51 protein-coding genes, 1 pseudogene and 1 riboswitch (2 of these 53 only partly in view) are annotated in these 55,198 nt (G+C 68.8%); of the genes and pseudogenes, 16 read left to right on the top strand and 36 right to left on the bottom strand.

Translation table 11 applies throughout. The annotated features are described in order from the left end of the window. The 6 genes in view from BLW27_RS09140 to BLW27_RS09115 are tightly spaced (at most 47 nt apart) and all read right to left on the bottom strand, a layout consistent with a single transcriptional unit that may run on beyond the window. Positions 1-690, bottom strand: partial view of a precorrin-2 C(20)-methyltransferase gene (locus tag BLW27_RS09140; RefSeq protein ID WP_089882399.1) — the 5' portion only. Its footprint begins 42 nt before the window's first position; 690 of the gene's 732 nt are visible here — the first part of the coding sequence; its start codon is at positions 688-690; its stop codon lies beyond the left edge, outside the window. Beyond that, positions 687-1,316, bottom strand: coding sequence for a precorrin-8X methylmutase (locus BLW27_RS09135; RefSeq protein WP_089882397.1), 630 nt, complete (start codon positions 1,314-1,316; stop codon positions 687-689). The genes BLW27_RS09140 and BLW27_RS09135 overlap by 4 nt, the downstream gene beginning before the upstream one ends. Then, complete coding sequence (locus BLW27_RS09130) at positions 1,316-2,458, bottom strand: cobalamin biosynthesis protein CobG (RefSeq protein ID WP_089882395.1); 1,143 nt, start codon at positions 2,456-2,458, stop codon at positions 1,316-1,318. Before BLW27_RS09130 ends, BLW27_RS09135 begins: the two co-directional genes overlap by 1 nt. After that, complete coding sequence (gene cobN, locus BLW27_RS09125) at positions 2,455-5,745, bottom strand: cobaltochelatase subunit CobN (protein WP_089882393.1); 3,291 nt, start codon at positions 5,743-5,745, stop codon at positions 2,455-2,457. Before cobN ends, BLW27_RS09130 begins: the two co-directional genes overlap by 4 nt. A gap of 47 nt (positions 5,746-5,792) precedes the next feature. Continuing rightward, the gene (cobW, locus tag BLW27_RS09120; protein ID WP_089882391.1) at positions 5,793-6,845 is read right to left on the bottom strand and encodes a cobalamin biosynthesis protein CobW; all 1,053 of its coding nucleotides are present in this window, start codon (positions 6,843-6,845) and stop codon (positions 5,793-5,795) included. A gap of 3 nt (positions 6,846-6,848) precedes the next feature. Continuing rightward, the gene (locus tag BLW27_RS09115) at positions 6,849-7,265 is read right to left on the bottom strand and encodes a DUF1636 family protein (protein ID WP_089882389.1); all 417 of its coding nucleotides are present in this window, start codon (positions 7,263-7,265) and stop codon (positions 6,849-6,851) included. Positions 7,266-7,343: 78 nt separating this feature from the next. Then, positions 7,344-7,551, bottom strand: a riboswitch (cobalamin riboswitch). Positions 7,552-7,608: 57 nt separating this feature from the next. On the opposite strand from BLW27_RS09115, the gene cobO reads away from it, so the two are divergent. Then, on the top strand, positions 7,609-8,220 hold the full coding sequence (cobO, locus tag BLW27_RS09110; RefSeq protein WP_089882388.1) for a cob(I)yrinic acid a,c-diamide adenosyltransferase: 612 nt from the start codon (positions 7,609-7,611) through the stop codon (positions 8,218-8,220). A gap of 2 nt (positions 8,221-8,222) precedes the next feature. Continuing rightward, positions 8,223-9,668 carry a cobyric acid synthase gene (locus BLW27_RS09105; RefSeq protein ID WP_089882386.1) on the top strand — a complete coding sequence of 482 codons (1,446 nt, stop codon included), beginning with the start codon at positions 8,223-8,225 and terminating at the stop codon, positions 9,666-9,668. On the opposite strand, the gene cobD is transcribed toward BLW27_RS09105, so the two are convergent. Genes cobD through BLW27_RS09090 form a run of 3 tightly spaced genes read right to left on the bottom strand, consistent with a single transcriptional unit; the run spans position 9,665 to position 12,428 of the window. Continuing rightward, entirely contained in the window at positions 9,665-10,645 is a 981-nt protein-coding gene (gene cobD, locus BLW27_RS09100; protein WP_089882384.1) for a threonine-phosphate decarboxylase CobD, read from the bottom strand. The two genes, BLW27_RS09105 and cobD, sit on opposite strands and share 4 nt — an antisense overlap. Before the next feature lie 8 nt (positions 10,646-10,653). After that, positions 10,654-11,595, bottom strand: a complete 942-nt coding sequence (cbiB, locus tag BLW27_RS09095) for an adenosylcobinamide-phosphate synthase CbiB (protein WP_089882382.1) — start codon at positions 11,593-11,595, stop codon at positions 10,654-10,656. Further along, a complete protein-coding gene (locus BLW27_RS09090; protein WP_245710823.1) occupies positions 11,592-12,428 on the bottom strand; it encodes a hypothetical protein in 837 nt (278 codons plus the stop codon). The genes cbiB and BLW27_RS09090 overlap by 4 nt, the downstream gene beginning before the upstream one ends. A gap of 58 nt (positions 12,429-12,486) precedes the next feature. On the opposite strand from BLW27_RS09090, the gene cobU reads away from it, so the two are divergent. The 4 genes from cobU to BLW27_RS09070 all read left to right on the top strand — a co-directional run bounded on the left by cobU (position 12,487) and on the right by BLW27_RS09070 (position 15,940). Beyond that, entirely contained in the window at positions 12,487-13,026 is a 540-nt protein-coding gene (gene cobU / locus BLW27_RS09085) for a bifunctional adenosylcobinamide kinase/adenosylcobinamide-phosphate guanylyltransferase (protein ID WP_089882518.1), read from the top strand. Beyond that, positions 13,010-14,026 (top strand): nicotinate-nucleotide--dimethylbenzimidazole phosphoribosyltransferase, encoded by a 1,017-nt coding sequence (gene cobT, locus BLW27_RS09080; RefSeq protein WP_089882379.1) that lies wholly within the window; start codon positions 13,010-13,012, stop codon positions 14,024-14,026. Before cobU ends, cobT begins: the two co-directional genes overlap by 17 nt. A gap of 31 nt (positions 14,027-14,057) precedes the next feature. Further along, positions 14,058-15,077, top strand: coding sequence for a histone deacetylase family protein (locus BLW27_RS09075; protein WP_089882377.1), 1,020 nt, complete (start codon positions 14,058-14,060; stop codon positions 15,075-15,077). A 116-nt stretch (positions 15,078-15,193) separates the two neighbouring features. Further along, the gene (locus tag BLW27_RS09070; RefSeq protein ID WP_089882375.1) at positions 15,194-15,940 is read left to right on the top strand and encodes a M48 family metallopeptidase; all 747 of its coding nucleotides are present in this window, start codon (positions 15,194-15,196) and stop codon (positions 15,938-15,940) included. A gap of 1 nt (position 15,941) precedes the next feature. On the opposite strand, the gene BLW27_RS09065 is transcribed toward BLW27_RS09070, so the two are convergent. Continuing rightward, complete coding sequence (locus BLW27_RS09065) at positions 15,942-17,135, bottom strand: alpha-D-ribose 1-methylphosphonate 5-triphosphate diphosphatase (RefSeq protein ID WP_425429285.1); 1,194 nt, start codon at positions 17,133-17,135, stop codon at positions 15,942-15,944. Here BLW27_RS09065 and BLW27_RS09060 point away from each other — a divergent pair. Beyond that, positions 17,134-17,808 carry a DUF1045 domain-containing protein gene (locus BLW27_RS09060; RefSeq protein WP_089882373.1) on the top strand — a complete coding sequence of 225 codons (675 nt, stop codon included), beginning with the start codon at positions 17,134-17,136 and terminating at the stop codon, positions 17,806-17,808. The genes BLW27_RS09065 and BLW27_RS09060 overlap by 2 nt on opposite strands. Here BLW27_RS09060 and phnN read toward each other — a convergent pair. From phnN to phnG, 8 genes are read right to left on the bottom strand one after another with little or no spacing between them, the layout of a single operon-like run. After that, the gene (phnN, locus tag BLW27_RS09055; protein WP_089882371.1) at positions 17,790-18,341 is read right to left on the bottom strand and encodes a phosphonate metabolism protein/1,5-bisphosphokinase (PRPP-forming) PhnN; all 552 of its coding nucleotides are present in this window, start codon (positions 18,339-18,341) and stop codon (positions 17,790-17,792) included. The genes BLW27_RS09060 and phnN overlap by 19 nt on opposite strands. Next, positions 18,338-19,039: a phosphonate C-P lyase system protein PhnL gene (gene phnL / locus BLW27_RS09050; protein WP_089882370.1), complete on the bottom strand. Its 702-nt coding sequence runs from the start codon at positions 19,037-19,039 to the stop codon at positions 18,338-18,340. The genes phnN and phnL overlap by 4 nt, the downstream gene beginning before the upstream one ends. After that, entirely contained in the window at positions 19,030-19,983 is a 954-nt protein-coding gene (locus tag BLW27_RS09045; RefSeq protein ID WP_089882368.1) for a magnesium transporter CorA family protein, read from the bottom strand. The genes phnL and BLW27_RS09045 overlap by 10 nt, the downstream gene beginning before the upstream one ends. Before the next feature lie 55 nt (positions 19,984-20,038). Then, a complete protein-coding gene (phnK, locus tag BLW27_RS09040; RefSeq protein ID WP_089882366.1) occupies positions 20,039-20,839 on the bottom strand; it encodes a phosphonate C-P lyase system protein PhnK in 801 nt (266 codons plus the stop codon). After that, positions 20,839-21,696, bottom strand: a complete 858-nt coding sequence (locus BLW27_RS09035) for an alpha-D-ribose 1-methylphosphonate 5-phosphate C-P-lyase PhnJ (protein WP_089882365.1) — start codon at positions 21,694-21,696, stop codon at positions 20,839-20,841. The genes phnK and BLW27_RS09035 overlap by 1 nt, the downstream gene beginning before the upstream one ends. Continuing rightward, positions 21,693-22,781, bottom strand: coding sequence for a carbon-phosphorus lyase complex subunit (locus BLW27_RS09030; RefSeq protein WP_089882363.1), 1,089 nt, complete (start codon positions 22,779-22,781; stop codon positions 21,693-21,695). The genes BLW27_RS09035 and BLW27_RS09030 overlap by 4 nt, the downstream gene beginning before the upstream one ends. Further along, entirely contained in the window at positions 22,781-23,359 is a 579-nt protein-coding gene (gene phnH / locus BLW27_RS09025) for a phosphonate C-P lyase system protein PhnH (protein WP_089882361.1), read from the bottom strand. The genes BLW27_RS09030 and phnH overlap by 1 nt, the downstream gene beginning before the upstream one ends. After that, a complete protein-coding gene (gene phnG, locus BLW27_RS09020) occupies positions 23,359-23,814 on the bottom strand; it encodes a phosphonate C-P lyase system protein PhnG (protein WP_089882359.1) in 456 nt (151 codons plus the stop codon). The genes phnH and phnG overlap by 1 nt, the downstream gene beginning before the upstream one ends. A gap of 117 nt (positions 23,815-23,931) precedes the next feature. On the opposite strand from phnG, the gene phnF reads away from it, so the two are divergent. Further along, complete coding sequence (gene phnF, locus BLW27_RS09015; RefSeq protein WP_089882357.1) at positions 23,932-24,681, top strand: phosphonate metabolism transcriptional regulator PhnF; 750 nt, start codon at positions 23,932-23,934, stop codon at positions 24,679-24,681. Here the strand turns inward: phnF and phnE (BLW27_RS09010) are convergent. From phnE (BLW27_RS09010) to phnC, 4 genes and pseudogenes are all read right to left on the bottom strand, one after another. After that, positions 24,678-25,691, bottom strand: a pseudogene (gene phnE / locus BLW27_RS09010) (phosphonate ABC transporter, permease protein PhnE); the annotation flags it as partial. The gene phnF and the pseudogene phnE (BLW27_RS09010) sit on opposite strands and share 4 nt — an antisense overlap. Positions 25,692-25,701: 10 nt before the next feature. Then, positions 25,702-26,577: a phosphonate ABC transporter, permease protein PhnE gene (gene phnE / locus BLW27_RS09005; RefSeq protein ID WP_089882353.1), complete on the bottom strand. Its 876-nt coding sequence runs from the start codon at positions 26,575-26,577 to the stop codon at positions 25,702-25,704. Positions 26,578-26,649: 72 nt separating this feature from the next. Beyond that, the gene (gene phnD / locus BLW27_RS09000) at positions 26,650-27,549 is read right to left on the bottom strand and encodes a phosphonate ABC transporter substrate-binding protein (RefSeq protein WP_089882351.1); all 900 of its coding nucleotides are present in this window, start codon (positions 27,547-27,549) and stop codon (positions 26,650-26,652) included. Positions 27,550-27,623: 74 nt separating this feature from the next. Continuing rightward, complete coding sequence (gene phnC / locus BLW27_RS08995) at positions 27,624-28,445, bottom strand: phosphonate ABC transporter ATP-binding protein (RefSeq protein WP_089882350.1); 822 nt, start codon at positions 28,443-28,445, stop codon at positions 27,624-27,626. Between the two features lie 261 nt (positions 28,446-28,706). Between phnC and BLW27_RS08990 the strand changes: the two genes are divergently transcribed. The 6 genes from BLW27_RS08990 to BLW27_RS08965 all read left to right on the top strand — a co-directional run bounded on the left by BLW27_RS08990 (position 28,707) and on the right by BLW27_RS08965 (position 36,760). Continuing rightward, positions 28,707-29,852, top strand: coding sequence for an ABC transporter substrate-binding protein (locus BLW27_RS08990; protein WP_089882347.1), 1,146 nt, complete (start codon positions 28,707-28,709; stop codon positions 29,850-29,852). 69 nt (positions 29,853-29,921) lie between these two features. Further along, the gene (locus BLW27_RS08985; RefSeq protein WP_089882346.1) at positions 29,922-32,588 is read left to right on the top strand and encodes a methyl-accepting chemotaxis protein; all 2,667 of its coding nucleotides are present in this window, start codon (positions 29,922-29,924) and stop codon (positions 32,586-32,588) included. An 870-nt stretch (positions 32,589-33,458) separates the two neighbouring features. After that, a complete protein-coding gene (locus BLW27_RS08980; RefSeq protein WP_089882345.1) occupies positions 33,459-34,157 on the top strand; it encodes an ABC transporter permease in 699 nt (232 codons plus the stop codon). 49 nt (positions 34,158-34,206) lie between these two features. After that, positions 34,207-34,905: an ATP-binding cassette domain-containing protein gene (locus BLW27_RS08975; RefSeq protein WP_245710821.1), complete on the top strand. Its 699-nt coding sequence runs from the start codon at positions 34,207-34,209 to the stop codon at positions 34,903-34,905. Positions 34,906-34,929: 24 nt separating this feature from the next. Next, on the top strand, positions 34,930-35,748 hold the full coding sequence (locus tag BLW27_RS08970) for an ABC transporter substrate-binding protein (RefSeq protein WP_089882341.1): 819 nt from the start codon (positions 34,930-34,932) through the stop codon (positions 35,746-35,748). A gap of 112 nt (positions 35,749-35,860) precedes the next feature. Beyond that, positions 35,861-36,760, top strand: a complete 900-nt coding sequence (locus BLW27_RS08965; RefSeq protein WP_089882339.1) for a helix-turn-helix transcriptional regulator — start codon at positions 35,861-35,863, stop codon at positions 36,758-36,760. Between the two features lie 437 nt (positions 36,761-37,197). Here the strand turns inward: BLW27_RS08965 and BLW27_RS08960 are convergent, their stop codons facing one another. From BLW27_RS08960 to chvE, 14 genes are all read right to left on the bottom strand, one after another. Next, complete coding sequence (locus tag BLW27_RS08960; RefSeq protein WP_089882337.1) at positions 37,198-37,812, bottom strand: 2-dehydro-3-deoxy-6-phosphogalactonate aldolase; 615 nt, start codon at positions 37,810-37,812, stop codon at positions 37,198-37,200. After that, positions 37,809-38,750: a 2-dehydro-3-deoxygalactonokinase gene (locus BLW27_RS08955; RefSeq protein ID WP_089882336.1), complete on the bottom strand. Its 942-nt coding sequence runs from the start codon at positions 38,748-38,750 to the stop codon at positions 37,809-37,811. Before BLW27_RS08955 ends, BLW27_RS08960 begins: the two co-directional genes overlap by 4 nt. Further along, positions 38,743-39,615: an SMP-30/gluconolactonase/LRE family protein gene (locus BLW27_RS08950; RefSeq protein WP_089882334.1), complete on the bottom strand. Its 873-nt coding sequence runs from the start codon at positions 39,613-39,615 to the stop codon at positions 38,743-38,745. The genes BLW27_RS08955 and BLW27_RS08950 overlap by 8 nt, the downstream gene beginning before the upstream one ends. Continuing rightward, a complete protein-coding gene (locus tag BLW27_RS08945) occupies positions 39,612-41,129 on the bottom strand; it encodes an aldehyde dehydrogenase (NADP(+)) (RefSeq protein WP_089882332.1) in 1,518 nt (505 codons plus the stop codon). The genes BLW27_RS08950 and BLW27_RS08945 overlap by 4 nt, the downstream gene beginning before the upstream one ends. Before the next feature lie 16 nt (positions 41,130-41,145). Beyond that, a complete protein-coding gene (locus tag BLW27_RS08940) occupies positions 41,146-42,090 on the bottom strand; it encodes a Gfo/Idh/MocA family protein (protein ID WP_089882330.1) in 945 nt (314 codons plus the stop codon). Positions 42,091-42,128: 38 nt separating this feature from the next. Continuing rightward, the gene (gene yjfF, locus BLW27_RS08935; RefSeq protein ID WP_089882328.1) at positions 42,129-43,094 is read right to left on the bottom strand and encodes a galactofuranose ABC transporter, permease protein YjfF; all 966 of its coding nucleotides are present in this window, start codon (positions 43,092-43,094) and stop codon (positions 42,129-42,131) included. Next, entirely contained in the window at positions 43,091-44,116 is a 1,026-nt protein-coding gene (locus BLW27_RS08930) for an ABC transporter permease (RefSeq protein ID WP_089882326.1), read from the bottom strand. Before BLW27_RS08930 ends, yjfF begins: the two co-directional genes overlap by 4 nt. Next, positions 44,116-45,642: a sugar ABC transporter ATP-binding protein gene (locus BLW27_RS08925; protein WP_089882324.1), complete on the bottom strand. Its 1,527-nt coding sequence runs from the start codon at positions 45,640-45,642 to the stop codon at positions 44,116-44,118. Before BLW27_RS08925 ends, BLW27_RS08930 begins: the two co-directional genes overlap by 1 nt. Positions 45,643-45,703: 61 nt before the next feature. Beyond that, complete coding sequence (ytfQ, locus tag BLW27_RS08920; RefSeq protein ID WP_089882322.1) at positions 45,704-46,648, bottom strand: galactofuranose ABC transporter, galactofuranose-binding protein YtfQ; 945 nt, start codon at positions 46,646-46,648, stop codon at positions 45,704-45,706. Positions 46,649-46,757: 109 nt separating this feature from the next. After that, complete coding sequence (gene araD / locus BLW27_RS08915) at positions 46,758-48,500, bottom strand: L-arabinonate dehydratase (protein WP_089882320.1); 1,743 nt, start codon at positions 48,498-48,500, stop codon at positions 46,758-46,760. Next, entirely contained in the window at positions 48,500-49,492 is a 993-nt protein-coding gene (araD1, locus tag BLW27_RS08910) for an AraD1 family protein (RefSeq protein ID WP_089882318.1), read from the bottom strand. Before araD1 ends, araD begins: the two co-directional genes overlap by 1 nt. A gap of 5 nt (positions 49,493-49,497) precedes the next feature. Then, positions 49,498-50,706 carry a multiple monosaccharide ABC transporter permease gene (mmsB, locus tag BLW27_RS08905; RefSeq protein ID WP_089882316.1) on the bottom strand — a complete coding sequence of 403 codons (1,209 nt, stop codon included), beginning with the start codon at positions 50,704-50,706 and terminating at the stop codon, positions 49,498-49,500. Beyond that, the gene (mmsA, locus tag BLW27_RS08900) at positions 50,703-52,238 is read right to left on the bottom strand and encodes a multiple monosaccharide ABC transporter ATP-binding protein (RefSeq protein ID WP_089882314.1); all 1,536 of its coding nucleotides are present in this window, start codon (positions 52,236-52,238) and stop codon (positions 50,703-50,705) included. The genes mmsB and mmsA overlap by 4 nt, the downstream gene beginning before the upstream one ends. 90 nt (positions 52,239-52,328) lie before the next feature. Continuing rightward, the gene (chvE, locus tag BLW27_RS08895) at positions 52,329-53,393 is read right to left on the bottom strand and encodes a multiple monosaccharide ABC transporter substrate-binding protein (RefSeq protein ID WP_089882514.1); all 1,065 of its coding nucleotides are present in this window, start codon (positions 53,391-53,393) and stop codon (positions 52,329-52,331) included. Between the two features lie 136 nt (positions 53,394-53,529). On the opposite strand from chvE, the gene BLW27_RS08890 reads away from it, so the two are divergent. Together BLW27_RS08890 and BLW27_RS21155 are read left to right on the top strand one after the other, a co-directional pair. Beyond that, positions 53,530-54,522, top strand: a complete 993-nt coding sequence (locus BLW27_RS08890) for a LysR family transcriptional regulator (protein ID WP_089882312.1) — start codon at positions 53,530-53,532, stop codon at positions 54,520-54,522. 171 nt (positions 54,523-54,693) lie between these two features. Further along, on the top strand, positions 54,694-55,198 hold the 5' portion of the coding sequence (locus BLW27_RS21155; protein WP_177177855.1) for a recombinase zinc ribbon domain-containing protein. The gene runs 698 nt beyond the window's last position; the window shows 505 of its 1,203 coding nt (coding positions 1-505); it begins with the start codon at positions 54,694-54,696; its stop codon lies beyond the right edge, outside the window.

Genomic DNA, 55,198 nt, shown 5'->3' with positions numbered 1-55,198 from the left:
GTAGGGCGTGACGCGGCCTTCGGCGTCGGCGAGGCGAGACACGGTCTGGCCCTCCATGCTGGCGTATTCCACCAGCCAGGCGTCGTCGTAGCGGCCAGCTTTGCGCAGGGCGCCGCGGATCTTGTCCATGTTGCGGCCGATCTTCATCACCACCAGCGCGTCGGCGCGGGCCATGTGGTCGGCTAGGTCGTCCTCGGGCAGGGTGCCCATCAGCACCGACAGCACGTCGCAGCCCCAGGTGACCGGCATTCCTGTCGCGGTCCAGGCCGCCGACATGCCGGTGATGGCCGGGACCACCTGCACCGGCACGTGGTCCTTCAGGCGCGTGTAGAGATGCATAAACGAGCCGTAGAAGAACGGATCGCCTTCGCACAGCACGACCACGTCCTCGCCGCCCTCGGCCAGCGCGCGCAGGTGCGTGGTGCAATCGGCGTAAAAGTCCGACAGCACCGCGTTGTAGCGCGGATCGCTGAAGTGGATCTCGGTCGTCACCGGGTATTCCATAGGGAACTCGACCGTCGATTCGGGCAGGATCCCGTCGACAATGCGTCGCGCCTGGCCAGGCTTGCCCGCCTTGCGGAAATAGGCCACGTGGCGGGCATTCCGCAGCAACCGGTCGGCGCGCACGCTCATCAGGTCCGGGTCGCCAGGGCCGAGCCCCAGCCCGTGGATCGTGCCGGCCGTGGTCATTCCGCGCGGCTCGCGATGGCGTTGATCGCGGCGACGGTGATCGCGCTGCCGCCGAGCCGGCCCTCGACGATGCAGCAGGGCACCGGCTGCGCTGCCCACAGCGCGTCCTTCGATTCCATCGCGCCAACGAAGCCCACCGGGCAACCGATGATCGCGGCCGGGCGCGGGCAGTCGGGGTCTTCCAGCATGTTGAGCAGGTGGAACAGCGCGGTGGGCGCGTTGCCGATCGCCACGAGCGCGCCCGACAGGTGTGGGCGCCACAGCTCCAGCGCGGCGGCGCTGCGCGTGTTGGCCATCTCCTGCGCCATGTCGCGCACGCCGTCCTCGTGCAGCGTGCAGATAACCGCGTTGTCGGACGGCAGCCGCGGCCGCGTGACGCCCTCGGACACCATGCGCGCGTCGCACAGGATCGGACGGCCTGCCTCCAGCGCGGCGCGCGCGGCGGCGACGAAGCCGGGCGAAAAACGGATGTGACGCTCCAGCCCGACCATGCCGGCGGCGTGGATCATGCGCACGGCGACCTGTTCCTCGTCCGGCGTAAAGCGGCCCAGATCGGCCTCGGCCCGGATCGTGGCGAAGGATTGCCGGTAGATCGCGGCGCCGTCGGTTTCGTAGCTGTAGGGCATCAGAGGTCTTCCAGATCGGTGATGGTGCGGGGATCGAGGCCCGCAGCGTGCGGGGCGTCCCACGGCGCGCCGTCCTTCACAAGGTCGAAACGTCCGTCCCGGCCCACGAGCGTGATCGCGGCGGCGCGCGGATGGGCGCAGCCCTTGGCGCAGCCCGAGACGTGCAGCGGGACGGTGTGGTCTGTGCGGGCGGTCGCGGCGAGGCGCATCGCCAGCGGCCGCGTCTCGATGCTGGCCTGCGGGCAGTAGGGCGCGCCGGGGCAGGCATGGGCGCGCATGGCGGGGTCGCCCGGGCCTGTGACGAAGCCCTCCGCCTCGGTCACGCGCGCGCCGCGCAGCAGGAAAAGGCGGTCGGTCATCAGCCGCAGGTGGGTCGCGCCGCTGTCGCGGATCAGTTTGCTCAGCGCGGCCGCGTCGAGCGCGCCGAAGGGCGCACCGAGGATCGTGCCGATTGACGCCGGACCCGGCTCGACGGGGGCGGAGGCGGGGCGGGGCGGGGCGACCTGCCAGTCGGCGGGCAGTGCGGAGCCGGTTTGGAGATGGCGCGCCATGCGGCCGGCGCGTAGCCCGCCGGTGTCGACGAACCAGGCGGCCATCTCGACCAGCGCCGCCATCGCGGTCGCCTCGGTCACCGGGCGGCCCCCCTCGGCACCGTCGGCGCGCAGGATCAGGCCGGTCGTCCCGATCTCGAACCGGAAATCGGCCGAGGCCGCCTGCAGCCACGCCTCCGTCCCGATATCCAGCGCGAAGCCCATCTTGCCCGGCAGGTCGGGCAGGCGCGGCAGCGTCGTCAGCAACGCGTCGTGCAGCCGGTGGGTCAGGTCGCCCTTTGCCCAATCCGGCGCCATCAGGATGTTGCGATGCGCCTCGACGGCCGGGTCGGCGTCGATCAGGCCCAGCGCGTCGAGCGCGGCCAGCAGTGCCGGGTGATCCTCGGCGTCGACGCCGCGGATCTGCAGGTTCGCGCGCGAGGTCAGGTCGAGCGCGCCGCTGCCGAAGCGCCGCGCCAGGTCGCACAGCGCCAGCGCCTGTTCGGCCGTCAGCTCGGCGCGGAAGGGACGGACGCGCACCACCAGCCCGTCGCCCGACAGCATCGGGCGGTGCGCGCCGGGGCACCAGCCCTTGACGATGGGCGCGCTCATTCCCCGGCCTCCAGCCCGGCCAGAACCGAGTTGCGCCGCGTGCGCCACAGCCCCGCTGCCAGCAGGTCGGCAAACCGCGCCTTCATCGCCGCGTGTGCGCCGGGATTGGCGTCGCGTAGGAAGGCGTCGGTCTCGGCATGGCCCAGCGTGGCGTCGTGGTAAGCGTCGAACAGGTGCGGCGACACCGCCCCCGCCAGGTGCGCGAAGGCGGCCATGTGGTCCAGCGTGGCGGCGATCTGCGCCGCGCCTTGGAAGCCATGCCGCCGCATCCCCGCGACCCAGTCGGGATTGGCCGCGCGGGCCATGACGACGCGGGCAATCTCTTCGGGCAGGGCGCGGGCGCGGGGCTTCGCAGGGTCGATCGAGTCGAGGTGGTAGAGCGTCGCGTGCCCGCCGGTGATCGCCTGCGCGGCGGCGAAGCCGGCCTCGTGCGCGGCATAATCCGACGCCAGCAGCAGGTCGGTCTCGGGCAGGTCCTGCAGGTGCACGAAGGCCTCGGCACCGGCCACGGCGTCCCGGATGCCGTCCGGGTCGCGCACCGCGCGCTCGCCGTCCTGCGCCCAGGAGGACGCCGCCAACCACGCCTCGCCCGCTGCCTGCCGCGCGGCCGGGGTGAAGTGCTCCAGCGCGTCGCCCATGCCCAGGCCGAACTGGCCGGGTGCGGGGCCGAAGACGCGCGGGGGGGCTTCCCGGCCCGCGAAGGGGTTCCAGTCCGGCGCCTCGTCACGGGCGGCCAGCGCGCGCACCGCCTGCGCGTGCAGCGCCGTCAGCGTCGGGAACACGTCGCGGAACAGGCCCGAGACGCGCAGCGTCACGTCGGCGCGCGGGCGGTCGAGCTCGGCGATCGGCAGCACCTCGATGCCCGAGACGCGTTCGGAGCCCGCGTCCCAGACGGGGCGGACGCCCATCAGGTGCAGCGCCATGGCGAATTCCTCGCCCGCCGTGCGCATGGTGGCCGAGCCCCACAGGTCGACCACGAGGCTACGCGGCCAGTCGCCCTCGTCCTGCAGGTGGCGGCGGACCAGTTCCTCGGCCAGGCGCACGCCCTGCGCATGGGCCGCCCGGCTGGGCACCGATCGCGGATCGGTGGTGAACAGGTTGCGCCCGGTGGGCAGCACGTCCGTCCGGCCGCGATAGGGCGAACCCGACGGCCCCGGCGCGATCCGCCGACCGTCCAGCGCGTCGAGCAGCGCCTGCCGTTCCGCGTCAGCCGAGGCCGTGGTGTCGAAGCCAGCGCCGCTCTCGGGCCGGCCCCAGACGTGCAGCCCGTCGCCGAACTGGCTTTCCTTCACGTCGCAGACGAAGCGGTCGATCCGGGTGATCGCCTCGGCCGGGCAGGACGCGCGGTCGAGGCCGAGATCGTCCTCGACGCCCAGAGATTGAGCCTCGGTGCGGATGTCGGATTGCAGCCGGTCGCGGCGGGCGGGGTCCAGCCCGTCGGCGTTCGAGAACTCGTCCAGCAGCGCCTCCAGCCGCGCCAGCCGGTCGGGGGTGCGGCTGTCGCGCATCGGCGGCGGGACGTGGCCGATGGTCAACGCGCCGATGCGACGCTTGGCCTGCGCGGCCTCGCCGGGGTCATTGACGATGAACGGGTAGATCACCGGCAGCGGCCCCGTCAGCGCCTCGGGCCAGCATTCGGCCGAAAGCGCCACGGACTTGCCCGGCAGCCATTCCAGCGTGCCGTGCGCGCCGATATGCACCAGCGCGTCGGCGTTGCGCTGCAGCCAGAGGTAGAAGGCGACGTAGGCGTGGCGCGGCGTGCGTGACAGGTCGTGGTACTCGTCGCCGCGATTGTCGGGCGTTCCGCGTTCGGGTTGCAGCGCCAGCCAGCTTTGTCCCAGCGGCAGGGCGGCGAAGCGGAAGGCGTCGCCGTCGACATCCGGGTCAGCTTCGGGGGCGCCCCAGGCGGCGTGCAGGTCGTCGCGCAGGGCCTGCGGCAGACTCGCCAGCGCGGTGCGGTACGCGGCGACGGGCCAGTGCAGCGGCCTGTCGGCAAGGGGTGCCTCGAAACGGTGCGGCAGGTCGGCGACGCCGTAGCCGACGGCGCGCAGGTCGTCCACGATGGCGCGCGCGGATGCCGGCGCGTCCAGCCCCACCGCGTGGCCCATGTTCCAGTCCTTGCCGGGGTAGGTCGACAGGACCAGCGCGACGCGCCGGTCTGCGGCGGGGCGCCGCGCCAAGCGCAGCCAGCCATCGACGCGGTCGGCAATCGCATCGACCCGATCAGGAGCCGCCACGTGGGCGAAGCGCGCGAATTGCAGGTCGGGATCGCGGGCCTGCGGTTGCTTGAACGACGCGACGCCGCCCAGGATGCGGCCGTCTACCTCGGGCAGGACCACGTGCATGGCGAGGTCGGCGGGCGACAACCCGCGCTCGGCCTCGGCCCAGGCCTTGCGGGTCGAGGTGGCCAGCGCGACCTGGAAGACCGGCACGCCGCCCGCGTCCAGAGGCGAGGCGCCGTCCGCGCCCTTGCCCGAAAAGGCGGTGGCGTTGACCACGGCGTCGGGCGCGAAATGGCGCACCTGCCGCGCGAGCCAGCCCGCCGCATCGGGCGCCTTGAGCGACGGCGCAAAGAGCGCACGCACGGCGTAGCCCTTGGCCTCGAACGCGGCGTAGAGCGCCTGGATCGGCGCGAGGTCGGCGGCCAGCAGGTAGGAGCGGTAGAAGACGACCATCACCTTCGGCCGGTCGTCCGGGACCAGGTTGGCCACCGGGCAGGCGACGCCGCCCTCGGGCGTCCAGCCGCCGACAACGGGCAGCACCTTGGACCCGCGCACGGGGCCCGCGTAAAGCCCCGCCGCCATGGCCATCTGCGCCAGCGCCGCCTGCGCGGCCACGGCGCCGCCGGTGTCGCAGAGTTCGGTCAGCCGGTGGAGCGTCGAGCGCGGCAGCGTCGAATGCGCATCAAGCCGCTCGTCGGGGCGGCCGTCGGCGGGCAGCACGGCCAGCGCGATGCCCTTGCTCTGTGCAAGCTCACGCACCTGTTGCAGCCCGTATGCCCAGTAAGGCACGCCACCGATCAGCCGGATCAGGATTCCCTTGGCGCCCGACAGCGTGTTGTCGACGTAGGTGTCGACCGACAGCGGGTGCTTCAGCGCGGCGAGGTTGGCCAGCCGCAGCGCGGGCAGGCGGCCGTCGCGTCCGCCTCCGCGATGCCAGCCTTCGGCGAAGGCGCCCAGGTCGCTGTCCGAGAAGGACAGCACGACCAAGTCCGCCGGGTCCTGGCCCAGGTCGGTCGGCGTCTCGGTTTCCTCGAGACCGTGGCTTTCGCGGAAGACGACGTGCATCGGGGTCTCCGGGACCGGCTGGCGGGCAGGATTGCCCGCCCCGCCACCTATTGCGCGGGCTGAAGCGCGCCCAAGGCGGCGCGGATCGCCTCGGGTTGGATGTCGTCGTGCTCGGCGATCACCACCAGCCGGCCGGCGCGGCCCTCGTCGGCCCTCCACGGGCGGTCGAACTGGTGACGCACGCGCGCACCCACGGCCTGCACCAGCAGGCGCATCGGCTTGCCCGCCACGGCGGCGTAGCCCTTCACCCGCAAGATATTGTGCTCGTTCGCCAGCCGCTCGATCGCCACGACCAGGTCGCGCGGGTCAGACAGTTCGGGGATGTCGACGACAATCGATTCGAAGTCGTCGTGGTCGTGATCGTCGGCACCGTCGTGGTGGCTGGGGCGCGCGTCGATGTCGTCCTCGGCCGCCGCTTCGAGCCCCAGGATCACGCGCGGATCGACCACGCCCTCGGCCACTTCGATCACCGGCAGGGGGCGCGGCGCCTCGGCCGCGATGACGGCCTTGGCCTTTGCCACGCCGTCGGGACCGGCGAGGTCGGGTTTCGTCAGCAGCACGATGTCGGCGCAGCTGATCTGGTCCTCGAACACCTCGGATAGCGGCGTCTCGTGGTCGATGCTCTCGTCCGCCTCGCGCTGGGCCTGAACGCGCGCGGTGTCGGGGGCGAAGCGGCCCGCGGCCACGGCCTCGGCATCGGCCAGCGCGATCACGCCGTCAACGGTGATCTTCGAGCGGATGTCCGGCCAGTCGAACGCCTTCAGCAGCGGCTTGGGCAGCGCGAGGCCCGACGTCTCGATCAGGATGTGGTCGGGGCGCGGGTCCAGCGCCATCAGCGCCTGGATCGTCGGGATGAAATCGTCGGCCACGGTGCAGCAGATGCAGCCGTTGGCCAGTTCGACGATGTTCTCGGCCGGGCAGTCGGGGATGGCGCAGGATTTCAGGATCTCGCCGTCCACGCCCACGTCGCCGAACTCGTTGACCACCACGGCCAGCCGGCGGCCGCCGGGGTTCTGCATCAGGTGGCGGATCAGCGTGGTCTTGCCGGACCCCAGGAAGCCCGTGATCACCGTCACCGGCAGTTTGGAAAGATCGGTCATGGCTCAGGTCTCCAGGAGGTTCGGTATGGGGGTCGTGTCCGGGTCGATCGGGTCGGCGAAATTGGCGGGCGGTACGCGTGCCACGCAGTTGCGTTTGAGGTGCTCGGGCCGCGTGCGCCACGGGATGAGCCCGTCCTCGGTCGCGTGATAGAGTGCGGCGGCCTCGGCCAGCATGTCCAGATGCGACGCTTCGTCCACGTTTCCGTAGATGTAGGTCCAGCGGTCCGGCCCGCGCAGCGCGACGGTGCAACCGTGATCGCAGTTCTGCAGGCATTCGACCGCGCGCAGGGTCACGCCCTCGGGCATGCCGCGCTCGTGCAGCGCGTCGTGCAGTGCGCGGCCGGGGCGGCGGTCGTCGGCGGGGGCCTCGTCCTGGCGCCGGCACTTGATGCAGACGAGCAGTTCGGTGGTCGCGGTCATCCAGTCTTCCCGTTCGGCGGGCGGGGGGAAGGGTGGCGGAGCCGCATGCGCGATCCGACACCCGGCACACCCCGTCCGGTTGCGTCTGTCCTGCTGGCAGGTCTCCCGGCTTGCGGATCCCGGGCCTTTCGGCCCATCGGTCCTGTCCGGCCTTCCCGGCGCAAGGCCAGTGGCTTGGACGACCTCTCCGGTCACGGTCGCGGGGGCGGCTGCGCCTGGCCCTTTTCGGGGGCTGCACATTCCCTTTTCACCCGTTAACACGGGCACCAGCACCATGCGGGATGCGCCCAAGCGGCCCGCCTGTCAAGAGAGCGTTTCCGGCGCCCGCCCACAGGAGATTGCGATGAGCGAAGACGACACCGCCCGCCACAACGCCAAGATGCGCAAGATCAAGGAAGCGCGCGACCGGATGATGGCCACCAAGACCGAGGAGAAGGGCCTGATCATGGTCCATACCGGCAAGGGCAAGGGCAAGTCGTCCTCGGGCTTCGGCATGATCATGCGCTGCATCGCCCACGACATGCCCTGCGCGGTGGTGCAGTTCATCAAGGGCACGTGGGTCACGGGCGAGGCCGAGCTTCTGCGCAACCGCTTTCCCGAGGAATGCCGGTTCTTCATCTCGGGCGAAGGCTTCACCTGGGAGACGCAGGACCGCGAGCGCGACGTCGCTGCTGCGCGGCGCGGCTGGGAGATCGCCAAGGCGCAGATCCGCGACCCCGACATCCGCTTCGTCCTGCTGGACGAGATCAACATCGCGCTGCGCTACGACTACCTCGACATCGACGAGGTCGTCGATTTCCTGCTGGCCGCAAAGCCCGCGATGACCCATGTCTGCCTTACGGGGCGCAACGCAAAGCCTGAACTGATCGAGGCGGCGGACCTGGTGACCGAGATGACGCTGGTCAAGCACCCGTTCCGTGACGGGATCAAGGCGCAGCAGGGCGTGGAGTTCTGAAGATGCGCGCCCTCATGCTGCAGGGCACAGGCTCGAACGTGGGCAAGTCGATGCTGGTGGCGGGGCTGTGTCGCGCGGCGCGGCGGCGGGGTCTTTCGGTGGCGCCATTCAAGCCGCAGAACATGTCGAACAACGCCGCCGTGACCGAGGACGGGGGCGAGATCGGCCGCGCCCAGGCGCTGCAGGCGCGGGCCTGCGGGTTGGCGCCGCATACCGACATGAACCCGGTGCTGCTCAAACCCGAGACGGATGTGGGCAGCCAGGTGGTGGTGCAGGGAAAGCGCGTGGCGACGGTCAAGGCGCGCGAATACGCGACGATGAAGCCTCGGCTGATGACGCCGGTGCTGGACAGCTTCCGGCGGCTGAAGGCCCGCCATGACCTGGTGATCGTCGAGGGCGCCGGCAGCCCGGCCGAGGTCAACCTGCGCGCCGGCGACATCGCCAACATGGGCTTTGCACAGGCGGCGGACGTGCCGGTGGTCTTGGTGGGCGACATCGACCGGGGCGGGGTGATCGCGCAGATCGTCGGGACGCAGGCGGTGATGGACGCGGGCGACGCGGCGCGCGTGGCCGGCTTCGTGGTCAACAAGTTCCGCGGCGACCCGCGCCTGTTCGACGACGGCTACGCGATGATCGCCGAGCGCACCGGCTGGCCCGGCTTCGGCGTGGTGCCGTGGTTCCCCGACGCTTGGCGCCTGCCGGCCGAGGATGCGCTGGACATCGCCGCCTCGCCCCATCGCGGCGCGGTGTACGTGGTCTGCCTGCGCCTGTCGCGGATCGCCAATTTCGACGATCTCGACCCGCTGTCGCAGGAGCCGGGCCTGCGTGTCACGATGCTCGAACCCGGCAGGCCGATCCCGGCTGATGCCGACCTCGTGATCATCCCCGGCTCCAAGTCCACGCGCGGAGACCTGGCGTTCCTGCGCGCGCAGGGGTGGGACATCGATCTGGCGGCGCATCACCGGCGCGGCGGGCGCATCCTTGGCCTGTGCGGTGGCTACCAGATGCTGGGCCGCCGCGTTGCCGATCCCGACGGGATCGAGGGGCCGGCGGGCGAGACCCCGGGCCTGGGCCTGCTGGAGATCGAGACCGTGATGGGCGGCGACAAGAGCCTGCGCGAGGTGGCGGCGCACCACGCCGCACTCAATCTGCCATTCCGTGGATACGAGATCCATATTGGCCGCTCCGATGGCCCCGATCGCGCGCGTCCCTTCGCGCATGTGAACGGCGCGCCCGAGGGCGCCGTGTCGCGCGACGGGTTGGTGGCCGGCAGTTACCTGCACGGCATGTTCGCCGATGACGGGTTCCGCGCGGCATGGCTGGCGCAGCTTGGCGCCGCGCCGTCGGACCTGCGTTACGACGATGGAGTCGAGGCGGCGCTGGATGCGCTGGCCGACCATCTCGAGGCGCATCTGGACGTGGGCGCACTGATCGCCGCGGCGCGCTAGGCCAGCGCTTCGGCCAGTTGATCCCACCGATCCTCGGGCGGCGGTCCCAACCGAAGCCATGTGGTCGAATACGGGAAGACCCTGCTCCAGACGTGGTGCCGGGCAAGCCGGTCCTGCGCGGAGGTGGCGTCGGGCGTGGCATAGGTGCGGAACAGCGGCGTGCCGCCGACCGGCGCCCATCCTGCACGCTCGGCCATCCTGTCCAGCCGTGCGGCATCGCGGTCCAGCCGTGCCGTCGCCGCGGCCTGCCAGTCACGGTCCGCCAGCGCCCGCAGCGCCACCTCGATCGCGGGGCCCGAGACGGGCCAGGGCCCGGCACTCTCGGCCAGCCGCGCCGCCAGCGGCGGCCGCGCCAGCGCGAAACCCAGCCGCAGGCCCGCCAGGCCGTAGAACTTGCCGAAGGACCGCAACACCACGATACGCGGCGGCGCCGCGTGCAGATGCGGCAGCAGCGACAGGCCGGGTTCGGTGTCGGCGAAGCTTTCGTCGACCACCAGCAGCCCCACCGTCTCGGACAGGGCCAGAAGCGCCTGCGCCGTCCAGCGCCGCCCGTCGGGGTTGTTGGGATTGACCACCACGGCGAGCTCGGCGCCCTCGGCGGCGGTGAGGCCCGGGACCTCGGCGACTTTCCAGCCGCCTGCGCGCAACGCGGCACCGTGCTCGTTGTAGGTGGGCGCGACGATCGCCGCTCGGCCCGAGGCGTGCAGTCCGGGGATCGCCTGGATCGCGCCCTGCGCGCCGTTGAAGGCGACCGCCGGCACCTTCGCGCCATAAGCCTGCTGCGCCACGTGGCTCAGCCCGTCCATGGCGGACCGGTCGGGCAGGCGGGCAAAGGCCTCGGGAGACAGGGCGGGCAGCGGGTAGGGCACGGGATTTATCCCGGTCGACAGGTCCAGCCAGTCGCCGGCCGCGCCGCCGAACCGGCGGATCGCGGCATCGAGATTGCCGCCGTGATCGCGGGGTGTCGTCGTTTCCATTGCGGCCCTTAGAGCAGCGCCAGCGCCCAAAGCGCAAGCACCAGCGCCCCCAGAGCCATGGCGCAGCGATAGAGCGCCAGTGCGCGGTCCATGTCGGATGGCACCGGGTCGCCGGCGGTACCGTTCAGCCACGGTTCGTCGGCGACGCGGTCGCCGTAGATGCGCGGGCCGGACAACCGGATAATGAGTGCCGCGGCCATCGCGGCCTCGGGCCAGCCGGCATTGGGCGACCGGTGCGCGGGCGCGTCGCGGCGCATCACCGAAAGGCAGGCGCGCGGGCGTCCGGACGCCAGCGAGAACAGGAGCCCCGTCAGCCGTGCCGGCACCCAGTTCGCCACGTCGTCCAGCCGGGCCGAGACCTTGCCGAACGCCTCAAAGCGGTCGTTGCGGTGGCCGATCATCGAATCGAGCGTGTTGATCGCCTTGTAGGCCGCGATTCCGGGCAGGCCGGCGACGGCTCCCCAGAAGACCGGCGCGACGACCCCGTCCGAGGCGTTCTCGGCCAGGCTTTCGATCGCGGCGCGGCCCATCCCGGCGGTGTCCAGCTGCGCCGGGTCGCGCCCGACGATCATGGCAACGGCGGCGCGTGCGCCGCCGGTGTCACCGGCCATCAGCGGACGCGCCACGGCGGCCACGTGGTCATGCAACGACCGCGCGGCGATCAGCGGCCAGGCGAGGATCGCACCCAGCGTGACGCCGATCCACCCGCCCGGCAGCGCCGCCTGCACCAGCGCGGCCGGCACCGCCGCCAACGCGACCACGCCCGCGCAGACCACGGCACCCGCGGCCATCCTGCGCGCGCGAGTGCCGCGGTTCAGGCGCCGCTCGGCTGCCGAAACGGCGCGGCCCAGCCAGGTAACCGGATGGCCGATGCGGGCGTACAGCCGGTCCGGCCATCCCAGGGCCGCGTCGATCAACAGCCCGCCCAGCATCATCGCGACCGCGCTCATACGCCACCCGTGGCGAAGCGCAGCACGCCGGTCAGCCCGGCCTCGGCCAAGGCCGCCTCGGCGTGGCGCGGGACCCGTCCCGGCGCGAAGACCAGCCCGCGCGCCGAGCCGGTATGCGCGCGCAGATATCCCGCCGCGCCGCAGGCTTGCGCCAGCGCCGGCATCGGATCGTCGGCAGGACCGCGCAGGTCAACGCAGCGCTCCGCCGAGTCGCGCGCCACGCGCGCCGCGGCCACCGGGTCGGCTGTTTCGCAGGCGCTGGTCCATCGCACCACCAGGTCGGCGACGTCGGCAAAGCTCTCGTCCTCGGCCCGCGTGGGCAGCGGAGGCCCCCAGAAGCCGCCGACGATCTCGACGCTCGGGGGCGGCGGCAGCCGCCGCAGCACCCGGCCTTGGCGCGAGGCCCACAGCAGCCGATCGGGATGGGCGTGCATCAGCGGATCGGATGCGCCCTCGGCCGCGACGCAGGCGGCGGCGAGGGTGTCGGCGTCGCCACGGAAAACCGCGCTGCGCGCCAGCGCGACCAGCGTGGCCGTGGACGCGCCTGCGCCCGCGCCCAGCGGCATGTCGCGTTCAATGCCCGGCCAGTCCGGCGCGACTTTAAGTCTTTCTGCGAAGCTCCGTAGAACCGCATGCGAGAAGACGGGCGCCTCACCCGGGCCGTCCACGGTGCGCACCGCCAACGCCGTGCAGGCCAAGGTGACCAGCGCCACCGGACCGTCGGGGCCCAGTCGCCCCTGCAGCCATTCTCCGAAATGCCCGTGAACCGTCACCGGGTGCGGCCCTGGCGCGTCGTCGGATGCGGCGCGCCGCGTGTCACTGTCCTGCCGCATGGCGCAAACTTCGCTTCCCGCTTTCATTCCCCGGGCGAACCTGCTTTTTCACGGGCGGATGCAAAAGTCGATACTGATCACCGGCGGCGCCCGCTCGGGCAAGTCGCACCTGGCCGAGCGCATGGCGCTGCGGCCCACGGGGCGCGCGGTCTACATCGCCACCGCCGAGGCGGGCGACGACGAGATGGCGGCGCGGATCGCAGCGCACCGCGCCCGGCGTGGCCCGGAATGGCGCGACATCGCCGCGCCTCGCGACCTGATCGGCGCGCTGCTTGACAGTGACGGGGAAGGCAACCCGGACGGCGACCCGCGGCTGGTCGATTGCCTGACGCTGTGGCTGAGCAACCTGATGCTGGCGGGCGACGAGTGGCGCGCGGCGGGGACCGACCTGGCCGAAAGCATAGCGCATCAATCGAGGCCGGTGATCTTCGTCACCAACGAGGTGGGCGCCGGCATCGTCCCGGAAAACAAGCTCGCGCGCGAGTTCCGCGACGCGGCGGGCTGGCTGAACCAGCAGGTGGCCCGCGCATGCGACGAGGTCTGGCTGAGCGTCGCGGGCTACCCAGTGAAGGTGAAACCGAATGACCATTCTTTCTGACCTGACCTCGCTCGACGCCCTGCCGGGGCTGGTCGACACGCTGCCCGGCGCCGACGTGGCGGCGGCGCAGGCGGCATCGGCTCGGCAGGATTCGCTGACCAAGCCGCCCCGCGCGCTGGGCCGGCTCGAGGAGCTGGCGATCTTCATGGCGGGCTGGCAGGGCACGCCGCGCCCGGTGATCGACCGCGCGCAGGCGCTGGTCTTCGCCGGCAACCACGGCGTCTGCGCGCAGGGCGTGAACCCGTTCCCGCAGGAAGTCACCGCGCAGATGGTGGCGAATTTCGACGCAGGTGGCGCCGCGATCAACCAGTTGTGCCGTGCCTCGGGGGCCGACCTGTCGGTGATCGCGCTGGACCTGGACCGGCCGACTGCCGACATCACCGAGGCGCCCGCGATGAGCGCGGACGAGGTGCTGGACGCAATTCGGCGCGGCGCTGGCGCGGTCGATGCTGACGCGCAGGTGCTGGTGCTGGGCGAGATGGGGATCGGCAATTCCACGATCGCCGCCGCGCTGGCGCACGCGGTTTTCGGGGGCGCGGCGGCGGATTGGGTCGGCCGGGGCACCGGAGTCGATGACGAAGGTCTTACGCGCAAGGCGGACGTGGTGGCGCGGGCCGTCGAACGGCACGCGGGGATCCGCGGCGCCGCGCTGCTGGCGGCGCTGGGCGGGCGCGAACAGGCGGCGATCTGCGGTGCGGTGCTGCAGGCGCGGGCGCTTTCGATTCCGGTGATCCTCGACGGGTTCATCTGCACCGCCGCGACGGCCCCGCTGTTCGATGCCGACCCGCGCCTGCTGGATCATTGCCTCGTCGGCCATGCCAGCCGCGAACCGGGCCATACGCGTCTGCTGCACGAGATGGGCAAGGCGCCGATCCTGGCGCTCGACATGGCGCTGGGCGAAGGCTCGGGCGCGGCGGTCGCGCTGGGGGTTCTGCGCGCGGCGCTGGAATGCCACAACGGCATGGCGACTTTCGCCGAGGCGGGCGTCGCGGGCGGCTGAAAAGCGGCGCGACCAGCAGCAGGGAGACACGATGAAGGCGTTCTTCGACGACACGCAGCGCGATCACGACCCGCAGCACTTCATGGCCAACGGCATCACCAAGCCAAGCCCCGAAAAGCCGCGCCGCATCGACATCCTGCGCGCCGGCGCCGAGGCCTCCGGCTGCGTCTTCGAGGCTCCGCGCGACGCTGGCATCGGCCCGATCGCGGCGGTGCACACGGCCGAATACCTGACCTTCCTGCGCACGATCCACGCCCGCTGGCAGCATTTGCCGGATGCCGGCCCCGAGGTCATTCCCAACATCCATCCCGCTCGTCGCACCGACACCTATCCACAGGGTGCGGTGGGGCAGGCGGGCTATCATCAGGCCGACACGGCCTGCCCGATTGCGGAAGGCACCTGGCGCGCGGCCTATGCCTCGGCCCAGACGGCGGTCGCGGCCGCCGATCACGTTGCGGCCACGGGCCAGGCCGCCTATGCGCTGTCGCGGCCGCCGGGGCACCATGCCTTCGCAGATCTCGCCGGCGGGTTCTGCTTTCTGAACAACTCGGCCATTGCCGCCGAGCGTCTGCGCGCGGCGGGCCTTCGGCCGGCGATCGTCGACGTGGACGTGCATCACGGGAACGGTACGCAGGGCATCTTCTACGCGCGCGGCGACGTTCTGACCTTGTCGATCCACGCCGATCCAGCTCGGTTCTATCCATTCTACTGGGGCCACTCGCACGAACGGGGCGAGGGCGCCGGGATCGGCGCGAACCTGAACCTGCCGTTGGCGCGCGGCACCGGTGACGAAGGATTTCTCGCCGCGCTGGATAGCGGCCTTGAACGCGTGGCGGATTTCGGCGCCGACGTGATCGTCGTGGCGTTGGGGCTGGATGCCTCGATCGATGACCCGTTCCACGGACTCGCCGTGACGCAGGAGGGCTTTGCCCGCATCGGCGCGGCGTTCCGCGAAGCCGGGCCGCGCGTGCTTTTCGTGCAGGAGGGCGGCTATGTCTCGGACACTTTGGGGGTGAACCTGACGCGCGTGCTGGGCGGATACGGCGCCTGACGCGGCGCGGAACCCGTACGGCACGGCCCGGGTTTGTCCGGCGCCGCAACAGCCGGAGATCGCGATGACCCCCCTACGCAGCGCCACGCCCCCGATCCTGACAGAAGGCCCTGGCCATGTGCGGTAACTGCCGGATCGGCCGCCGCGCGTTCCTTTGTCTCGCCGGGGGCGCGGCGGCTACGGGGCTGTCGGGCTGCGACGACATCACGCTGGTCTCGGACGAGGAGGTGCGCCAGATGGGACTTCGCGCCTGGTCCGAGATCCGCGGCGCCACGGCCCTGAGCGGCGACACCGATGCCCGGCAGGCGGCGCAGCAGGTGGGCGCACGGCTTCTGGCCGCCGCGGGCGAGGACCCCGCGCACTGGGAGATCGCCGTCTTCGCCGGACCCGAGATCAACGCCTTCGCGCTGCCCGGCAACAAGATTGGCCTCTACGAAGGCATGTTCGGCGTGTTCGAGAACGCGGACCAGCTGGCCGCCGTGGTGGGCCACGAGATCGGCCACCTTCAGGCCGAGCACAGCCAGGAACGGCTGAGCGCCGCCGTCGCCAAGGACCAGGGTCTGGCCTTCCTACGCTGGCTGCTGCGGATGGGCGAGGTCGAGTTCGCTGATGCCATCGCGGCCGCAATGGGCGTCGGGCTGGAATTCGGCGTGGTGCTGCCCTATTCGCGCCGGCAGGAGCTCGAGGCGGACCGGCTGGGCGTGCTGATGATGGACGAGGCGGGTTTCGACGCGCGCGAGGCGGTGGGCCTTTGGCAGGCGATGGACAGTGCCTCGCAGGGGCGTCCGCCCGAATTCCTGGCGACGCACCCGGCCCCCGCCGCGCGCATCGCCGAGATCGAGCAGATCCTGACCGAACTCTAGTTCAGCCCACCTGTCGCCCGCGGCTCCAGACGCCGCGCAGGATCGGCGTGTCCCCGTGCCGCCCGACGCGCACCAGGTCGCCGCGCAGGCCCTTGCGCAGCGTTCCGCGATCGCGCAGGCCGGCGGCGCGGGCGGGCGCGTCGGTGACGGTGCGGATCGCGCGCGGCAGGTCGTCCCACGCCTCGGCCAGGCGGAACGCCGACAGCAGCAGCGCCGAGGGCACGTAGTCCGACGAGATGATGTCCAGCAGCCCGCGCGCCGCAAGGTCCAGCGCCGAGACGTTGCCCGAGTGCGAGCCGCCGCGGATGATGTTGGGCGCGCCCATCATGATGGCGATGCCGGCCTCGCGGCACGCTTCGGCCGCCTCGACGGTCGTGGGAAACTCGGCGAAGCCCACGCCCGACCGGTGCGATTGCGCGACCTGCTCAGGAGTCGTGTCGTCGTGGCTGGCCAGCACCGCACCCAGCCGTCCGGCCTCGGCCACGGCGCCGGTCTCGTGCTTCTCGCCGAAGCGCTCCTGCAGGCCGGTCAGGTGCGCCACGTGCTCGTCGAATTCGGCGTCGGTCATGTTCTGCTTCTTGGCGGCGTAGACCTTCAGCTTGGATACGTCGCGGAACTGGCGCTGGCCAGGGGTGTGATCCATCAGGCTGACGATGCCGACCCGGTCCTCGGGCGAGAATTCGGCCAGCTCGTCCAGCAGCGTCTCGGAACAGATCTCGGCCCGCAGGTGCAGGAAGTGGCTGATGCGCAGCGTGCCGGCGGCGCGCAGGTCCATCAGCTCGGAGGCGAGCCTGCGGGCGTAACTGCCGGTCTGACCCCTGCCGCTGTGGATCGAACCCACGCGCATCGCGTCGAAGACCGTGGTGATCCCGGTAGAAGCCAACTCTCCGTCATGCGCCAGAAGAGCAGCGTGGTGGGGCCAGTCCACCTCGGGGCGCGGCTCGATGTGGCGTTCCAGGTTGTCGGTGTGCAGTTCGACCAAGCCGGGGATCACGTGGTCGCCGCGGCAGTCTATCGCGCCGGGCGGCACGTCGGTCGCGTCGCTGATCGCGGTGATGATCCCGTCCTCGACGGTGATCTGGCCCATCGTCTCGGCATCGGGCAGGATCAGCCGCGCATTGGCCAGGCAGACGCTGCCTGTCATCATGGTGTCACCCGACCGTGCCAGGCCGCCGGAAAGGATCGGAGAGTTCATGTCAGTTCATTCCCGTCATGCTGTCTATTACATGCCGCCCGAGGGCGCGCTGGCAAGTTTCGGCGCCGCCTGGCTGGGCTGGGACGCGCAGGCGGGGCGTGATGTGCCCCAGCCGGACCTTCCCGGCCTCGATACGCTGACCGATGCGCCGCGCAAGTACGGATTTCACGCGACGCTCAAGCCGCCGTTCCGGCTGGCCGAGGGCGAAACGGTGGACGCCCTGCGCGACGCGGTGGCGGAACTGGCCGCGCGCACCGCGCGCGCGCGCGCCGACGGGCTGGTCCTGTCGCGGCTGGGTCGGTTCCTGGCGCTGACGCCCGAGGGCGACAATTCCGAGGTTGCCCGTGTCGCCGCCGCCTGCGTGCAGGACCTCGACCGCTTCCGCGCCCCGTCCTCCGAGGCCGAGCTGGAGCGTCGCCGGGGTGCGGGACTCGACGCGCGGGCCGAGGAATTGCTGCGCGACTGGGGCTATCCTTGGGTGCTCGACCGGTTCCGCTTTCACATGACGCTGACCGGCAAAATCGCGCGTGAAGATCTCGGCCGGGTCCAGGCGATGGTCGCGGAGGCCCTGCCGCCCCTGCCGCGGCCCTTCATGCTCGACAGCCTTTGCCTGTGCGGAGAGCGTTCCGACGGCCGATTCGAGCTGCTGCATCGCTACGCTCTTTCCGGCTGAAGCAGGGTCAGAGCGCGCGCGACGCTGTCCTCGAGCGGGCCGTCGTTGTTCAGTTCCAGCACCTGAACCTGTGCCGGCAGAGAAGGCAGCGGGCGGTCCGCCTGGTCGAGCCTGCGGGCGATCTGGGCATCGGTCTCGCGTCCCCGTGCCGCCAGCCGGCGCGCCAGCACCGGCGCCGAGGCGGTCACGTGCAGCACCACCATCGACGGGAAGGCCTGCGCCGCATGGGGCAGCACCGCGCGCGACAGGTTGACGATCCGCGTTGCCCCTGCGCGCACCGCATCCAGCGCCTCTGCGGGGATACCGTAGCGCAGGCCATGCGCGGGCCACGCCAGGCAGAACGCAGCACCGTCCGTCGCCGCGTCGAACTCGTCGGGCGTCATCGGCTGGTGCGTCTCGGCGCCGTCATCCGCGGGCCGCGTGATGGCCCGGCGCACCACGACCCAGTCGGGTCGCGCCTCCGCGATTCCCGCGATCACGCTGTCCTTGCCCACGCCGGACGGGCCCACGACCGCGATCAGCCGTCCGCTCATGTGGCGCGATCCGGGGCGAAGACCGAGACGTCGATTTCGCGGTCGCAGATCCGGGCGCGGGCCGCCTCGTCGTGGAAGATGCCGACGATGGCCGCGCCGCGCGCCTTGGCGTCCTCAATCAGTCCCAGCACGATCTCGCGGTTGGCGAAATCGAGGCTGGCGGTCGGCTCGTCCAGCAGCAGCGCGGGGAAGGGATGCGCGAAGCCGCGCGCAATGTTCACCCGCTGCTGCTCGCCCCCCGAGAAGGTCGTCGGCGACAGGCCCCACAGCGTGCGCGGGATGTTCAGTCGCTCGAGCAGAGCAGCGGCACGGTCGCGCGCCGCCTCGGCCGGCACGCCCGTGGCGCGCAACGGTTCGGCCACCACGTCCAGCGTCGGCACGCGCGGCACCACGCGCAGGAACTGGCTGACATAGCCCAGTACCTCGCGCCGCAGCCGGATGATGTCGCGCGGCGGGGCGATGGCCACGTCCACGCCGCCCACGAGGATGGTGCCCTGCGCGGCGCGGTAATTGCCGTAGATCATCCGCATCAGCGTCGACTTGCCCGCGCCCGATGCGCCCGTCAATGCCACGCATTCGCCCGGGGCGACGGAAAGATGCGCTCCGTCCATGACGCGGATCACCGCGCCGCCCTGGTTGTGCAGGGTGAAGGTCTTCGCCACATTTCGCAATTCGATCGTCACAGCCGTCACAGCCATCCCTTTCGCTTGAACCACAGCAGCGGCGCTGCCGCCGTGAGCACCATCAGCGCGAGGCACGCGTAGTAGCCATAGCGCCACTCGAGGATCGGCATGACGACGAAGTTCATGCCGAAGATCGACGCGATAAGCGTCGGCGGCAGGAACACCGTCGCCACGACCGAGAAGATCTTGCCGATCTCGTTCTGCTCGATCGAGATCATCCCCAACGTCGCCTCGAGCAGAAGCGCGGTCTTGGAGGTCAGGAAGGTGGCCTGTTCCGAGATCGTGCGCACGTCGCGCTGGGCGCTCTTGATCGCGCGACGCGCCTCGTCCGCGTCGCCGGATTTGCCCAGCGTCGGCTGCAGGAATCCCAGCAGCCGGTCGAGCGATGTCAGGCTTTCGCGGATCTGCATCACCACCGTGTCCTGCCGGCCGATATCGCGCAGCGCCGCCTCGTGGTCCTTTGCCGGTCCTTCGCCGAACTGGAAGGCCGCGCGGGTCATCAGGTCGATCTCCCGGCCGACGTGCTCTGTAAAGTCGGCCAGCCTGTCGACCACCGCCTCGATCAGCCCGACCTGGATGCGCAAGGCCGAGCCGACCCCCAGCGACGACCTGTCGGGATGGTCGTGGAACGCTCGGAAGGCGCCATGCGGCTGGTGGCGGATGGTCACCAGCCGGTCGCGCGTCGGGATGAAGGTGACCGGCGCGGTCTCGACGGCGCCGGCGTCCGTGCGCACGGTCAGAAGCGCGGTCATCACCGGCACGCCGTGTTCCAGATAGAGCCGCGAGGAATGCTCGATCTCTTCCTGGTCGGCGAGGCTGGGCAGATCCAAGCCGACCAGTTCCGACACCCGCGCGCGCTCCTCGGCATCGGGCTGCACGAGGTCGATCCAGGGCGCCTCGGGGTCCAGGGTGTCGGTGCAGGACAAGGCTTCGCCCCGGGGCCGGTAGCTGCAGATCATTCCTGGGTCTCCGTCGTCTTGCGTTGTTCGGAGAGCGCACGGCGCAACGGCCGGGTCATGCCTGCAGCACCGACGAGACCAGCAGCTGCGTGTAGCGGTGCTGCGGGTCATCCAGCACCTGGTCCGTCAGTCCGTCCTCGACCACGCGGCCGTCCTTCATGACCATCAGCCTGTCGGCCAGCAGGCGCACCACGGCAAGGTCGTGGGTCACGATGACCGCGGACAGGCCCATGTCGCGCACCAGGCCGCGAAGCAGGTCCAGCAGACGCGCCTGCACACTGACGTCCAGCCCTCCGGTGGGTTCGTCCATGAACACCAACCGCGGCCCGGTCACAAGGTTTCGCGCGATCTGCAGGCGTTGCTGCATGCCGCCAGAGAAGGTCGACGAGCGGTCGTCGATGCGGGCGGATTCGATTTCCACGCGGGTCAGCCAGTCGGTCGCGCGGTCACGGATGTCGCCGTAGTGGCGCGCGCCCACGGCCATCAGACGCTCGCCCACGTTGCCGCCGGCGCTGACGCCCATGCGCAGACCGTCGCGGGCGTGCTGGTGCACGAAGGCCCAGTCGGTGCGGCCCAGCATGCGGCGCTCGGGCTCGGACATGGTGACGGTGTCGCGCGGGCCGCCGTCGCGCGTGTCGAAGATCACCTCGCCCGCGTCGGGTGCCATGTGGCCCGCCACGCAGTTCAGCAGCGTGGTCTTTCCGGACCCGCTTTCTCCGACGATGCCCATCACCTCGCCCGGGAACAGGTCGAATGACACGTCGGCGCAGCCGATATGCGCGCCGTAGCGTTTGGTGATGCCGCGCACCGACAGCAGCGCGGTGTCGGTGTCTGTCGTATCGGTTGTGTCGCGCATCACGCCGCATCCTTTCCGCGATGGCCGCGCGGCTGGCGGTCCTCGCAATGGTCGGTGTCGGAACAGACGAACATCCGCGCGCCCGCATCGTCTGTGATCACCTCGTCGAGGTAGCTGTCCGTCGCACCGCACAGCCCGCAGGGGTGGTCGGCCTTGCTGGCCTCGAACGGATGGTCCGCGAAGTCGAGGCTTTCGACGCGGGTATAGGGTGGCAGCGCGTAGATGCGCTGCTCGCGGCCCGCGCCGAAGAGCTGGATCGCCGGGCAGTCCGACAGCTTGGGGTTGTCGAACTTGGGGATCGGCGAGGGGTCCATCACGTAGCGCCCTTCGACCTTCACGGGGTAGGCGTAGGCGGTCGCGATGTGGCCGTGCCGGGCGATGTCTTCGTACAGCTTGACGTGCATCAGGCCGTATTCCTCGAGCGCGTGCATCTTGCGCGTCTCGGTCTCGCGCGGTTCGAGAAAACGCAGCGGCTCGGGGATCGGCACCTGGTAGACCAGCACCTGGCCCTCGGCCAGCGCGGCCTCGGGGATGCGGTGGCGGGTCTGGATGACGGTCGCGTCCTTCGTGTGCGTGGTCGTCGCCACTCCGGCTGTGCGTTCGAAGAAGCCGCGGATCGAAACGGCGTTCGTGGTGTCGTCGGCGCCCTGGTCGATGACCTTCAGCGTGTCGTCGGGCGTCAGCACCGCGGCACTGACCTGCACGCCACCGGTGCCCCAGCCATAGGGCATCGGCATCTCGCGGCTGGCGAAGGGCACCTGGTAACCCGGGATCGCCAGCCCCTTGAGAATCGCGCGGCGGATCATCTTCTTGGTCTGTTCGTCGAGATAGGCGAAGTTGTAGTCGCGGTCGGTCATTCCGCGGCCTCCTGCTGCTGGCTGGCTTCCACGTTGCGCCGCAGCTTGCGCACCAGTTCCAGCTCGGACTGGAAGTCGACGTAATGCGGCAGCTTGATGTGCTCGAGGAACCCGGTCGCCTGGATGTTGTCGGCGTGGTACAGCACGAATTCCGCGTCCTGCGCCGGCGCGCCCACGTTGTCCTCGCCCAGCTCCTCCCAGCGCAGGGCGCGGTCGACCAGCGCCATCGAGATCGCCTTGCGCTCGGTCTGGCCGAAGACCAGCCCGTAGCCGCGGGTGAACTGCGGCGGCTCGGATTTCGAGCCGGTGAACTGGTTGACGGTCTCGCACTCGGTCAGGGTGATCTCGCCGATCTCGACGGCGAAGCCCAACTCGGGGATTTCCATCTCGACCGGGACGGTGCCGATGCGCAGTTCTCCGACGAAGGCGTGGTTGCGGGCGTAGCCGCGCTGGGTTGAATAGGCGAGGCCGAGGGTAAAGCCCTCGTCCGCGCGAGCCAGTGCCTGCAGGCGCAGCGCGCGTGCGGCCGGCAGTTCCAGCGGTTCGCGCGTCAGGTCGGGTGGGGCAGTGTCGTCGGGCACGGCGGCCTCGATCAGCCCCTCGCGGTTGAGGAATTCCGACACGCGCGGCACCGGGGCGGGCGAGGCCTCGCGCCGGGGCGCTGCGGGCGCTTCGCCGTCGGCCGCCAGTCTGAAATCCAGCAGCCGGTGCGTGTAGTCGAAGGTCGGCCCCAGCACCTGTCCGCCGGGCAGGTCCTTGAAGGTCGCGCTGATGCGCCGGTCGCAGGCCATCGCGCCCGTGTCGACCGGGGTACTGGCCCCGAAGCGCGGCAGCGTGGTCCGGTAGGCGCGGATCAGGAAGATAGCCTCGATCAGGTCGCCGCGCGCCTGCTTGATCGCCAGCGCGGCCAGGTCGGGATCGTAGAGCGAGCCCTCGGCCATCACGCGGTTGACCGCCAGGCTCATCTGCTCGCGGATCTGCGCGATGCTCAGTTCGGGCACGGCCGGGTGGCCGCGGCGTTCCTCGGCCAGCCACTCATGCGCCGCTTCGATGGCGCGTTCGCCGCCTTTGACAGCAACGTACATCACGTCATCTCCGGTTCGGTGACGGTGGTCGATCGGGGCAGGGCGGCCAGCCGGTCGCCGCAGGTGAACACGAAGTCCAGTCCCAGAGGAAAGCGCGCCGCGTTCTTGCGGAAGGCCCGCGTCTCGGGCAGCGACAGCGCTGCGGTTTCGCGGATGCCCGGCCCGTTCAGCCGCACGCCGACGGGTTCGAGGGACGGGCGCTCGACGATCAGCGTCGCCGAGCGGTCGGGGTATTCGGACGTGCCGACGGGAAATCGGTCGAGCGGCGTCAGCGCGTCCCATTCCCCTAGGGCGAAGGCACAGTCGGCCGGGCCGGTCAACGGTGCGCCGGTGTGGAAGGCGATCCAGGCGCGCACGGCGTCGCAGTCCATCGCGCCCGCCAGGTGGACCGGCATCCCGGCGTCGCACAGCGTCAGCAGCACCACGCCGGCAGCGACCGACAGGGGCGCCGGCGGTTTGGCGCCGCTGACCGGATGGATCGTGCCGGGGCGGGCCATCGCCTCCATCACCGCGCGGAAGGCGTGGGCGGCATCCACGGGTGGAGTCGCAAATCCGCCCTGAAGCGTCGTGGCGTCCATCAATCCTCTCCCCTGACGAGCGTGAAGAATTCGACCTTGGTGGCGGCGGCCTTTTCGGCGCGCGTGCTGCGTCGGGCTTCGGTTTCGGCTCGCAGCGGGTCCAGCACCTTGTCGCGCAGCATGTCGGCCGCGTCGGTCTGCATCAGCGCGTCGACCAGCGCGGCGGCGGTGGCATCCTCCTTGCGCCGGCCCTGGATGTAGGCGTGCCCCACGGCGCCACCCTCCAGCGTCAGCGCGCAGCGGGTCACTGTCATCTCGCCCAGGTTGAAGGGCGCGCCGGTGCCGCCGGCGCGACCGCGGACCATGACGCTGCCGATCTCGGGCACGCGCAGCCAGTCGAAATCCGGCCGACCCGCCGCGTTTAAAGCCGCGTCGAGCAGCGTCGAAACCCCGCCCGGCGCCGCCTTGGCCAGAAGACTCATGCGCGCTTTCCGGTCGTCGTTTGCGTGATCCATGTCCGCGTGACCTTTCATCTCGACAACTTCGCCAATTACTATACAACTATACACATTATGGCAGGGGTCGACACGCCGCGCCAGAAGGGTTTTGTGAATTTTGGGTGACGAACACGGATGACAGCCTCGACCGATGCCTCGAAGACCCCGCTGTGGCAGGCAATCGCCGCCACTTTGCGAGACGAGATCGCCGAGGGCCGCTATGTGCCCGGCGATCGCCTGGCGACCGAGGCGCAGCTGGCCGAGCGGTTCGGCGTGAATCGCCACACGATCCGCCACGCGCTGTCGGCGCTGGTGGCCGACGGGCTAGTGCGCACCCGACGCGGATCGGGCGCCTTCGTGGCGGCACGGCCGACCGACTATCCCATCGGTCGCCGCGTGCGCTTTCGCGAGAACCTGCTACGCGCGGGCCAGCGGCCGGAAAAGCGCGTGCTGCAGATCGAAAGCCGCGCCGCCACGCCGGGCGAGGCGTCGGCCCTGCGGGTCGAGGCTGGCGCCGCGATCTGCGCCTTCCACGGGTTGTCGCTGGCCGACGGGCAGCCGGTGGCGGTTTCGGAAACAGTGTTCCCCGCCGATCGCCTGCCCGGAATTGCCGAAGCGTTGGCGGAGTCGGAGGGCGTGACCGATGCGCTGGCCTGTGCCGGTGTCGCCGATTACAACCGCGCCTCGACGCGGCTGACGGCGGTGTCGGCCAGCGCGGTGCAGGCGCTGCACCTGCACCTGCGCGAGGGGGCGCCGCTGCTGCGCTCGACGGGTCTGGACGTGGACGAGGCCGGCGTGCCGGTGGCCTACGGGCGGACCTGGTTCGCCGGCGACCGGGTGACGCTCACGCTGGGCGACGCGCCCGAAGGGCAGGGCGGTCGTTAGCGGCGGCCGATCAGCGCGCCGCGCAGTTTGCCCGACAGCCAGTCCATGACCATCACCATCAGCACGATCAACACGATGTAATAGGCGACCTCTTCCCAGTCCTTCTGGGTCTGGATCGCCTGCGTCAGCATCAGGCCGATGCCGCCGCCGGTGATCGCGCCGATGACGGTCGCGCTGCGGGTGTTGGATTCGAGAAAGTACAGGATCTGGCTCAGCAGCACCGGCACCACCTGCGGGACCACCCCGAAGCGGTAGTGCTGCATCGGCTTCGCCCCGGTCGAGGCGACGCCCTCGATCTGCTTCCGGTCCACGTTCTCGAGCGCCTCGGAGAAGATCTTGCCGAAGGTGCCGGTGTCGGTGACCAGGATCGCCAGCGTGCCGGTCAAGGGCCCGGGGCCGAAGGCGCGGGCCAGCACCACCGTCCATATCAGCGCGTCGACGCCGCGGACGAAGTCGAAGATGCGGCGCACGCCGAACCGGACGGGCTTCAGCGGGGTGAAGCCCTTGGCCGCCATGAAAGCGAGCGGCAGCGCGATGATCGCGGCGCCCATCGTGCCGAGGAAGGCCATCAGCACGGTCTCGAAGATCGCCCACAGCACGTCCTTGTGCCGCCACATGCTGTTGTTCCAGATGTCGCCGATCATGGCCGAGAGGTTGCTCTGGCCGGGCACCACGCGCTCGGACGAAAACGCCAGCCCCGCCAGTTCGCCCAGGGTCCGGCCGTGGAACGGGCTGTCGAGCGTGAAGAAGAACAGCTCCCATCCGAAGGAATAGGCGTAGACCTCGGTGCGCGCGCGGGTCACGACGGCGCGGCCGCCGTCGCCGGTGATGGTGACGCGGGCGCTGCTGGCGCTGATCCAGTCGGGCACCTGCCCGTCGGGCGTGTCGAGCACGATCTCGCGCCCCTGCACCGCGGCGGTGACCGTGCCGTAACCGGGCCTGGTGTAGCGCAAGGTCGGGCCGTCGATCTCGGCCGTCTCTCCGGCGTCCAGGGCGACGCGCACGGCATCGCCGCATGGCTCAGGCCTTTCCGGCAAGCTTGTTGCGGTAGTGGCTGGACAGCTGGTCGAAGAACACGATTGTCAGGAACAGCAGGATGAAGATCGCCGCCACCTGGTCGTAGCGGCCGGGCCCCCAGCTGAAGGCGTTCTTCAGATCGTAGCCGATCCCGCCCGCGCCGACGAAGCCCAGGATGGCCGAGGCGCGGATGTTGATCTCGAAGCGCAGCAGGGCGTAGCTCAGCCAGTTCGGCGCGACCTGCGGCACCACGCCCAGCGTCATCTGCTGCAGCCAGGTCGCCCCGGTCGATTGCAGCCCTTCCACCGGCTGCAGGCTGGCGTTCTCGTTGACCTCCGAGAACAGCTTGCCCAGCGCGCCGGCCGTGTGGATGGCGATGGCGATCATCGCGGGCACCGGGCCGCCGCCGAGGATGAAGATCAGCACCAGCGCGATGACGATCTCGGGCACCGCGCGCATGACGTCCATCACCCGGCGGAACAGCCCGATCAGCCGCGGGAAGCGCGCAAGCCCCCGCGTCGACAGCAGCGACAGGGCGATCGCGGTCATCCCGCCCAGGAGCGTCGCGGCGGCGGCGATGTTGATCGTCTCCACCAGCGAGGGGAAGAACTGGACCATCAGCGCGGGCAGCAGCGCCACCTTGTCCGCGGCCTCGCTCAGCACCTCGGAAGGGAAGTCGAAGACGTTGAGGATGCCGTTCCAGAACCCGCCGGCGTTGCGGCTGTCGGCCATCACGAAGCCCGAGGCCATCAGCGCCACGAAGACCACCAGCAGAATGCCGCCGTACATGCGCCTGGTGCGCGCCATCGCCATGTAGGCGTCGTGGATTTCGGCGGTGCGCTGCACCCCCGGCGGTTGGCCGAACGCGGTATCGGTCATCGGGGCTCTTTCTGGCATTCAGGAAAGAACGGCCGGCCCCCTACAGGACCGGCCGGCACGCGGGCGGCGTGCTTATATCTGCGACTTGCGCGCCTCGATGATCGAGGTGTAGGCGTCATGGCTGATCGGCTGGAAGCCCAGCGCTTCGCCGGCCATGAAGTTGTAGGCGCAGTCGGCGTCCATGTAGGGCAGCGACGCGGTCAGCGTGGTGATGTCCAGCTTGACGCGCTCGGGCAGGTCCTTGCGCAGGACGATCGGGCCTTCCGGGATCGGCTTGGATTTCCAGATCTCGACCAGCTCGTTCATGTCGACGAGACCGGCATCCGACGCCTTGCGCAGCGCGCCCGAGTTGTAGCCGTCTTCCCATTCGCCCATGCCGTCGGCCCAGGTCACGCCCGCGTCGACGTCACCGTTGGACACCGCGACGATGGTCTGCTCGTGCCCGCCGGTAAAGCGGACCTCGCAGAAATAGTCGCCCGATTCCATCGAGGCGTTGGTTTCCTGCGGGATCTCGATCGAGGGGATCAAGTAGCCCGAGGTCGAGTTCGGATCGCCGAAGCCGAACACCTTGCCTTCGAGATCGGCAAGCGAGGTGATGCCGCTGTCCGCGCGGGCGAAGCCGATCGCGTGGTAGCCGTAGGACTTGTCGAGGTTGGTCTTGACCATGACCGGCTCGATCGCTTCCGGATCGGTCAGGTAGGCCTTGGCATAGGCCGACGCGCCCAGCCACGCCATGTCGAGCGTGCCGCCCACGAGGCCCTGGATCACGCCGTCGTAGTCGGCCGGGGTGAACAGCTTCACCGGCACGCCCAGCAGCTCTTCGGCCTTGGCGCGGTAGCACTCGTTCGAGGTCATGCGGTCCTGGGCGTTCTCGCCGCCGAGGATGCCGATGCGGAATTCGTCGATTTCCTGGGCCTGCACCATGCCCGCCAGCGCGGTGGTGACAAGCGCGATCGCGAAGGTCTTCTTCATCACGTCTCTCCGTTCGGAATGGCCCGCGTGGCGCGGGTCCGGGTGTTCCCGCCGGGTGCGGGGTTTCGACTGGCTCAGACCAGCGCGCGGGCCTTGCCGCGTTCGTACTGGTGCCTGTCCAGCGTCTCGATGTCGGTGGATGTGGCGGCTTCCGAGAAGTCCGCCCCGGCGCCGTAGATGTCGCGCGCGACGCCGGTGGTCAGCTGCGCGGGCGAGCCGTCGAACACGACGCGGCCGTCGCGCATGCCGATGATGCGGTCGCAATAGGTGCGCGCGGTGTCGAGCGTGTGCAGGTTGCACACGACCATGCGGCCGTCTTCCTCGTGGATCCGGCGCAACGCGTCCATGACGATGCGGGCGTTCATCGGGTCGAGGCTGGCGATCGGCTCGTCCGCGAGGATGATCGCCGGGTCCTGCATCAGCGCGCGGGCGATGGCGACGCGCTGCTGCTGGCCGCCCGACAGCGCCTCGGCGCGCTTGGGCGCCTGTTCGGCGATGCCAAGCCGGTCGAGGATCCCGATCGCGCGGCGGATGTCGGCGGTCGGATAGAGGTTGAACATCGTCGCCAGCGTCGAGCGCCGGTTCAGCGTCCCGTACAGCACGTTGGACACCACGTCCATGCGCGGCACCAGGTTGAACTGCTGGAAGATCATCGCGCAGCGCGATTGCCAGGCGCGCCGATCGCGGCCGCGAAGCGCGGTGATGTCCTGCCCATCGAAGACGATCCGGCCTGCGCTGGCGTCGGTCAGGCGGTTCAGCATGCGCAGCAGCGTCGACTTGCCCGCGCCCGAACGCCCGATGATGCCGACCATGGCTGGCCGCTCGATATGGAACGAGACCGCGTCGACGGCCTTCTTGTCGCCGAAGCGTCTGGTCAAGTCGTTGATCGTAAGCATTTCCCACCGTCCCCTGTGGCTTGAGGGCGGTCTATGCCGGGGACGCGTCAGTTTCTTGATGGTCCGGATTCGGTTTCGTGTCCCATTTGCGAAAGAATCGTGACAACCCGATGCGCGCGCTCGGGCAAAAGCCGCGATCGCCCTTCGGCCCGCATTCCGGCGCATTTTAGGCAGATCGTCTGCCGCAATCCTGGCACCGCTCGCGTTTTGTTAAGCGGCAGCCTTGACGATGCCCTTCGCACAACTAGGGAAGGGTCCCCCATGCCATTCAGGAAATCCATCGCGGCGGCGGCGGTGCTTGCCGCATTGCCACATCTCGGTCATGCCGTTCAGGGCATCGAAAGCGCGCAGGTCCATTTCGCGCAGGTCGCGGCCCTCGAAGGCCCGGCCGCCGCGCTGGGGCAGGGCATGCGGCTCGGCCTGCTCGCCGCATTCGAGGAAGCGAATGCCGCCGGTGGCATCCACGGCCGCCGCATCGTACTGGACAGCTTCGACGACGGCTACGAACCGGATCGCTCGGTAGCACATGTGAAGACAGTGATCGGCGGTGACGCTCACCTCGGGCTGATCGGTGCCGTCGGCACCCCCACCAGCGCCGCCACCCAACCCGCCGCGACTGATGCCGGACTGCCGTTCATCGGCCCGTTCACCGGCGCCGGCTTCCTGCGCGACCCGCAACTGGCCAACGTCCTGAACATCCGCGCCACCTATTTCGCCGAGACCGAGGCCTGGATCGAGTACCTGGTCGACCGGCAGGGCATGAAATCGGTCGCGATTCTCTACCAGGATGACGGCTTTGGCCGCGTGGGTCTGGCGGGCGTGACCGAAGCGCTTGAAAGACGCGGGATGACGCTTGCGGCCGAGGGTACGTATACGCGCAATACCGTCGCCGTTAAGAAGGCGCTGCTGGATATCCGCAAGGCCGAGCCCGAGGCGGTGGTGATGGTCGGCGCCTACAAGCCCGTGGCCGAGTTCATCCGCCTGTCGCGCAAGCTCAAGTTCGATCCGACCTTCGTCAACATCTCCTTCGTGGGCTCGAAGGCTCTGGCCGGCGAGCTGGGCGCGGATGGCGAGGGCGTGATCGTAAGCCAGGTCGTGCCGTTCCCCTGGGACGCCTCTGTGCCGGCCGTCGCAGCCTATCAGGCCGCGCTGGCTGCCGTCGACCCCGCGGCCGAGCCGGGCTTCGTATCGCTCGAAGGTTACCTGACCGGGCGGGTCGCCGTGATGGCGCTCGAGAAGGCCGGCACCAACGTCACGCGCGAAAGCTTTCTTCAAGCGATGACGACGCTTGGCGACGTCGATCTGGGCGGAGTGTCGATGGCCTTCGGTCCCGGCGACAATCAGGGCATGGAGTCGGTGTTCCTGACCCGCATCACCGCCGACGGCAGCTTCGAGCCCGTCGAGTAATCGATCCTGAAAAGCGGGCCGCCCGGTGCCGGGCGGTCCGGCTCACTGTTTAACGAACGCAGGTTTCCCATGAGTGCGCAAATCCTCAAGTCCCGGCCGCGCGGACGCGGTTGGCTGTCCAGCATCGGCGCCCGGCTGACGCTCATCCTGCTCGCGCTGGGGGGTGTGTCCGCCCTGCTGGGCGTCGTGGCGTCGATGGTCTTCGCGCGGGTATCCGAGGACATGTCGCATCTCACCCGGACCGAGCTTGCGGCGCTGGAACATAGTGGAGCGTTGGTCGCGGCGACCGACAGCGCGAAGAACGCGATGATCGGCGCGATCGCCGCGCGTGACGCCGAGGCGCTGGAGGCCCGGGCGCAGGCGGCCGGCGAGGCGGCCGTGCAGCTCGATGCGGCGGTGGCGGGCCTGGCCGACGAGCTGCGCGCCGATCTTCAGGCCGACGCGACCAAGGCGGGCGAGAGGCTGGGCGCGCTCGTCGCGGCGCGCGATCTGCAGTTCGAGAACGAAGCGCGCGTGGCGCAGGGGCTGGACGCCTTGCGGGCGGCCGGCGCCAGTTTGTCCGAGCGAATGGTCGAAATGGCCGACGCCGCCTATTTCGATCTCGCCATGGGGGGCGAGACGACGATCGAGGCGGTCGACGCCACCCTGTCCGATCTCGTCGAAGAGCAATTCGTCGCGCTGCAATCGTTGCTCGGCGCCCGGGCCGAGATCAACCTGCTCTCCGGTGCGATCCTTTCGGCGCAACTGAGCACCGACGACTCGACGCGCTCGATCCTCGACGATCTCGCGCTGGCCTCGCGCGGCAGGCTGGTCGAACTCATCGCGGGGCTGGAGGCGAATGCCTATGGCGCTGCGTCCGCCGAGTCGATCCGACAGGCCGCCGATGCCTTCGCCGAGATCCGGCAGGCGCGCGGGTTCCGCACCGGCGCTGCGACAAGCCGAATCCTTGCCGTGCGCCGCGATGCGGACGTCCTGCTGGCAAGCGCCATCGACGACATGATCTTCGGCCTCATGATCGCCGCCGAGGAGGCCAGCGCGGAAAACCGCGAGGCGATCCAGGGCCTGCTGGACGAGGAAGTCTCGTTCATCAACACGCTGTTCGAGATCAGCGGCGCGGTCAGCCGGTTTCAGGAATCCGCGCTGGACGTGGCGGTCGCGCAGCATCCCGACGATGTCCGGCTGGTGGCACCCGACCTGCTGCGCAACGCCGAGGCCCTGAGCGCCCACAAAGGCTTCGCCGACGGTGCGCTCGACGCGTCGTTGGCCGAACTCGTCCGGTTGGCCGATCCCGAAGGCGGTTTACCGGCCTTCAAGAAGGCTGCGCTTCAGGCGGACATTGCGGCGGCCGAGGCGGTGCAGGCGGCGTCGGCCGCGGTGCTGCTGATCAGCGAACGCGCGGCCGAGCTTGGCGTCGCCAGCCGGGGCGAAATCGCCACCATGGCAACCGAGATCCAGACCGAGATTGCCGGCGCGCGCGATCAGGTCGATATCCTGCTCTTCGTGCAGGCCGGCGGCGTGCTGCTGGCGCTTCTGCTCACCCGGCTGCTGGTTCAACGTCCGCTGCGCCGCATCAGCGAGACGACCGAGCGTCTGGCGAGCGGCGATCTGGCCGAAGTCACCGGGTTCGATCGCGCCAGTCTCGAGATCAACCGGATAGCCCGGGCGCTGTCGGTGTTCCGCGACGGCCTGATCGAGAAGGACGCAATGGAAGCCAGCCAGAATGCCGAGCGGCAGGCCCGTATGGCCGAACAGATGGCGGCCGTGACGCTGATCGGGAATGGCTTGGAGCGCCTCTCGCGGGGGGATCTGACGCAACGTATCGAAGAAGACATGGCCGAGGGCTACGACAAGCTGCGGACCGACTTCAACAACGCCCAGGACAACCTGCGCGACATGCTGCGCGAATTGTCGGACGCGTCTTCCGTCATCCTGTCGGGAACGGGCGAACTCAGCGCGGCGTCGGACGACCTGTCGCGCCGCACCGAAAGCCAGGCTGCCACGCTCGAGGAATCGGTCGCAGCACTCGACGAGGTCACATCGAACGTGAACGCTGCCGCCGGCCATGCCCGCGACGTCGAGACCACGATCGAAGCCGCGAAGACCGAGGCCGAGCAAAGCCGCAGCGTCGTGCGCGAGGCGATCGACGCGATGCAGGCGATCAAGACGAGTTCGGACAAGATCTCGAGCATCGTCAGCGTGATCGACGACATCGCCTTCCAGACCAACCTCCTGTCGCTCAACGCGGGCGTGGAGGCGGCTCGTGCGGGCGAGGCCGGGCGGGGTTTCGCGGTCGTGGCTTCGGAGGTGCGCGGGCTGGCGCAGCGCTCGTCGGAGTCCGCAATGGAGATCAAGGCGCTGATCGGCGACAGTGCGCAGCGTGTCGACCATGGGGTCGATCTGGTCGGCAACGCGGGTGACGCGCTGATGTCGATGCTCGAAAGGTTCAGCGACGTCTCGACGATGGTCGCGGGAATCAGTCAATCGTCGGTTGATCAGGCCACCAGTCTGAAGGAGGTCAACACCGCCATGACCGATCTCGACGTCGTCACGCAGGAAAACGCGGCAATGGTGCAACGCACGACCGAAGCGACGACCGGGCTCAACAACGAGGCTTCGCGCCTGTCCGCACTCGCCGCCCGGTTTGCTGTCGACGCCACGCCTGGCGCACTCGGACAGCCGGTTCGCAGGCAGGGCTCCGGCCTGCGGGGCGTAGCTGGTCCAGTCCGCGCCGCATGAGGCCGCGTCCGGACGCCGGACCCGGCGCCGCGCTAGCCCGGCGCTGGTGTCCATCCGGCGCCGGCTGCGATGGCAGACGGCATGAAATGTCGAGCGCAACTATCTGCGGGCGCCGGGTCGGGCCGAACAGCCGTTGCAGGCAATCGAGAAGGATTAGTCTCTCTCTTGGTGAAAATTGCGCCAGAAGCTGCGCGCTGTGCCGTTCGGCGATGCCGAGTAGATCTTCGAAGGCGCGCCGCGCCGCGGGCAACAGGCTCGGCGTCTCGCGTCGCCGGGCGCCGGACGTTCATGCTTCGATAGGTAGTGCTTGTCCTACGACGCACGAAGAGAACACCTGATGGCGTCTCGTGCGACTGGAGAGGTGGCCAATGTGGTCGCCGGCATCGGACCGAAATAGCCGAGGTGGAACAAGACGCGCATTTGGTCCGGGCATCGCATATGCAATTGCGGTAGAACGCCATTAATTCCAGGCTCGTCTGCTCTGCGGACTGGTTCAGGAGTTAGGGCACCAAGTCGTCCGGGCTGAAGCCATTCACCGAAAGGCCCTCGTTTTCGTCTTGTTGATGCAAGCATGACTTCTCAGTGCGCCACAACCGACCGCAAGGAGAGAGTTCCATGACTCTATAGGCGCAGGTCGTCGGCCAAGCAGTCGGCATTCCCTGGTGCCGGGAGAACCGTCCATAGTCCGTAGTTCGCTGCGATGTACGAAAATTTTGCATTTTCAACTGCGGCGGCTTGGCCGTCATCCCACCGGCCTTGGCGCCTTTTCCGGGTGTAGTTCAAGTGGTCGAGACGCTTGAACCGATGTGTAAAAGCGGCATACAGTGCAAAATGCGGAAAAATCGTGCGCAATTGGGAAATTTTGCATATATGGGCGAAGCGGTCACTCTTGCATTGCAGCTCGTCCTGTCCGGGGACCCGGACTTGCTCGAGATCGTGCTGCTGTCGCTGCGGGTCAGCCTGACCGCGACCGTGCTGGCGTGCCTGATCGGCCTGCCCATCGGCTCGCTTGTCGCGATCGGGCGGTTTCCCGGACGGAACGCCGTGCTGATCGTGATGAACGCGCTCATGGGGCTGCCGCCGGTGGTCGTGGGGCTGCTGGTCTATCTGCACCTGTCCCGGTCGGGCCCGCTGGGCTTTCTCGGGCTGCTCTACACGCCCACGGCGATGATCATTGCGCAGACCCTCCTGATCGCGCCAATCGTGGCGGCGCTGTCACGGCAGGTGCTCGAGGACCTGCACGCGGAGTATTCCGAGCAGTTCCGCTCGCTCTGTCTCACGAGGGTCCAGGCGGTCGAGGCGCTTCTCTGGGACGCGCGGTATTCGCTTCTGACGGTGGGTCTCGCAGGCTTCGGCCGGGCGGTGGCCGAGGTGGGTGCCGTGATCATCGTGGGCGGCAACATCGATCACCTGACGCGGGTGATGACGACGGCCATCGCGCTGGAGACCTCCAAGGGCGATCTCGCGTTGGCGCTGGCGCTCGGCATCATCCTGCTGGTCATAGCGCTCGGCGTCAACGCGGCGGTGCAATCGGTGCGCATGACCGCAACGCGGCAGGCCTATGTTTGACGCCGTCGCCGCACTGTCTCCGGCCGTCGCGCCACCGGCGCAGGGCGCCATGATCCTGCCGCTCGCCGTGCGCGACCTGGTGTTGCGCTTCGGCCAGGCCAACGTGCTGAACGGGCTGAGCTTCGACCTGGGCGGGAGCGGCTGCACCATGATCATGGGCCCGAACGGGTCGGGAAAGAGCCTGTTGCTGAAATTGTTGCACGGGCTGATGACGCCCAGCGGCGGACGGATCGAGTGGGGTGGCCGCGCGCCGCGGGACGTGACGGCGCGGCAGGCGCTCGTGTTCCAGAAGCCCGTGCTGCTGCGCCGATCGGTTGCCGCCAATATCGACTTCGTGCTCAGGGCCCGGGGCAAGGACCGCGACCGGCGTGATGCGCTGCTCGAGCATGTGGGGCTTGGCCACAAGGCGTCGCAGCCGGCGCGCCTCCTTTCGGGTGGCGAGGCGCAGCGGCTGGCGCTGGCGCGGGCGCTCGCCACGGATCCGGAGGTGCTGTTGCTGGACGAACCTACCGCGAGCCTCGATCCGGCTTCGGTCGTGGCCATCGAAGGCATCGTTGCCGACGCGCGCGCCCGCGGCGTGCGCGTCATCTTCGTCACGCACGATATCGGACAGGCCCGGCGCATGGCCGACGACGTCCTGTTCCTGCAGCGCGGTCGTATCGCCGAACACACCCCGGCCGCCGCCTTCTTCCATGCGCCGCAGAGCCAGGCGGCCCGGGACTACCTGAATGGCAGAATCGTCGTCTGAGAGACCAAACAAGGGAGGCACAACATGCAGATCAAGGCATTCGGCGCAGCTACGATCGCCACGCTCCTGACCGGCGGCGCCTGGGCGCAGGAGCAGTCGATCATCGTCCAGTCCACCACGTCGACGGCGAATTCCGGGCTTTACGACCACCTGCTGCCGATGTTCGAGAACGAGACCGGCATCAAGGTCAACGTGGTCGCCGTGGGCACCGGCCAAGCAATCAAGAACGCCGAGAATTGCGACGGCGACGTGCTGCTGGTCCACGCCAGGTCCGCCGAAGAGGCGTTCGTCGAAGCCGGCTATGGCACGGAACGCATGGACCTGATGTATAACGACTTCGTCATCGTCGGCCCCGAGGACGACCCGGCCGGCGTCGGCGGCATGGAGGACGTGCGGGCGGCGCTGTCGAAGATTGCCGGGGAAGGCGCGCTCTTCGCCTCGCGCGGCGACGATTCCGGCACGAACAGGAAAGAGATGGCGCTCTGGGCCGAAACCGGCATCGATCCTTCGGCGGCTTCCGGCGACTGGTACCGCGAGACCGGCTCGGGCATGGGCGCGACGCTGAATGCCGGCATCGGCATGGGCGCCTACGTCATGACGGACCGCGCCACGTGGATCAGCTTCGAGAACAAGCAGGATTACGAAATCCAGGTGCAGGGCGACGCGGACATGTTCAACCAGTACGGGGTGATCCCGGTCAGCCCCGAACGCTGCCCCAGCGTGAACGCCGAGGCGGCGCAGACCTTCGCCGACTGGCTGGTCTCGGATGAGGGACAGGACGCCATCGCCGCCTACACGGTCGCGGATCAGCAGTTGTTCTTCCCCAACGCGTCGTCGGACTGATCGAAAACACGGGGCGGCCGATCATCGTCCCCCGCGCCCCGGAGGTGAAGACGCATTTGCGGGAGTAAAGAACCGTTTCTCGCTTTCCCGCGACATGTCCTGAGGTTGACCCATGGCTGACACCGCCTTTCCGGATCACGAATTCCTGACGGTCAAGGAACTGGCTGATCTGCTGCGCCTGAAGGAGCGCAAGGTCTACGACCTCGCCGCCTCGGGCGCGGTGCCCTGCTCTCGCGCAACCGGCAAGCTTCTGTTTCCCGCGGACGAAATCCGCATCTGGATAGACCGCGCCACGTCCGGCGGAGAGGGCGGCGCGGCGCCCGGCGCGGTGGATCGACCGCCGATCATGCTGGGCAGCCACGACCCGCTGCTCGACTGGGCGATCCGGCAGTCGCGCTGCGGGCTCGCCACGTTCCACGACGGCTCGCTTGACGGGGTCGAGCGGTTCGGGAAACGAGAAGGCATTGCTGCGGGCCTGCACATCCACGATGAACTTTCGGACACGTGGAACGTGCCCGCGGTTTCGAAAGCTGCGGCCGGTCAGAACGCCGTGCTCGTGAGCTTCGCGACCAGGCGGCGCGGTCTGGTCGTGCGTCCGGACATGCCCGCGCCATCGGGCCTGCGCGATCTGGCAGGCCGACGCATCGTACCCCGGCAGCCCGGGTCCGGCACGGACACCCTGTTCCGGCACCTGGCCGCGCGCGAGGGTCTGGCCCTGGCCGGGCTCGACATGGCCGAGGTGGCGCGCACCGAGGACGAAGCCGTCGAGGCGGTGCGCCGCGGCGCGGCCGACGCGGCCTTCGGTCTCGAGGCGGTGGCCAGGAGCTACGGCCTCGACTTCGTGCCGATCCTCGACGAGGAGTTCGCGCTGCTCGTGGACCGAAAGGCGTGGTTCGAGCCGCCGATACAAACCCTTATGACGTTCTGCACGTCCGGTGCCTTCAAGGCGCGCGCCGATGCCTATGGCGGCTACGGGATCGACGCGTTGGGCAGGGTCGCCTGGAACGCCTAGATCAACGACCGACGGCCTCCCTCGAGTCGAAATATGCAGCTTGCCCTTGCGGGGGTATCTCTCGTTGAGTCTTTTCCCTAGCCCGCGACACGAGGCGGCTACAGCGGCCATTCACGATGTTCAACGCCCTCGCCTCACAGGTTTCTGCGGGAGAACGGCGGATGTTGAGCCCCCGAGGAAGCTGTCGTTCAGCCTTCAATGCGGGTCTGAAGAAGTCACCGTCCTTGGCGACATTGTTGCGCAACGCGCGCCTGAGGCGTGACTGCCCCTTCCCCCATTGGCCGTCATGCCACGCGGATGGTCTCGGCGGTGCCGAGGGCGTTGAAGCGGTCCATGGAGTGCGATGCGAATGTGGATTTCAGCGGTCTGTTGCGGCGCGGAGGATGCTGCAACCGCTGATCCGCTCGCTGATCAACGAATACGCGGCGGCAACAGCGTCATCCATGCGGCACTGAACCCTTCCGCAGCGCGGCCACGATCTCGGCGGCGGCCCGCGAGACATCTGCAGCCGGGCGACCCGGGGCGTAGAGCGTGGAGCCGAGCCCGAAACCGGTAACACCGACATTTAGCCAGGTGGCGAGATTCCCGGCCTCGACGCCTCCGACGGCGTAGAGTTGCGCCTCCGGAGGCAGGATGGCACGCAGCGCACGCACGCCCTCGGGCCCGAGCAGCGAGGCAGGGAAGAGCTTCAGCCCAGTCGCGCCAGCGCGCAGCGCGGTGAAGCACTCGGTGGCGGTGAAGACGCCGGGCCACGACTCGAGCCCGGCCTGCCGGGTGGCGCGGATCACGTCCGGGTCGCAGTTCGGCGAGACGACCAGCCGCGCGCCGAGTTGCGCGAGTCGCTCGACATCCGCCACGTCTAGCACCGTGCCGGCTCCGATTTCCGCGCGGCTTCCCAAGGCTTCGATCATCCGTCCGATGCTCTCGAACGGGTCGGGAGAGTTCAGCGGCACCTCGATCCGGATGATGCCCTGCTCGATCAGCGCCTCGGCGATCTCCACCGACTCCTCCGGGGTGATGCTGCGCAGGATGGCGATCAGATTGCGGCTCATGTTGCCTCCGTTCTCAGTTGCGCGTGGACGGCGGCGAGGCAGCGCAACGTGGCCGCTTCGGCGTCGACGGTTGCGACTGCCGCGCCCTGGTCTGCGAGCACGCGCGCGTAAAGAGGCGTGAGCCTTCCGCTGCCGATCACGACGATGGGGCGGTCCTGCCATTCGTCGCGCATCGTGCCGATCTCGGCCCCGATCAAGAGCCCCGAAAGCCGCGCCCGCGACTGCGCGGCAGAGGTGCCCGTCAGCAGGCTCGATGCACGGATGCCGAACAAGCCATCGATCACCGCCCCGCAGTGGCGCGCCGCCTCGCGGGCGGCGTCGGCAAAGGCTTGGTCATCCCACCCTGCACCTTCCAGCGCATGTCGCAGGACGGAGTGCCCGGCGAGCAACGCGTAGAATTCTCCCGTCATGCAGGTGCGAAAGCGCTCGACCCGGCCGTTGCGGCAGCGGACCCATTTCGTGTGGGTGCCGGGCAGGCAGATCAGGCCATCGAAGTGCGGCTCGGCTGCGAGGTGGCCCGCCACCTGCGTCTCCTCGCCGCGCATGACGTCGGCGGGCTCTGCCTGTGCCATGCCCGGCAGGATCGTCACATCCAGATCGTCGCGGGACACCGGCGCGCGCCGGAGCCGCGCCATTTCGATCGGTCGGCCGGGCGTAGGCAAGTATGGCGCCTCGATCCATCCCTGCCGCGCCCCGACCATGCCGCAGGCGACCACCGCGAGCCTTTGGCCGGTGCCGAGCCAAGGCGACAGGCGCTCGCGCAGGACCGTCTCGAACCCGTTCGACGACAACGTCAACATGCCGCGCGGATCCCCGATCCGCGCCAGAAGGCGGTCATCGCAGGACAGGACCCAGAGGCGCAGGTTCGACGTGCCCCAGTCCGCTGCAGCCCAGACGCCGGCAGGCGTGTCGGCAGTGGTGTCGCAATCCTCAGCCAAGACTCACCCGGTGTTCGCCCTGTCCGGTGCCGACACCGTCGACGGCGAAGGTCAGCCCATGGGCAGCGTTGGCGGTAAGCTCGGTTTCGGGCAAGTCTATGGTGGCCGACGTGCAATAGAGCGTCGACAGGTCATCGCCGCCGAAAGCGGGGCAGGTGACCTGCGCCGCCGGCATGGGCACCGTTCGCTCCAGCGCCCCGTCGGAAGAATAGACCGCGATGCGGGCCGAGCCCCAGTTCGCGACCCAGACGCGCCCGGCGGCGTCGCAGACCGCGCCGTCCGGCGCGTGGCCGGATGCGCTCTCGTCGGCGAATGGCTGCGGCTCGCCCGTGGGCCAGCCCGCGTCGTCCAGGGCCCAGCGGTGGACCCGCCCGGTCGGCGTGTCGGCGAAATACGCGCAGGAGGCGTCGGGGCTGAAACAGATGGCGTTTGGGATCGTCAGGCCCGGCCTGAGGCAGGTGAGCTCTCCTTCGTGGTAGCGGTAGAGCGCGCCCGCGCCCGGCGTCTTGTCCAGTGCCATGGTGCCGAGCCAGAAGCCGCCGTGCGGGTCGGCGCGGCCGTCGTTGGAGCGGGTCTCCGGGTTGTCGGACTCGACCGGGCAAAGCGTTTCGGTCGCGCCGCTGTCGAGGTCGAGCAGCGTCAGGTCCGTCTGGGTCGCCACGATCACGCGGGATCGGTCGACCCAGCCCATGCACGACACGAATTGGTCGAAGCTCCAGTCGCGAAGCCGCCCGTCCTCGCGCGCCAGGATGCGGCGCGAAAGGATGTCGCACCACAGCAACTGCCCGCGCTCGGGGTGCCAGAGCGGCCCTTCGCCCAGCAGGCAGCGCGTCGTGTCGTGGACCCTGACGGGCGCGTGGCTCATCCGCGCAGGTCCTCCGGCAGCAGCGCCTCGGGCATGTTCTGGTAGCAGACCGGCCGCAGGAACCGTCGGATGGCCAGCGTGCCCACGCTGGTCGCGCCGAAATTCGTCGAGGCGGGGAAGGGGCCGCCGTGGACCATCGCCTCGGCGACCTCGACGCCAGTCGGAAAGCCGTTGACCAGCACGCGCCCCGCCTTGCGTTCGAGGATCGGGACCAGCGCCTTCGCCTCGTCGGTGTCGGCGTCGTCCATCTGCAGCGTCGCGGTCAGTTGCCCGTCGATGCCTTGCGCGATGGCGCGCGCCTCCGCCCCGTCGGCCGCCCGGACGACGATGCCGGCCGGGCCGAACACCTCCTGCTCGAGCGCGGGATTCGCCAGCCATTCGGCCCCTGTCACCTCGAACATGGCGGGACCGCCGTGACGTCCTTCGCCCTCGATGCGCACATGCGTGCGGACGCCTTCGATGCCGCCGGCGGTTGCCACGCCGCTCCGGTAGCCCTCGGCGACGCCGCTAGTGAGCATGGGTTGCGGCGCGACATCGGACAGCGCCGCGCCGGCCGCCTCGACGAAGGCGTCCGCGCCCGGCCCATCCTGCAGGACGACAACGCCGGGATTGGTGCAGAACTGCCCGACGCCCATGGTCAGCGAGGCGGCCCAGGCGCTGCCGACCTCGGCCCCGCGGGCGGCCTGCGCGCGCGGCAGGACGAAGACCGGGTTGATCGAGCCCAGCTCGCCGAAGAAGGGGATCGGCTCGTCGCGCGCCATGGCGAGGTCGAACAGCGCCTTGCCACCCCGGAACGAGCCGGTGAAGCCGATCGCCCGCGTCAGCGGATGGGTCACGAGCGCGGCGCCCGCCTCGGTCGAGTTCGACTGCACGAGGCCGAAGACGCCGGCCGGAATCCCCGTCTTCTCGATGGCGGCGGCGATGGCCTGCGCGACCAGCTCTCCGACGCCGGGATGGCCGGGATGGCCCTTGTAGACGACCGGGCAGCCGGCGGCGAGCGCTGCGGCGGTGTCGCCACCCGCCGTCGAGAAGGCGAGCGGGAAGTTCGACGCGCCGAAGACGCCGACCGGCCCCAGAGGGCGCTGCATCATGCGCAGGTCGGGGCGGGGCATCGGCTGGCGGTCGGGCAGGGCGGCTTCGTGGCGCCTGTCGAGATAGGCGCCGTCGCGAAGATGCGCGGCGAACAGGCGAAGCTGGTTGGCCGTGCGCGGCAGCTCCACGGCTCTCAGCCGGGGCTCGGGCAGGCCTGTCTCGGCCATGCCCACTTCGGTGATGGCGTCGACGCGCGCTTCTATCTCGGTTGCGATGGCCTCGAGGAAAAGCGCCCTGTCCTCGCGCGCAGTCCATCCGTAGGTGGCAAAGGCGCGCTCGGCCGCCTGCATCGCCGCATCGATCTCGGTCTTGCCGCCGTCGAACACGTGCAGCGGCGCGCCCGAGACGGGTTCGGAGCGGAAGGACGTGCCGCCCTCGATCCATTCTCCGTCGATGAGGTGGCGTCCGGTGAGTGTGGTCATGGTCTGCTCCGATTGATCAGTCGTGGAAAGGGTCGCCCCGCAAGTGGCGGCCGAGCATGAATGCGTCGGCCACGTGGATCAGCGGGGCCGCATCGACATCCGACCGCCCTTCGGCGATGAGCTGGCCGAACTGCCTGTAGAGTGTCGGGTATTCGCCGGTATCGTCGAGCGTTGTCTCCTGCCCGTCGATGAACAGCCGTGCGCCGCCATCGAGCAGCCGAAGTTGGCCAGCGTCCGTGTCGATCTCCATCTGCCAGATATCGCCGCCCTCCTGCCGCCAGTCGAAGCCGGCGGTGGCATCGAGCCCGTCGCCGTCGGTGAAGGTCAGGTCGGCCGCGATGGGCGTGGCGCGGTTCTCCGGAAAGGTCAGCGTGGACGCGGTGAGGTGCAGGGGCACCGGGCAGATTTCGGTCAGGATCGACAACGCGTTGATGCCGGGATCGAAGACGCCGAGGCCGCCCGGCTCCCAGATCCAGGCTTGGCCGGGATGCCATTTCCGCACGTCTTCCTTCCAGTCGATGCGGATGCGCTTGGGCCGCCGTCCGGCGAGCCATTCGCGCGCCGGCGCGACGCCCGCGGCCGCGCGCGAATGCCACGAGGCGAAGAGCGTGACGCCCGCCTGCCGCGCGAGCGCCTCCAGCCGGAAGACCTCGGCCAGGGACGCGCCGGGGGGCTTTTCTAGCATGACGTGCCGCCCTGCGGCGATGGCCTCGCGCGCGGCGGCGAAGCGTGGCACCGGAGGCATGCACAGCGACACGGCAGGTATGTCCGGCCGCGCGGCCAGCAGTGCGCCCAGCGTTTCGAAGGTCTCGACCCCCTGGACGCCGCCGGAGCGGCTGGCCGTGGCCGCAAGCTGGAAGCGCGGGTCCCGCGCGAGCGCCGGGATGTGCTGGTCGCGCGCGATCTTGCCGACGCCGACGATGGCGATGGCAAGAGCGTTGGTGTCGCTTGAAGCGGTCATGCCTGGTCCGTTCTCGGTTCGTGTAACGTGGTTGCTGGTCATGCGCGCAGGCTTGATACGCGCAGCAGACCGCGCTGCAGCAGGATGAAGAGAAGCAGCAGCACGCCGATGACGATCTTCGTCCACCAGCTCGACAGCGAGCCGTCGAAGACGATGTAGGTCTGGATCAAACCCATCGTCAGCACGCCGAACAGCGTGCCCAATACATAGCCGGCCCCACCGGTCAGAAGCGTCCCGCCGATGACGACCGCGGCAATGGCCGTCAGTTCGGTCCCCACCGTGGCCAGCGGATAGCCCGAGCTCGTGTAGATCGAGAAGACGATACCCGAGAGCCCTGCCATGAAGCCCGAGAAGGCGTAGATCCCGACAGTCGTGGCCCCGACGCGGACGCCCATCAGCCGCGCGGTCTGCTCGCCCCCGCCGATGGCGAAGACGCTGGCGCCGAAGCGGGTGCGGTGGGCGATCAGCGCTCCGGCGACGACCGCAAGCAGCATCACGATGGCGATCAGCGTCAGCCGGCCTTTGCCCGGCATCAGCCAGTAGGCGTTCTTGAGCGTCTCGTAGAAGGGGTGGACGATCGGTACGGATTCGATGGTCAGCATGTACGCGGCGCCGCGCGCCAGGAACATCCCGGCCAGCGTCACGATGAAGGCCGGCATCGCCAGGAGATGGATGACGCCCCCCATCGCCGCACCGAAGGCCGTCGTCACGGCGAGCAGGATCGCGAAGGCTGCCAGTGGATGCAGGCCCGTGTCGCGCAGCAGCACCGCGATGAAGACCCCGGAAAAGGCAATGACCGAACCGACGGAGAGGTCGATTCCGCCCGACAGGATCACCAGCGTCATGCCGACCGCCACGATGCCGAGATAGGCATTGTCGGTCAGCAGGTTGCCTACCACGCGGGTCGAGAGCATGTAGGGAAACTGCATCCAGCACACGAGATAGGCGAGCATGAAGATCCCGATCGTTGCGAGCAGCGGGTAGAGGCGGGGATTGACGGTCATTCCTTAACCCTCGACGGGACAGGTTTCGGTTCACGCCTCTGGGTGAGGCTGCGGCGAAGGAAGTACCACTCGCTCGCGAGGTTCGGGGATTGCAGGACGAGGATGATCAGCACGAGGCCCGCCTTGATGACCAGGTTGTATTCCGACGGGAAGCCGGCGAGTAGGATTCCGGTGTCGATGGTCTGGATGATCATCGCCCCCAGCACCGAGGCCGCGACCGAGAAGCGCCCGCCGAGCAGCGAGTTGCCTCCGATCACCACGGCCAGGATCGCGTCGAGTTCCAGCCAGAGCCCGGCGTTGTTGGCGTCCGCCCCGCGGATGTCGGCGGTGGCGATGATCCCGGCCAGCGCGGCGCAAAGACCCGAAGCCATGTAGACCGCGATCAGCAGAACGCGCGCGTTGACCCCGGCGAGCGCCGAGGCCGACCGGTTGATGCCGATGGCCTCGACCAGCAGGCCAAGCGCGGTGCGCCGCATCAGGATCGCAACGGCCACGGCGGTCAATATCCAGATGAAGACCGGGACCGGAAGCCCGGCGAGGATGCCCGAGCCCAGCCATGCGAAGCCGGGATCGTTGAAGGTGAGGATGCGGCCTTCGGTGATCAGTTGCGCGATGCCGCGCCCCGAGGTCATCAGGATCAGCGTCGCCACGATGGGCTGGATCCCAACGACTGCCACGAGACAGCCGTTCCAGAGCCCGCAGACAAGCCCCGCCGCCAGCGCCAGCAGCACCGCGGTCCCGGCGCCCCAGCCCGAGGCGATCGCCCAGGCCGCGGCGGCGCCCGTGATCGCCATGACGGTGCCGACCGACAGGTCGATCCCGCGCGTGGCGATGACCAGTGTCATTCCGACCGCAAGAAGCGCGACCGGCGCGCCGCGCTTCAGCACGTCGATCACCGGGCCGGAAAGGCGCCCGCCCTGGTAGTCGACGGCCAGGAATTGGGGGAAGAACAGCGTTACCAGCGCCATCAGCACGGCGAGCGTCAGCAGTTGCGGCAAGACGCGGGTGAAGGTACGTCGCATCAGGCGGCCCCCCGCGTCTGCGTTTGCGCCGCATCCGGCGTGGCAATGGCGCGAACGATGGCGTCGGCGGTGACCTCGTCCCCCACGAGCGCGTGCGCGTGGCGGCGGTCCCGGAGCACGATGATCCGGTCCGAGACCGCGACCAGCTCGTCGAATTCCGACGAGATGACCAGCAGCGCCATGCCCTCGGCGGTCATCTGGTGGATCAGGCGCAGGATCTCGGCATGGGCGCCGATGTCGATGCCGCGCGTGGGCTCGTCGAGGATGAGAAAACGCGGGTTCATCGCCAGCCAGCGGGCCAGCACGACCTTCTGCTGGTTGCCGCCCGACAAGTCGCCTACAGCCTTCTCGGCGTCGGATGTGCGGATGTCGAGCCGCGCGATGTAGTCGTCCGCCAGACGGTTCTGCTCGGCCCGCGGGACGGGGTGCGTCCAACCGCGCCGGGCCTGAAGGGCAAGAACGATGTTCTCGCGCACCGACAGGTCGGCGATGATGCCGTCGGTCTTGCGATCCTCGGGCGCGAATCCGAAACCGGCGCGGATCGCGGCGCGCGGGTTCGAGAAATCCACCGGTCCCGCCTCGTCATGGGCCTGGCCTGACTGTGCGGCGCGCACGCCGAACAACAGTTCCGCGCTTTCGGTGCGGCCCGAGCCGAGCAGCCCGGCCAGACCGATGACCTCGCCCCTGCGCACGGTCAGGTCGAAGGGCGCCACAGTGCCGGGGCGGCCGACCCTATCGAAGCGCAGCATCTCGTGGCGCTCTTCGTGGGGCGCGGTGGTCTTCCTGCGCTCCTCCTCGGTCGCCTCGTCGAGTTCACGGCCGAGCATGTGCTTGATGAGCTTCAGGCGATCCGTCTCGGCTATCGCCTCGGTGGCGATCTTGCAGCCGTTTCGCAGCACCGTCAGCCGGTCGCACAGATCGAAGACCTGGTCGAGGAAATGCGATACGAAGACGATGCCCAGCCCGCGGTCGCGCAGGTCGCGCAAGATGTCGAACAGCATCCGCACCTCCGCGGCGTCGAGGCTGGCCGTGGGTTCGTCGAGGATCAGCACCTTGCCCGACAGCGACACGGCGCGGGCGATGGCGATTACCTGCTGCACGGCGACCGAGTAGCTTCCGAGGTCGCGGCCCACGTCGATGTCGAGCCCGTAGCCCGCCAGCATCTCACGGGCCATGTCGCGCTGTGCGCGCGACGAGATCATGCCGAAGCGGCGCGGCTCGCGACCGAAGGTGAGGTTCTGCGCGACGGTGAGATTGGGCAGGAGGTTGATCTCCTGGTAGACGGTGCCGATGCCCAGCTCCTGCGCCTCGGAGGTGGTGCCGGGCGAGACGGGTTGTCCGTCGAGAAGGATCTGGCCGGAATCGCGGCGATAGGCGCCGGTCATGCATTTGATGAGCGTGGATTTCCCCGCGCCGTTCTCGCCGAGCAGCGCGTGGACCTCGCCCGCCTTCAGTTCGAAGTCGACCGCATCCAGCGCTTTCGTGCCGGGGAAGGATTTCGAGAGGGAGCGGATGGAAAGCAGCATGGGAACCTCGTTCGCGGCCGCGGAACCGGGGCGGATCGCTCCGCCCCGGCAAGTGGGAGGATCAGTAACCGAGATCCTTGCGTGCCTCGTACTCGGCCATCGGGTCGTCGTCCTGCGTGTAGAGCGTCGACTCGGTCTGGATGAACTTCTCGGGCATCGTGCCGTCCTCCCAGTATGCCTCGAGCGCGTCGAAGGCGGGACCGGCCATGTTCGGCGTCAGCTCGACCGTGGCGTTCGCGTCACCTTCGGCCATGGCCTTGAAGATGTCCGGGACCGCGTCGATGGAGACGATCAGGATGTCCTCGCCCGGGTTCAGCCCGGCCTCGTTGATCGCCTGGATCGCACCCAGCGCCATGTCGTCGTTGTGGGCGTAGAGGGCGCAGATCTCGTTGCCCGATTCCGCCTGCAGGAAGCTCTCCATCACCTCCTTGCCGCCGGTGCGGGTGAAGTCGCCGGTCTGCGAACGGACGATTTCCAGGTTGTCGTGGCCTTCGATCGCGTTGCGGAAGCCCGTGGCACGGTCGATGGCGGGGGAAGAGCCCGTCGTGCCCTGAAGCTCGACGATGCGGCATTCGCGGTCGCCGACCTTCTCCACCAGCCACTGGCCCGCCACTTCGCCCTCGTGCACGAGGTCCGAGCCCACGGCGGTCAGGTAGAGATCGTCGGGCGCGTCTACCTGACGGTCGAGCAGGACGACGGGGATCTCGGCTTCCTGCGCTTCCTCCAGAACGCTGTCCCAGCCGGTCGCGACGACCGGGGCAAGCAGGATCGCGTCAACGCCCTGCGCCACGAACGAGCGGATCGCGGCGATCTGGTTCTCCTGGCGCTGCTGCGCGTCCGAGAACTTGAGGTCGATGCCGCGTTCCTCGGCCTGCTGACGGGTCAGCGTCGTTTCGGCGGCCCGCCAGCCGGATTCCGATCCGATCTGCGAGAAGCCGACGGTCTGGGCCGTCGCGGCGGCTGCGCAGACCATTATGGCTGCGCTGGTCATCAAAGTCTTGAGCATGTCTCTCTCCCTTCAAGTGAAGCGAGGGCGGGTTCCCTCCCGTCCTTTGCGCTTGCTTATTCATACCCCTTTCCGGGGCCTCCTCCTGCGGCGGCGATCACCGCGCGCTTCAGTGGCTGTCGCGGGGCACCTCCCTTCCTCGGCAGCCTTTCAGAAAGTCGAAATCGGCGCCCGTATCCGCGCCCTCGACGTGGTCGTGAAACAGCTTGGTGTAGCCGCTTGTGGGTGCTTGCACATGTGGCGTCCACTCGGCCAGCCGACGCTGCAATTCGTCCTCGGAAATGTCGAGATGCAGGCGCCGGGCCGGCACGTCGAGTTCGATCATGTCGCCGTCGCGGACCACCGCCAGCGGGCCGCCCGCCGCCGCCTCGGGAGAGGTGTGCAGGACCACGGTGCCGTAGGCGGTGCCGGACATGCGGGCATCCGAGATCCGGACCATGTCCGTGATCCCGCGCCGCAAAACCTTGGGCGGCAGGCCCATGTTGCCGACCTCGGACATGCCGGGGTATCCCTTCGGCCCGCAATTCTTGAGTACCATCACGCAGGTCTCGTCGATATCCAGCGCCTCGTCCGCGATGCGCGCCTTGTAGTGGTCGATGTCCTCGAAGACCACGGCGCGGCCCCGGTGCTGCATCAGGTGCGGGCTTGCGGCCGAGGGTTTCAGCACCGCGCCGGACGGGGCGAGGTTGCCGCGCAGAACGGCGATGCCGCCGGACGCCGTGAGCGCCCTCTCGACCGGCAGGATCACGTCCTCGTTCCAGTTGGTGGCGTCGCCGAGTTCGTCCCAGATCCGCCCGCCGGAGACGGTCAGCGCATCCTTGTGCAGCATTCCCGCCTCGCCCAGCCGCTTCAGCACGACAGGCAGGCCTCCGGCATAGAAGAACTCCTCCATCAGGTACTTGCCCGAGGGCATGAGGTTCACGATGGTCGGGACGTCGCGCCCCAGGCGGTCCCAGTCGTCCAGCGTCAGGTCCACCCCGACGCGGCCGGCCAGCGCCAGGACATGGATGACCGCGTTGGTGGATCCGCCGATCGCGCCGTTGCAGCGGATCGCGTTCTCGAATGCCTCGCGGGTCAGGATGTCCGACGGCTTCAGGTCGTCCTTGACCATCTGCACGATCCGACGTCCCGACAGCTGCGCCATCACGCGCCGTCGCGCGTCCACCGCGGGAATAGCGGCGTTGCCGGACAGCGCCATGCCGAGCGCCTCGGCCATCGATGCCATGGTCGAAGCCGTGCCCATCGTGTTGCAGGTCCCGGTGGAGCGGCTCATCGCCTGCTCGGCCTCGAGGAACTCCTCCTGCGTCATCTTTCCGGCCTTGATGCCCTCGGACATCTGCCACAGCGCGGTGCCCGAGCCCAGTCGCTCGCCCCGGAACCAGCCGTTCAGCATCGGCCCACCGGTGACGACGATCGACGGGATGTCGGTCGAGGCCGCGCCCATCATCAGCGACGGCGTGGTCTTGTCGCAGCCCACCAGCAGCACGGCGCCGTCGATCGGTTGCGCGCGCATCACCTCCTCGACGGCCATCGCCGCGAGGTTGCGATACAGCATCGCGGTGGGGCGGAAGGTGTTCTCAGACGCCGAGAACACCGGCACTTCGAGCGGGAATCCCCCGGCCTCCCAGACACCGGCCTTCACCTTTTCGGCCAGTTCTCGCAGGTGGCCGTTGCACGGCGTCAGCTCGCCCCAGGTGTTGAGGATGCCGATGACCGGGCGGCCGTCGAACAGGTCGTGCGGGTAGCCCTGGTTCTTCATCCAGCCGCGGTGGTAGATGTTGTCGCGGCTGGTGCCGCCGTACCATTCCTGGCTGCGGAGCCTGCGGGGCCATTGTGCGGGTTCGAACGCCATCAGAGCACCCGGATCTCGGTCATCGCCGCGGCGCCGCTTGCGGGGCGGTGCGACAGCGCGTTGCGCAGCGGCAGGCCGAAGGGGGCGGCCTCGATTTCGAACTGGTCGCCGTCCTCTGGGCGCACGCCGTCGGCGAAGGACAGCGTCGCGGTGCCGAACATGTGGACATGCACGTCGCCGGGCTGGCGGAACAGCGCGTACTTGAAGTGATGGTGTTCGAGGTTGCGGATCGAGTGGGACATGTTCGCCTCGCCTGACAGGAAGGGCTTCTCGAAGACGACCTCGCCGCCGCGGCGGATGCGGCTGACGCCCTCGACGCTTTGCGGCAGGTCGCCCACCAGCAGTTCCGGTCCGAAGGAGCACGGGCGCAGCTTGGAATGCGCGAGGTAGAGGTAGTTCTGCCGCTCGGTCACGTGGTCCGAGAACTCGTTGGCCAAGGCAAAGCCGACGCGGAAGGGGGTTCCGTCGCGGCCGATGACGTAGATCCCCGCGATCTCGGGCTCTTCGCCGCCATCCAGCGCGAAGGCGGGGCTTGCGAGTGCCGCGCCGGGCGCCACCAGCGCGGCGCCGGAGCCCTTGTAGAACCACTCCGGCTGCACGCCCGCCAGACCGTTGACGGGCTTCCCGCCCTCGACCCCCAAGCGGAACATGCGCATCGAGTCGGTCTCGTCCTCGGGCTTCTTCGCGTGCATCGAGGCGCGCGTGGAGGCGGAGCCGAGATGCGTCAGGCCTGTCCCGGTCAGGTGCAGGTGCGCCGGGTCGGGATGCAGGATCGGCGGCAGCAGCCGGCCCTCGGACAAAAGCCCTTCCAGGTCGACCGCGCCGTTCAGCCCCAGGTCCAGGACGTGGTCGCGGATCGACGTGCCCGCCTCTGCGGCCTCGATCGCCAGGTCGTAAAGCGGACGGTCCGACCTGACGTCATAGGCTTCGGATCCTTCGCGGGCCACGACCTGCGGGCGACCGGAGGCGTCGGTGTATTGGGAAATCAGCACTTGGGTCAGCCTTTCTTCTTGTTCATGACGTCGAAGATCACCGCGGCGAGCAGGACGAGGCCCTTGATCACCTGCTGGTAGTCGATCCCGATGCCGAGAATGGACATGCCGTTGTTCATCACGCCCATGATGAAGGCCCCCACGACCGCGCCGACCACCGTTCCGACGCCGCCGGCCATCGAGGCGCCGCCGATGAACACCGCCGCGATCACGTCAAGCTCGAACGTCGCACCGGCCTTCGGCGTGGCGGTGTTGAGCCGCGCGGCGAAGACGAGCCCCGCTAGGGCTGCAAGCATCCCCATGTTGGCGAAGGTCAGGAAGACCAGCCGCTTCGAATTGATGCCCGACAGGGTCGCCGCCTTCTCGTTGCCGCCGATCGCGTAGATGCGCCGTCCGGTCGTGGTTCGGCTGGTAACGAAGGAATAGACCGCGATCAGCAGCGCCATGACGATGAAGACGTTGGGCAGGCCACGGAAATCGGCCATCAGCCAGCTCATCCACGAGATCCCGATGAAGATGATCGCGGTCTTCGCGGCAAAGAAGGCGAACGGTTCTTCTAGCGTGCCCGTCTTGGCCTGCGCGACGCGGGTGCGCAGCGCGAGCAAAACGAGACCGGTCGCGACGGCAAGACCGATCAGGAAGGACATCAGGTTGAAGCCCTCCATCGCGAAAAGGTCCGGTACGAAACCTGACGCGATGAGCTGGAACTGCGGAGGCAGCGGACCGACCGACTGACCGGCGAGCAGCCACAGGGTAAGGCCCTTGAAGACCAGCATCCCCGCCAGCGTCACGATGAAGGACGGGATGCGGAAATAGGCCACCCAGAATCCCTGCGCTGCGCCGATTAAGGCCCCCACCACGAGGCAGAGCGCGCCCGCGATGAGGTAGTGGACGTCCCAGTTGACGATCATCACCGCTGCAAGCGCTCCCGTGAAACCCAGCACCGAGCCGACGGAAAGGTCGATATGGCCGGCGACGATCACCAGCAGCATCCCGATCGCCATGATGACGATGTAGGAGTTCTGCAGCACCAGGTTGGTCAGGTTGACCGGCTTCAGCAGGATGCCGCCCGTCGCGATCTGGAAGAACGCCATGATGGCGATGAGCGCGAAGAGGATGCCGTATTCACGCAGATGGTTCTTGAGGAAGCGCCAGCTTGCGCGCGCCTGTTCCCCGGCGGGCTTTTCCGCAGTGCTGTCGACGACATGGCTCATTGCTGTCGCTCTCCCGATCTGATGATGCAGGCCATGATTTTCTCCTGGCTCGCCTCGGCGGTCGCCATTTCGGCGACGAAGCGGCCCTCGTTCATGACGTAAAGACGGTCGGTGATGCCGAGCAGTTCGGGCATTTCCGACGAGATGACGATGATCGACTTGCCGGCTGCGGCGAGATCGCGGATCACCGTGTAGATTTCGTATTTCGCGCCGACGTCGATGCCGCGCGTCGGCTCGTCGAGGATCAGGATGTCAGGATCGGCGAAAAGCCACTTGGACAGCACGACCTTCTGCTGGTTGCCGCCCGACAGGTTCACCGTCTCCTGCTCGATCGAGCTCGACTTGATGGCAAGCCTGTCGCGGTAGCGCTCGGCCACCTCGGCCTCGCGCCGGCGGTTCACGACCATGCCGTCGGCGATCGCGTCGAGTTTGGCCAGCGGCACGTTGCTCCGGATCGAGTCGTCGAGGACGAGGCCGTAGGTCTTCCGGTCCTCCGTCGCATAGGCCAGCCCGGCGTTGATCGCCGAGCGCACCGTGGACAGATCGGCCACCGTGCCGTTGATCCTTGCCGTTCCCGAGATGTCGCGCCCCCAGGAGCGCCCGAAGAGGCTCATGGCCAGTTCCGTCCGACCGGCGCCCATCAGACCGGCGATGCCCAGAACCTCGCCGCGGCGGACGTGGAACGACACGTTGCGGACCACGGCGCGCTCGGTCTGCACGGGGTGGTGGACCGTCCAGTCCGACACCTCCATCGCGATCTCGTCCTTGATCCGCGGCTTTCGCGGCGGATAGCGGTCGTCCAGCGCGCGGCCCACCATGTCGCGGATGATGTCATCCTCGCTGATGCCGTCGCTGCAGTCGAGCCGGGCCACGGCCGAGCCGTCGCGCAGCACGGTGATCGTGTCGGCGACCTGGCTGATCTCGTTCAGCTTGTGGCTGATCAGGATCGAGGTGACGCCCTGCCGGCGGAATTCCTTGAGCAGCGCCAGCAGCTTCGCGCTGTCCTGCTCGTTCAGGGACGAGGTCGGCTCGTCCAGGATCAGCAGGCGCACGTCCTTCGACAGCGCCTTCGCGATCTCGACCATCTGCTGCTTGCCCAGGCCCAGGTCGGCGACGATCGCCCTGGCGCTTTCGTTGAGGCCGACGCGGTCCAGAAGCTGTCTGGCGCGGCGCTCCGTCTCACGCCAGTCGATGACGCCGCCCCGTGCGCGCTCGTTGCCGAGAAAGATGTTCTCGGCCACCGAGAGAAGGGGGATCAGCGCGAGTTCCTGATGAATGATGATGATGCCGCGGGTTTCGCTGTCGCGGATGTTGCGGAAGTGCTGGACCTCACCGTCGAAGAGAATGTCGCCGTCATAGGAGCCGTGCGGATAGACCCCCGACAGGACCTTCATCAACGTCGACTTTCCCGCGCCGTTCTCGCCGACCAGCGCATGAATCTCGCCTTCCTCGACCTTGAGATTCACTTGGTCGAGCGCCTTCACTCCCGGAAATTCCTTGGTGATGTCCCGCATCTCGAGCAGGGTCGCCATCTCGTCTCTCCCTCGAATTCTCGGTCAGCCCCCGGCCTGGCGGCCGGGGGCCCGGTCAGGCGGCGCGAATGCGCGCCGCCATCGGGGAGGTCACTCGATCTGGTCCCTCGTGTAGTAGTTGGAGCCCAACAGCACCTCTTCCCAGTTCTCGGCGGTCACAGGCATCGGCTCGAGCAGGTAGGACGGAACCACCTTCACGCCGTTGTCGTAGGTCTCGGTGTCGTTGATCTGCGGCTCGCCGCCCTGAAGCAGCGCGTCGACCATGCCGACCGTCACCTTCGCCAGCTCGCGCGTGTCCTTGAAGATCGTCGAGTACTGGTCGCCGCGGATGATCGCCTTGATCGACGGGATCTCTGCATCCTGACCGGTGACGATGGGCATCGCCATGTCGCCGGACCCATAACCCACGCCCTTGAGCGAGGAGATGATGCCGATCGACAGGCCGTCATAGGGCGACAGGACGCCGTGAACCTGGCGGTCGGTATAGTTCGCGGACAGCAGGTTATCCATCCGTGCCTGCGCGACCGAACCGTCCCAGCGCAGCGTGCCGACGGTATCCATGCCGCTCTGCCCCGAGACGATCTGGATCTTGCCCGCGTCGATCATCGGCTGCAGCACGCTCATCGCGCCATCGTAGAAGAAATACGCGTTGTTGTCGTCGGGCGAGCCGCCGAACAGCTCGACGTTCCAGCTCTCCTGGTCCGGGAAGCGCTCTTCCAGACCGTCCACGAGCGTGTTCGCCTGCTGGACGCCCACCTGAAAGTTGTCGAAGGTCGCGTAATAGTCCACGTCGCCGGAGTCGCGGATCAGCCGGTCGTACGCGACCACCGGGATGTCCATCGCCGCGGCATTGGCCAGCGCGTTGGTCAGGGTGGTGCCGTCGATCGCGGCGATCACCAGCGCGTCCACGCCCTTGGTGATCATGTTCTCGATCTGCGCAAGCTGGTTGGGGATGTCGTCCTCGGCATATTGCAGGTCGCTCTCGTAGCCGGCCGCCTCGAACTGCTGCACCATGTTCTCGCCGTCGGCTATCCAGCGCGCGGACGATTTGGTGGGCATTGCGATGCCGATGGTGCCCTTGTCCTGGGCGTAAGCTGGCAGTGCCAGAAGCGCAGCAAGCGCGGTGGCGCCGAGGGCGCGTCGCGTCAGTGTCATGATGTCCTCCCACAAGGCGCGGGGCAGCAGCGCCCCGTCTTCTCCTCCAGCCGTTCAGTCGGCCCGGCTACACCATTGCGATATTCAGAAATATACGACAAATTCCGATTTGGCCTTCTGATATACCGGTACTGATATGCCTGAACCTGCCCTGCCAGAGATTGCCGCGGCCGACGGCCTCGTCAGGCGCGGGTTGAAGTTCCCCCAGCTCCGGCTGCTCGCGGCGCTGCGCGAGCACGGGCAGATCGGCGCGGCGGCGCGAAGCCTTGGCATGACGCAACCGGCCGCCTCACGGCTGATGGCGCAACTCGAGGCGATGGTCGGCACGCCGTTGTACGTTCGCCACCCGCGCGGGGTCGAACTCACAGAGGCGGGGCGCATCCTGGCCGAGCAGGCGAGCGAGACGCTCAAGGGGCTGGATCGGGCATACCAGACAGTGTCGGAGCTGAAGGGGGGCGTGCGCGGCCAGGTTCGCGTCGGCTCCGTCACCGGGCCGTCGCTCGAGCATCTGCTGCCGGTCCTGCGCGAGGTCCGGCTGACCTATCCCGACATCGAGGTGACGGTACAGGTCGATACCTCGGACCGGCTGGCCGAGGCGCTGCTGGCCGACGATCTGGATTTCTACATCGGGCGCATACCCGACATGGCCGATGCACGGCCCTTCGCCGTGGACGTGATCGGGCCAGAGCCGATCAGCCTCCTCGTCCGGCTCGACCATCCGCTGACGCGGAAGGAACAGCCGACCTTAGCCGACTGCCTCGCCTTCGACTGGATCCTGCAGCCGCCCGGAGGCCTGCTGCGGCGCACCGCAGAGAACCACCTGCTGGAGCGTGGCCTGCCGATGCCCCCGCGCGTGGTCAGCACGACGTCGATGCTCTTTACCCTGGCGCTGGTCAACGACACCAACGCCATCGCACCCATTGCGCACGCTGTCTCTCAATTCTTTATCCAGCGCGCCGCGCTTGGCAGCCGTCTGGCTATCCTTCCGGTCGCGGAGTCGATTGCTGTGCGGGACTTCGGCATCGTGTCTCGTGCGGACACAACGCATCCGCCGGCCACCGACCGTTTTCTGTCGCTGCTTCGCGCTAGGACCCGCAGCGCACGGGCGAGGGCAGAAAACTCGCGGTGATCGATCAGCGCCCCGCGCTCCCCCCGCAGCTGCCCGTGGGGCGAGAACTCGGAGTAGACGATCACTGAGGCTGAACCCATCGCGACGAAGAGGCGCCTGGAAAATATCGATCAGGACATCGGCGGCGGTCACGGTCTGGCTCGACATTTCCTCGACCAGGGACCAGACGATGTGCCGGTCGATCTCTTCAAAATAATCGATCCCGCGCAGGACTTTGATGCCGCGATCCCGCAAATCTTCCGGAATATGCAGGATCTCCTGGTATTTGCGGCTCAGTGCTTCGAATGCTTCGGCCCCGTGGCGGTTGTTCTTCCAGCGACGGAAGACCAGAAGCGCCTCGACATTCAGCCTGCCGTCCTCGCCCAGTGCGCGGCAGTAGCAGGACTGGAAAAGAGTGATCGCGAAGTCTTCCAGATCCGGCTCATTCGAGACGTAGCCATAGGCGTTCGCGACCTGCTTCCAGAAGAAGTCCGTCAGCCTCGCGCGCTCCATCAGCCGCAGCGCGTCGTCACTGCCCTCGGCCAACTCGCCCAGCAGCGCCTCGATCACAGTGTCCAGTGCCCCTTCGGCTCCGGCACAGACGGCCACCATGCGGCGCAAGACGTCCGTCTTGGTCGCGCGGACGACGGCAACTGCCGCTTCAATGTCTCGATCCGGGAAGGACAACTGGCTGTTG

It is taken from the genome of Citreimonas salinaria, from assembly GCF_900107235.1.
In the GTDB taxonomy this organism is placed as follows: Bacteria; Pseudomonadota; Alphaproteobacteria; order Rhodobacterales; family Rhodobacteraceae; genus Citreimonas; species Citreimonas salinaria.
Note: the sequence above shows the minus strand (reverse complement) of the source record. Positions and strands in the feature narration are given on the sequence as shown.

What these genes read in the sequence shown, in the direction of transcription:
- BLW27_RS09070 (WP_089882375.1), top strand. Translation starts at nt 15,194, where the DNA reads ATGTGCGGTAACTGCCGGATCGGCCGCCGCGCGTTCCTTTGTCTCGCC.
- BLW27_RS08950 (WP_089882334.1), bottom strand. Translation starts at nt 39,615, where the DNA reads ATGAGCCACGCGCCCGTCAGGGTCCACGACACGACGCGCTGCCTGCTG.
- BLW27_RS08960 (WP_089882337.1), bottom strand. Translation starts at nt 37,812, where the DNA reads ATGAGCCGCAATCTGATCGCCATCCTGCGCAGCATCACCCCGGAGGAG.
- cbiB (WP_089882382.1), bottom strand. Translation starts at nt 11,595, where the DNA reads ATGAGCGCGGTCGCGATGATGCTGGGCGGGCTGTTGATCGACGCGGCC.
- phnC (WP_089882350.1), bottom strand. Translation starts at nt 28,445, where the DNA reads ATGCTTACGATCAACGACTTGACCAGACGCTTCGGCGACAAGAAGGCC.
- phnD (WP_089882351.1), bottom strand. Translation starts at nt 27,549, where the DNA reads ATGAAGAAGACCTTCGCGATCGCGCTTGTCACCACCGCGCTGGCGGGC.
- BLW27_RS09065 (WP_425429285.1), bottom strand. Translation starts at nt 17,135, where the DNA reads ATGAACTCTCCGATCCTTTCCGGCGGCCTGGCACGGTCGGGTGACACC.
- ytfQ (WP_089882322.1), bottom strand. Translation starts at nt 46,648, where the DNA reads ATGCTCAAGACTTTGATGACCAGCGCAGCCATAATGGTCTGCGCAGCC.
- BLW27_RS08980 (WP_089882345.1), top strand. Translation starts at nt 33,459, where the DNA reads ATGGGCGAAGCGGTCACTCTTGCATTGCAGCTCGTCCTGTCCGGGGAC.
- BLW27_RS09090 (WP_245710823.1), bottom strand. Translation starts at nt 12,428, where the DNA reads ATGCGGCAGGACAGTGACACGCGGCGCGCCGCATCCGACGACGCGCCA.
- BLW27_RS08990 (WP_089882347.1), top strand. Translation starts at nt 28,707, where the DNA reads ATGCCATTCAGGAAATCCATCGCGGCGGCGGCGGTGCTTGCCGCATTG.
- BLW27_RS08890 (WP_089882312.1), top strand. Translation starts at nt 53,530, where the DNA reads ATGCCTGAACCTGCCCTGCCAGAGATTGCCGCGGCCGACGGCCTCGTC.
- phnN (WP_089882371.1), bottom strand. Translation starts at nt 18,341, where the DNA reads ATGAGCGGACGGCTGATCGCGGTCGTGGGCCCGTCCGGCGTGGGCAAG.
- phnF (WP_089882357.1), top strand. Translation starts at nt 23,932, where the DNA reads ATGACAGCCTCGACCGATGCCTCGAAGACCCCGCTGTGGCAGGCAATC.
- BLW27_RS08985 (WP_089882346.1), top strand. Translation starts at nt 29,922, where the DNA reads ATGAGTGCGCAAATCCTCAAGTCCCGGCCGCGCGGACGCGGTTGGCTG.
- cobU (WP_089882518.1), top strand. Translation starts at nt 12,487, where the DNA reads ATGCAAAAGTCGATACTGATCACCGGCGGCGCCCGCTCGGGCAAGTCG.
- phnG (WP_089882359.1), bottom strand. Translation starts at nt 23,814, where the DNA reads ATGGATCACGCAAACGACGACCGGAAAGCGCGCATGAGTCTTCTGGCC.
- BLW27_RS08975 (WP_245710821.1), top strand. Translation starts at nt 34,207, where the DNA reads ATGATCCTGCCGCTCGCCGTGCGCGACCTGGTGTTGCGCTTCGGCCAG.
- BLW27_RS09035 (WP_089882365.1), bottom strand. Translation starts at nt 21,696, where the DNA reads ATGACCGACCGCGACTACAACTTCGCCTATCTCGACGAACAGACCAAG.
- mmsB (WP_089882316.1), bottom strand. Translation starts at nt 50,706, where the DNA reads ATGAGCCATGTCGTCGACAGCACTGCGGAAAAGCCCGCCGGGGAACAG.
- BLW27_RS08965 (WP_089882339.1), top strand. Translation starts at nt 35,861, where the DNA reads ATGGCTGACACCGCCTTTCCGGATCACGAATTCCTGACGGTCAAGGAA.
- phnE (WP_089882353.1), bottom strand. Translation starts at nt 26,577, where the DNA reads ATGACCGATACCGCGTTCGGCCAACCGCCGGGGGTGCAGCGCACCGCC.
- phnH (WP_089882361.1), bottom strand. Translation starts at nt 23,359, where the DNA reads ATGGACGCCACGACGCTTCAGGGCGGATTTGCGACTCCACCCGTGGAT.
- cobD (WP_089882384.1), bottom strand. Translation starts at nt 10,645, where the DNA reads ATGGAAACGACGACACCCCGCGATCACGGCGGCAATCTCGATGCCGCG.
- BLW27_RS09105 (WP_089882386.1), top strand. Translation starts at nt 8,223, where the DNA reads ATGCGCGCCCTCATGCTGCAGGGCACAGGCTCGAACGTGGGCAAGTCG.
- BLW27_RS09135 (WP_089882397.1), bottom strand. Translation starts at nt 1,316, where the DNA reads ATGCCCTACAGCTACGAAACCGACGGCGCCGCGATCTACCGGCAATCC.
- mmsA (WP_089882314.1), bottom strand. Translation starts at nt 52,238, where the DNA reads ATGGCGACCCTGCTCGAGATGCGGGACATCACCAAGGAATTTCCGGGA.
- BLW27_RS08925 (WP_089882324.1), bottom strand. Translation starts at nt 45,642, where the DNA reads ATGCTGCTTTCCATCCGCTCCCTCTCGAAATCCTTCCCCGGCACGAAA.
- araD (WP_089882320.1), bottom strand. Translation starts at nt 48,500, where the DNA reads ATGGCGTTCGAACCCGCACAATGGCCCCGCAGGCTCCGCAGCCAGGAA.
- cobN (WP_089882393.1), bottom strand. Translation starts at nt 5,745, where the DNA reads ATGCACGTCGTCTTCCGCGAAAGCCACGGTCTCGAGGAAACCGAGACG.
- yjfF (WP_089882328.1), bottom strand. Translation starts at nt 43,094, where the DNA reads ATGACCGTCAATCCCCGCCTCTACCCGCTGCTCGCAACGATCGGGATC.
- phnK (WP_089882366.1), bottom strand. Translation starts at nt 20,839, where the DNA reads ATGCGCGACACAACCGATACGACAGACACCGACACCGCGCTGCTGTCG.
- BLW27_RS09045 (WP_089882368.1), bottom strand. Translation starts at nt 19,983, where the DNA reads ATGATCTGCAGCTACCGGCCCCGGGGCGAAGCCTTGTCCTGCACCGAC.
- BLW27_RS08940 (WP_089882330.1), bottom strand. Translation starts at nt 42,090, where the DNA reads ATGACCGCTTCAAGCGACACCAACGCTCTTGCCATCGCCATCGTCGGC.
- BLW27_RS09030 (WP_089882363.1), bottom strand. Translation starts at nt 22,781, where the DNA reads ATGTACGTTGCTGTCAAAGGCGGCGAACGCGCCATCGAAGCGGCGCAT.
- BLW27_RS08970 (WP_089882341.1), top strand. Translation starts at nt 34,930, where the DNA reads ATGCAGATCAAGGCATTCGGCGCAGCTACGATCGCCACGCTCCTGACC.
- cobW (WP_089882391.1), bottom strand. Translation starts at nt 6,845, where the DNA reads ATGACCGATCTTTCCAAACTGCCGGTGACGGTGATCACGGGCTTCCTG.
- phnL (WP_089882370.1), bottom strand. Translation starts at nt 19,039, where the DNA reads ATGGCTGTGACGGCTGTGACGATCGAATTGCGAAATGTGGCGAAGACC.
- BLW27_RS08945 (WP_089882332.1), bottom strand. Translation starts at nt 41,129, where the DNA reads ATGACCACACTCACCGGACGCCACCTCATCGACGGAGAATGGATCGAG.
- BLW27_RS09130 (WP_089882395.1), bottom strand. Translation starts at nt 2,458, where the DNA reads ATGAGCGCGCCCATCGTCAAGGGCTGGTGCCCCGGCGCGCACCGCCCG.
- cobT (WP_089882379.1), top strand. Translation starts at nt 13,010, where the DNA reads ATGACCATTCTTTCTGACCTGACCTCGCTCGACGCCCTGCCGGGGCTG.
- cobO (WP_089882388.1), top strand. Translation starts at nt 7,609, where the DNA reads ATGAGCGAAGACGACACCGCCCGCCACAACGCCAAGATGCGCAAGATC.
- BLW27_RS09115 (WP_089882389.1), bottom strand. Translation starts at nt 7,265, where the DNA reads ATGACCGCGACCACCGAACTGCTCGTCTGCATCAAGTGCCGGCGCCAG.
- BLW27_RS08930 (WP_089882326.1), bottom strand. Translation starts at nt 44,116, where the DNA reads ATGCGACGTACCTTCACCCGCGTCTTGCCGCAACTGCTGACGCTCGCC.
- BLW27_RS09075 (WP_089882377.1), top strand. Translation starts at nt 14,058, where the DNA reads ATGAAGGCGTTCTTCGACGACACGCAGCGCGATCACGACCCGCAGCAC.
- BLW27_RS09060 (WP_089882373.1), top strand. Translation starts at nt 17,134, where the DNA reads ATGTCAGTTCATTCCCGTCATGCTGTCTATTACATGCCGCCCGAGGGC.
- chvE (WP_089882514.1), bottom strand. Translation starts at nt 53,393, where the DNA reads ATGACACTGACGCGACGCGCCCTCGGCGCCACCGCGCTTGCTGCGCTT.